This is a genomic window from Isoptericola sp. NPDC019482 (genome assembly GCF_040632295.1).
Classification (GTDB): domain Bacteria; phylum Actinomycetota; class Actinomycetes; order Actinomycetales; family Cellulomonadaceae; genus Isoptericola.
The window spans coordinates 1-56879 of the sequence record NZ_JBEYBQ010000001.1; the positions used below are offsets into that span (position 1 = coordinate 1).

A 56879-nucleotide genomic window follows, 5' to 3' on the forward strand; every position below is an offset into this window, starting at 1 on the left:
CAGACCCTCGGCTGGGCAACCCCCGCCGAGAAACTCGCCGAGCTACTCTCGACCACCTGACCAACCCGGTGTTGCGATGACCGGTTGAGACCGCCTACCGGTCCCGCCGAGGTAGTACAAAACCTGCCGAGGTAGTACGGACAAAACCCGCAAATCCCTCAAAACTCCAGGGCCTGGGTACTACCTCGAGGATTCTCGTACTACCTCGGCAGATCCGGTACTACCTCGCAGGGTGGCCGTCCTTCCACACCGCGTGCACGAGCGGGACGCCGGGGCGGTAGGCGAGGTGCGTACGGTTCGGCGCGTCGAGCACGACGACGTCGGCGCGAGCGCCGGTCGCGAGGTGCCCGACGTCGTCGCGACGCAGCGCGCGGGCGCCGCCCGCCGTCGCGGCCCAGACGGCCTCGGCGACAGTCATGCCCATCTCGCGCACGGCGAGCGCCACCATGAGCGGCATGGAGCTCGTGTACGACGAGCCGGGGTTGCAGTCGCTGGCCAGCGCGACGACGGCGCCCGCGTCGAGGAGGCGGCGCGCGTCGGGGTACGGCTGCCGGGTGGAGAACTCGACGCCCGGCAGCAGGGTCGCGACGGTCCCTTGCGCTTCCCCACCCCACGATGCCGCGAGCGCCCCGACGTCGTCGTCGGACAGGAAGGTGCAGTGGTCGACGGCGGCGGCGCCGAGGTCGACGGCGAGCCGCACGCCCTCCCCCGGGCCGAGCTGGTTCGCGTGCACGCGCACGCCGAGCCCGGCGGCGGCGCAGGCCTCCAGGACGCGGCGCGACTGCTCGGGCGTGAACGCACCGGTCTCGCAGAACACGTCCACCCACCGGGCGTGCGGCGCGCAGGCGGCGAGCATGTCGCCGACGACGAGGTCGACGTAGCCGTCCGGGTCGGAGGAGAACTCGGGCGGCACGACGTGCGCGCCGAGGAACGTCACCTCGTCGGTGACCTCCCGGGCGAGGCGCACGGAGCGCTCCTCGTCGGCGACGCTCAGCCCGTAGCCGCTCTTGGTCTCGAGGGTCGTGGTGCCCTGCGCGAGCGCCTGGTCGACGTGCCGACGCAGGTTCGCGCGCAGCGCGTCGTCCGACGCCGCGCGCGTCGCCGCGACGGTGGTGCGGATGCCGCCCGCGGCGTACGGGCGCCCGGCCATGCGCGCCTCGAACTCCGCCGACCGGTCGCCGGCGAACACCAGGTGGCTGTGCGAGTCCACGAAGCCGGGCACGACGGCGCGGCCCTCGACGCCGACGACGCGGTCCGGCGCGCGCCCCAGCGCCGCCTCGACGCCGTCGGCGCACGCGCGCTCCGGGCCCGCCCAGGCCACGCGCCCGCCGTCGAGCAGCAGCGCGGCGTCCCGGATCACGCCCATCGGGTCGTCGACCGGGTCGACGCCCACGGCGTCCGGGGCGTTCGTCGTGAGCTCGCCGATCCCCAGGATCAGCGTGGCCGGGTGCGAACCGCCCGGGTGCTCCACCTCGCGCATCTCACGACTCTCGCATCGGCACGCGCAGCCCGCCCCGCGACGCCGCAGCCGCGGCGTCGTCGTACCCGGCGTCGACGTGCCGCAGGACGCCGAGCCCCGGGTCGTTGGACAGCACCCGCGCGAGCTTCTGCGCCGCGAGGTCGGTGCCGTCCGCGACCGACACCTGTCCGGCATGGATGGACCGCCCCATCCCGACGCCGCCGCCGTGGTGCAGCGACACCCACGTGGCGCCGGACGACGCGGCGGTGAGCGCGTTGAGCAGCGGCCAGTCGGCGATGGCGTCCGAGCCGTCGGCCATGCCTTCCGTCTCCCGGTACGGGGAGGCGACGGACCCGGAGTCGAGGTGGTCGCGCCCGATGACGACCGGCGCGCTCACCTCCCCGGACGCGACGAGGTCGTTGAACGCCAGCCCCGCGCGGTCGCGCTCGCCGTGCCCGAGCCAGCAGATGCGGGCGGGCAGGCCCTGGAACGCGACGCGTTCCTGGGCGGCGCGGATCCAGCGGTGCAGGTGGTCGTCGTCGGGGAAGAGGTCGAGGACGGCCTTGTCGGTGGCGGCGATGTCGCGCGGGTCGCCGGACAGCGCGGCCCAGCGGAACGGCCCCTTGCCCTGCGCGAACAGGGGCCGGATGTACGCGGGCACGAAGCCGGGGAAGTCGAAGGCGCGGTCGAAGCCGCCGCGGCGCGCCTCGTCGCGGATCGAGTTGCCGTAGTCGAACACCTCGGCGCCCGCGTCGAGGAAGCCGACCATGCCCTCCACGTGCCGGGCCGTCGACTCGCGCGCCCGGTCGGTGAACTCCTCCGGCTTGGCAGCGGCGTAGTCGGCCCACTCCTCGACCTCGACGCCCAGCGGCAGGTACGACAGCGGGTCGTGGGCCGACGTCTGGTCCGTGACGACGTCCACGGCGACGCCGCGGCGCAACAGCTCCGGCACCACGTGCGCGCTGTTGCCCACCACGCCGACCGACAGCGCCCGCCGCTCGGCCCTCGCGGCCTCGACGCGGCGGACGGCGTCGTCCAGGTCGTCCGCGACCTCGTCGAGGTAGCGCTCGCGCACGCGCCGCTCCAGGCGGGACCGGTCGACGTCGACGACGAGGCACGCGCCGCCGTTGAGCGTGACGGCGAGCGGCTGCGCGCCGCCCATGCCGCCGCACCCGCCGGTGAGCGTGAGCGTCCCGGCGAGCGTGCCGCCGAACCTCTTCGCGGCCACCGCGGCGAGCGTCTCGTAGGTGCCCTGGAGGATGCCCTGCGCGCCGATGTAGATCCACGACCCGGCCGTCATCTGGCCGTACATCGTGAGGCCCTGCGCCTCGAGCCTCCGGAACTCCGGCCACGTGGCCCAGTCGCCCACGAGGTTGCTGTTGGCGATCAGCACGCGCGACGCCCACTCGTGCGTGCGCAGCACGCCCACCGGCTTGCCGGACTGCACGAGCAGCGTCTCGTCCTCGGCCAGCGTCGTGAGGGTGCGGACGATGGCGTGGTAGCTCGGCCAGTCGCGCGCCGCGCGGCCGGTGCCGCCGTAGACGACCAGGTCGTCGGGGCGCTCCGCCACCTCGGGGTCGAGGTTGTTCATCAGCATCCGCAACGGCGCCTCGGTCTGCCAGCTGCGGGCGGTGAGCGTCGTGCCGCGCGGGGCGCGGACGGGGACGGGGGTGCCGAGCTGGTGGGACATCGTCGTCTCCTTCGGGAGTGCGTTCGGAAGTGCGTTCGGGAGGGTCAGCGGAGCGGGCCGACGGCGGCGCTCGCGGCGGCGACGACCTCGCCGTCGGAGACGAGCCGCGTCGCGGCGTCGATCTCCGGGGCGAGGAACCGGTCCGGCCCGGGGCCGGGGACGGCGGTGCGCAGCAGCGCGTGGACGGCGCCGGTGCCGGCGGCGGGCGACAGGCCCGTCCCGGGGGTGCAGCGCAGGTCGAGGGCGCGGGCGGCGGTCATGAGCTCGACGGCGAGCACGCGGCCCAGGCCGTCGACGGCGCGGCGCAGCTTGCGCGCCCCGGCCCACCCCATCGACACGTGGTCCTCCTGCATCGCCGACGACGGGATGGAGTCGACGCTCGCCGGCGCGGCCAGCCGCTTGAGCTCCGAGACGATCCCGGCGGCCGTGTACTGGGCGATCATCAGGCCGGAGTCGACGCCCGGGTCGTCGGCGAGGAACGCCGGCAGGCCCTCGTTGCGCGCGACGTCGAGGAACCGGTCGGTGCGCCGCTCGCTCATGCTCGCGACGTCGGCCATGGCGATCGCGAGGAAGTCCAGCACGTACGCGACGGGCGCGCCGTGGAAGTTGCCGTTCGACTCGACCCGGCCGTCCACGGTGACGACGGGGTTGTCGATCGCCGACGCGAGCTCACGCCCCGCGACCGCCGCCGCGTGATCCACGGTGTCCCGCGCGGCGCCGTGCACCTGCGGCGCGCAGCGCAGCGAGTACGCGTCCTGCACGCGGGTGCACTCCGGGCGGCCGTCGGCGTCGAGGGTCCGGTGGCTCGCCACGACCGGCGACCCGGCGAGCAGCGCGCGCAGGTTCGCGGCCGACGCCGCCTGGCCCGGGTGCGGCCGCATGCCCACCAGGTCCTCGGCGAACGGCGCGTCCGAGCCGAGCAGCGCCTCGACGCTCGACGCCGCGGCGACGTCCGCCGTCGCGAGCAGGCGGTGCAGGTCGTCGAGCGCGAGGCAGAGCATGCCGAGCATGCCGTCCGTGCCGTTGATGAGGGCCAGGCCCTCCTTCTCGCGCAGCTCCAGCGGCGCGATGCCGGCCGCCGCGAGCGCCTCGGCGGCGTCGACGAGGTCACCCCCGGCATCGCGCACCGGGCCCTCCCCGAGCGCGGCGAGCGCCACGTGCGCCAGCGGCGCGAGGTCGCCCGAGCAGCCGAGCGACCCGTACTCGTGCACGACCGGCGTGATGCCGGCGTCGAGCATCGCCGCGTACGTCTCGGCGACCACGGGCCGCGCGCCCGTGCGTCCGGTGGCGAGCGTCGCGAGCCGCAGCAGCTGCAGCGCGCGCACGACCTCCCGCTCCACCTCGGGGCCGCTGCCCGCGGCGTGCGAGCGCACCAGCCCGAGCTGCAGCTGCGCCCGCTTGTCGGTGGGGATGTGGCGGCGGGCCAGGGCGCCGAAGCCGGTGGAGACGCCGTAGTGCGGGCGGGCGTCGTCGGCGAGGTCCTCGACGACGGCGCGGCTCGCGGCCATCCCCGCCAGCGCGGCGTCGGTGAGGCGCACCTGCGCGCCGTGGCGGGCGACCGCGACGACGTCGTCGACGGTCAGCGGGCCCGCGTCGATCTCGACGACGGCCCGGGACGTGGAGGTGGTGGCGGTCATGCCGCCAGCACACACCGTCCGGCCCGCGCTCGACACGGCCTCCGGCGAGGTTCAGTCTGGGATCCCAGACACGGGGGCCACCGAGACAGTCCGAGCCGTGCCGAGGTAGTTCGAGGAGGGCGCACGATGGCGGACGTGCCCGCGGCGCGCAGCACGCTCCGGGTGCTGACGTACCTCGCCGCGCAGGCCGGTCCGGTGCCGGCGGCGGCGGTCGCGCAGCACCTGGGCCTCCCGCGGTCGACCGTCTACCACCTGCTGTCCGTGCTGGTGGACGAGGGGTTCGTGACGCACCTGCCGGAGGAGCACCGCTACGGGCTGGGGACGGCGTCGCTGTCCCTCGGCTCGGCGTACGCGCGGCAGGCGCCGCTCGCCCGGCTGGCGCGCCCCGTCGTCGCGCGGCTGGTCGAGACGACGGGCGAGAGCGCGCACCTCGCCGTCCTGCACGGCCGCGAGGTGCTGTACCTCGTGGAGCAGCGCGCGCCGCACCGGCCCAGCCTCGTCACCGACGTCGACGTGCGCCTGCCCAGCCACCTCACCGCCAGCGGCCGCGCGGTGCTGGCGCTGCTGCCCGCCCCGCAGGTGCGGGCGCTGTTCCCGTCGGCGGCGGCGCTCGCCGACCGCACCGGCGTCGGCCCGCGCACGCTGCGCGACCTGCGCGAGGTGCTGCGCGACACCCGCCGCCGCGGCCACGCCACCGAGGACGGCGAGGTCACCACCGGCCTCGCGTCCGTCGCGCACGCCGCCCTCGACCACACCGGCCGCCCGGTGGCGGGCGTGGCGCTGACGTTCTGGTCGGACGACGTCGACGCCGCGCGCCGCGACGCGCTCGCCGCGGCAGCCGGTCGTGCCGCCGCCGAGATCAGCCGGCGTCTGGGCGCCCGCTGACTCGCCTCGATTCCAGACCCGCTCAGTCGAGCCACTCCCGCGCTGCGGCGACGAGCGTCGCGACACCGAGGTCCAGCGTCGGCTCGGGCACGGGTGCGAAGAACGGCGAGTGGTTGGGCGCGACGCCGTCCGGCAGGCCGCCCATCCCCGTCGCGGCTGCGGGGTCGAACCCCGCGAACAGCGCGGCGTCGAAGCCGCCGAGGAACCAGTAGACGAGCGGTGCGCCCGCGGCCGTCGCGAGGTCGCCGACGTCCTCGGAACCGGGCATCGGCGGCAGGCTCACGACCTGCGGACGCCCGCCGGCCGCCTCCACGCGGGGACGCTCGACCTCCAGCGTCCGCTCGAGGACGGCCCGGGTGCGGGCGCTCGCGTCCGGGTCGTTGGTGGTGAGGTTGAACGTGGCGACGGACGTGTACTCGGGCGGCTGCGGCGCGCCGGACGCCGCGGCCTCGGCGTCGACGATGCGGTGGATGGCCGCGAGGACCCGCTCGCGGACGCCGGCGTCGAAGGTGCGGACGTTGACCAGCAGCTCGGCGCGGTCCGGGATGACGTTCGCCTGCGTCCCCGCCTGGACGGAGCCCACGGTGACGACGGCCGACTCGGTCGCGCCGACCTCACGCGACACGATGCCCTGCAGCCGCAGCACGGTGGCCGCGGCCATGACCACCGGGTCGACGGTCGCCTCCGGGCTCGACCCGTGCCCGCCCGACCCGTGCAGCGTGATCCGCAACGAGTCCGCCGCGGCCATCGCGGTGCCGGACGTCAGGCTGACCACGCCCACCGGCAGCGGCATCACGTGCTGGCCCAGCACGACGTCGGGCACGACGCCGATCCGGTCGTAGAGGGCGTCGGCGACCATCCGGCGTGCGCCCTCGCCGAGCTCCTCGGCGGGCTGGAAGAGGACGACGAGCGTCCCCGACCAGTCGTCCCGACGCTGCGCGAGCTCGGCGGCCGCCCCGAGCAGGCAGGTCGTGTGCACGTCGTGCCCGCAGGCGTGCATGGTGCCGGACGTGCGGCCCTCCGGGGTGGTCGCGGTGTCGGTCGACGCGTACGGCAGGCCAGTCCGCTCGGTGACCGGCAGCCCGTCCATGTCCGCGCGCAGCAGCACGCGCGGCCCCGTGCCGTGCGCCAGCACCCCCACGACGCCGGTGCCGCCGATGCCCTCGTGCACGTCGTAGCCCCAGCCCCGCAGCCGCTCCGCCACGATCCCGGCCGTGCGGTGCTCGGCGAACCCGAGCTCCGGGTGGGCGTGCAGGTCGGTGTAGATCTCCGTCAGCTCGGACGTCGTCAGCGCGCTCATGGCGTCATCCTGCCGCCGCGCGGCGGAGCCGTCCTGGGCAGCCGGGACGGTCCCTGTGTGCAAGATCTCCACGACGCCATAAGGGAATGTTCAGTTTGGCAGGGCACAATCGTGGGCATGACGTCAGCGACGACGAGCACCACGAAGGGCAAGACGACGACCCGTCTCGCCGCAGCGAGCCTCCTCGCCCTCGCGATGATGCTCGGTGCGTGTTCCGCCCCCGCCGAGGTCGAACAGTTCATCGCCGACGCGCAGAGCCAGGCCGAGGCCATCGACTCCGACCTGCAGCGCATCGAGGAGCAGGTCACCGGCATCCCCGACGGGCTCCGCACCGACGTCACGAACGCCATGGCCTCCGCCCAGGCCGCGACCGACGAGGCACGCGACGCGCTCGCGCGGGCCGAGAAGTCCCAGGACGGCGCGGTCGTCGCCCTCGAGGACGCGCAGGTCGCGCTCGAGGCGGCGTCCGCCGAGGTCAAGCACGTGACCGACGAGGCGCGACAGAACGGCGCCACGCAGGTCGCCGACCTGCTGTCCACGCTCCAGGAGCAGATCGACGCCCTCCGCGGCGAGACGGAGAGCGCCGCCGCCTGACAGCACCCGCTCCCGGTCTGCGCGTCAGTCCGGGTCGCTCGGGTCGATCGGCAGGTGGTGGTCGAGGTTGACCGTGCCGCGCCGCCAGTACCCGGAGACCTGCACCTGCTCGGCGGGAAGCCCCAGCTCGCGCCGGAGGTAGCGGCGCACGGGCACGAGGTCGTCGGCCTCCCCGAGCCCGACGAACAGCTCGTCGGGCTCCAGACCGCCGAGCGAGCGCACGGCCTCCGCGAGCTGCCCCGGCCCGTCGGTGCGGTAGAGGATCTCGACGGTCGCGCCGTCCAGCTCGTCCTCGACGTGCGCCTCGTCGACGTCGTCGCCGATCTCGACGATCGCGGTGACCGGCACGTCCGCCCCGACGGCGGCCACCCAGCGGGCGAGGGCGGGCAGGCCCGTCTCGTCGCCGGCGAGGGTCAGCCGGCCGATCCCGTCCGGCACCCCGACGCTGCCGCGCGGCCCGGCGAGCACGACCTCGTCGCCCGCCGACGCCCGCGACGCCCACGCGGACCCCGGGCCCTCGTCGCCGTGCAGCACCCAGTCGACGTCGACCTCGGCCACCCCGTCGACCGTCCGCGTGGCCCGCACGGTGAGGTCGCGGGAGATGGAGACGACGCCGGTCGGGCGCTGCAGCCCGCCGTCCGCGGCCAGGGTGGGGGCGTGCAGCTCGCCGGTGGCCGGGTCGGGCAGGAAGACCTTGACGTGGTCCTCCGGGCCGGGCGCCCGCAGCGCCGCGAGCGACGTCGGGGCGTCCGGGTCCGCGCCGTCGACGTCGACGTCGCGGAACGTGGTGCGGCGCAGCGTGCCGGTCAGCTCGGTGACGGCGTGCACGCGCACGCGACGGGGGACCAGGTCGAGGCGGGTGCGGGGTCGCGAGAACACGCCTCGATTCCACCATGACGATCAGTTCGGCACGGAGCAGATCTGTTCGGCAACGTCCCCTGCCGAACAGATCCACTCCCTGCCGAACTGACGGACCGGACTGCTCAGCCGAAGAAGACCCGCAGGTCGGCGACGACGTCGTCCGGCACCTCCAGCGCGGCGTAGTGGCCGCCGCGCGGGAACTCCGACCAGTGCTCGATGCGCGCGTTGTCCCGCTCCGCGAGGCTGCGGATCGTCTGGAAGTCGTCCTTGAAGACGGCGACGCCGATGCGCCCGGTGCTCACGACCGGCTCGGCGCCGGAGCGCTGCTCCGCGTAGTGGTACCGCGCGGCCGTGGCGTAGGTGTTGGTCAGCCAGTAGAGGGTGGCCTGCGCCAACACCTGCTCCGGCGACACCAGCGACGTGCCGTTGCCGAAGTTCTCGAACAGCTCGGAGTAGGCCAGCGTGGCGACGGGCGAGTCCGCCAGGCCGGCGCCGACGGTCTGGGGCCGCGACGCGTTCATCGCGTTGTACCCGCCCACCGACTGGAACCACTGCGCGTGGCCCAGCGCTGCGTACTCCTTCGGCCCGAAGTCGTCCATCTCCCCCGGCGCGCCGGAGGGGAAGGAGAACAGGTGGAGCACGTGCGCCCCGCGGAAGCCCTCGGGGTCGAGGACGGCGAGCTCGCGCGAGACCATCGCGCCGCCGTCGCTGCCGTGGATGCCGTAGGACTCGTAGCCGAGCCCGCGCATCAGGGCGTCGTAGGCGCGCGCGACCCGCGCCATGGTCCAGTCCCCGCCCACCAGCGGCGTGGAGAACCCGAAGCCCGGCATCGAGGGCACGACGACGTCGAACGCGTCCTCGGCGCGCCCGCCGTGGGCGACGGGGTCGACGAGCGGGTCGATCATGTCGAGGAAGTCGAGCACCGAACCGGGGTAGGTGTGGGCGAGCAGCAGCGGCGTCGCGTCCGGGTGCGGCGAGCGCACGTGCAGGAAGTGGATCGTCTGCCCGTCGATCGCGGTGGTGAACTGCGGGTACGCGTTGAGGCGGGCCTCCACCGCACGCCAGTCGAAGGCCTTCCAGCGCTCGACCATGTCGCGCAGGTACGACTCGGGGGTGCCGTACTCCCACGAGTCGCCGGGAGCGGCCGGCGCGAACCGGGTGCGCTCGAGGCGCTGCTGCAGGTCGTCCAGGTCGGCCTGCGGGGCGGCGGCGGTGAAGGGGCGGAGCTCGAGGCGGGTCGTGGCGTTCATGGCGGTCTCCCGAGGTCGTGAGCCAGGTCGTGAACCAGGTCGTGAGCCGGGTCCGTGCCCCAGCTCTTGAACCCCACGATAGGAACGGTTCAGGAACGGTTCTTTCCGTTATTCTGGACGAGTTCCGACGAGTTCTCGGCACGTCCCCGGCGATCCCCCGGAGGTCTCGATGGGCTCCACCTCCGCGCGGCTGCTGGCCCTGCTCGGGCTGCTCCAGTCCCGCCCCGACTGGTCCGGCGCCGAGCTCGCCGACCGCCTCGACGTCACCGACCGCACGGTGCGCAACGACGTCGCCCGGCTGCGTGAGCTGGGCTACCCCGTCCACGCCGTGCGCGGCCCGGGCGGGCGGTACCGGCTGGGCGCGGGCGCGCGGCTCCCCCCGCTGCTGCTCGACGACGGCGAGGCGGTCGCGGTGGCGGTCGCCCTGCGCGCCGCCACGGCGACGGCGGGCTTCGAGGAGTCCGGGCAGTCCGCGCTCACCAAGCTCGAACAGGTGCTGCCCGACCGCCTGCGGCGCCGCCTGGCCGCGATCCGCGACGCGAGCACCACGGGCCCCGAGAACACGGGCTCCAACGTCGAGGACCCGGGGATCGACTCGGGCACGTTGGCCGCCGTCGCCGACGCGATCCGCGACCACCAGGGCCTGCGCGCGCACTACCGCGACGAGCCGGTGGAGCTGGAGCCGTACCGTCTGGTCTCCTGGCAGCGCCGATGGTTCCTCGTCGCGCGGAGGACCGGCCCCGCGGCGGGCCCGGGCGCCGGCACCTGGGAATCCTTCCGCGTCGACTGGCTCCGGCTGCGCACGCCGGGTGGGCGACGGTTCCGGCCCGAGCCGTTCCCCGGCGACTTCTCGGAGTTCGTGGTGCGCGAGGTCGCGCGCACGGGCTGGGCGGTGCACGCCCGCATCACCGTGGACGCCCCCGCCGAGGAGGTGCTGGCCCGCATCAACCCCGCCGTCGGCACCGTCGAGCCGCGGCCGGACGGGCGGTCCGTGCTCGTCACTGGCGGCGACAGCGTCGAGGTGGTCGCCGTGTGGATCGGCATGCTCGGCCTCGACTTCCACGTCACCGAACCACCTGAGCTGGTGGAGCACCTCCGCGTGCTGGCCGCGCGCTACGCCCGCGCCGTCCCGGGCTGACGACGTGCTCGACCTGCACCCCGGGGTGCGTCACACTGTGCCGGTGAGCGATCCGTACCAGCCCGGTCAGCCGTACCAGGAGCCGAGCCCGCAGCAGCCCCAGCCCGGCTACGCCGAGCAGCCCTCCCCGCAGCAGGGATACCCGGCCGCGCAGGGCCCGTACCCGGGTCAGTACCCCCAGGGCCAGTACCCCCAGGCGCCGTACCCGGCGTACCCCGCCTACGCGCCGGAGCCGCCCGGCAAGACGATGGGCATCGTCGGCTTCGTGCTGGCGTTCGTCATCGCGCCCGCCGGCATCGTGGTGTCCGCGATGGCGCTGTCGGAGTCGAAGAAGGTGGGCTACCCGAACGTCCTCGGCAAGTGGGGGCTGTGGTTGTCCATCGCGTTCACCGCGCTCTGGGTGCTGTACGTGCTGTTCATCGTGCTCGCGGTGTTCGGCGGCCTGTTCGCGTCGTTCGCGACGACCTCGACGATCGACGGGTACGGGATGTCGGTCTGACCTGTCCGGTCACGTCAGCACGCGCACCGGCTCCCCCGCCGCCCAGGCGGCGACGTCCTCGACGGCCTGGCCGTAGAACGTCCGGTACGTCGCCTCGGTGACGTACCCGACGTGCGGCGTGAGGACGGTGCGCGGCGCGGAGCGCAGCGGGTGGTCGGCGGGCAGCGGCTCGACGTCGAACACGTCGAGGCCGGCCCCGCCGATCCGCCCCTCGTGCAGGGCCGCGAGCAGGGCGTCGGTGTCCACGAGCGGGCCGCGCGAGGTGTTGACCAGCACGGCGGTGGGCTTCATGCGCGCCAGGTCGTCGGCGCCCACGATGCCGCGGCTGCGGTCGCTCAGCTTGTAGTGCACGGTGACGACGTCGGACGTCGCGAACAGCTCGTCCTTCGCGACCGCGCGGACCCCCGCCCGCTCGGCAGCCGCCGGGTCGAGCCGCTGGCTCCAGGCGACGACGTCCATCCCGAACGCCTGCCCGACGCGCGCCACCCGCGTGCCGAGGCGCCCGAGCCCGACGATTCCCAGCCGGCGGCCCTCCAGGTCCCCGCCGACGGTGTGCTGCCACCCGCCGTCGCGCATCGCCCGGTCCTCCGCCGGCACGTGCCGCAGGACGGCGAGGATCAGCGCCCACGTGAGCTCGGGCGTCGCGTTCGCGGGCGACTCCGTGCCGCACACGACGACGCCGCGCTCGCGCGCCGCGTCGAGGTCGATGGCCGCGTTCTGCCGCCCGGTCGTCACCAGCAGCCGCAGGTCGGGCAGCCGCGCCAGCCGCGCCGCGGTGAACGGCGTCCGCTCCCGCATCGCGACGACGACGTCGTAGCCCGCGAGCGCCGCGGCCACCGCGTCGTCGTCGGGCAGGGGCCGGTCGAGGAAGTCGACGACCTCCGCGCCCAGCCCCGCCCAGTCGGCGAAGCGGTGGGCGACCTGCTGGTAGTCGTCCAGGACGGCGACGCGCACGATGACCTCCTCGAGTCCGGTGCGCGTGACCCTACCCGCGCGCTGGGGCGGGCTGCCCGGACAGCTCCGCGGACCGCACCACGCGACGCGAGTTCGCCCAGGCCACGTAGAGCAGGGGTGCGGCCAGGACGCCGACCGCTAGCGCGGGCCGCAGGGCGAACGCCCCCGCGAGGGTCGCGAGGCTCGCCGCGCTGAGCGCGCCGAGGTACCAGCGGCGGACGCCGAGGTAGAACGCCGTCCGCAGGACGGCGGGCCACCGGAGACCCGGCCGGTCCACCACGAGGACCAGGGCCACGGGCGTGCAGACGAGGGTGAGGGCGACGAGCATCACCAGCACGGGGATCACGACCGCCCCCAGCCGCTCGCCCCAGAGGCCCACGGCGTCGACGACCACCACCACGCCGACGGCGGCCACCGCCGCCCCGACGGCCGCCGCACGGGCGCCGGAGTCCCGCAGCGCGCGCAGGTACGTCCGCACGACGCCGATCCGGCCCTGCGCGGAGAACTCGCGGAAGACGGTCATCGCGGCCGCGACGCCGGGGAAGGCGAGCACGAGCGCGACGGCCAGCGCCGGCCACGACGCCAGCGGGTCGGTCGTCACGAGGAGCACGAGCAGCGGGAGCGACGACACCGCGAGGAGCGCGTTCGTCGCCAGGACGACGTAGGCGAACTCGAACACGGTCGTCAGGGTCGCGTGCGAGAGGAGCGAGCGGGCGCGCACCACAGTCACCCCTTCAGGCCGCTGGTCGCGATGCCCTCGATGAAGTACCGCTGCCCCAGCAGGAAGACGACCGCGATCGGCAGCACCGAGATCACCGAGCCGGCCATGATCAGCGCGTAGTCCGCGTTGTACTGGCCGATGAACGTCTTGAGGCCGATCTGCAGCGTCCACAGCTCGGGGCTGCGCAGGTAGATCAGCGGCCCGAGGTAGTCGTTCCAGGTGTTGGTGAACGTGATGAGCACGAGGCTGGCGATCGCCGGGACCGAGAGCGGCACCATGATGCGCCGCCAGATGCCGTACTCCGACAGGCCGTCGATGCGCGCGGCCTCCGACAGCTCCTCCGGCACGGTCTCGTAGAACTGCTTCATGAGGAAGACGCCGAACGCGCTGAACGTCTGCAGCGCGAGCATGGCCCACAGCGTGTTCGACAGACCCATCTTCGACAGCATGACGAACTGCGGGATCATGTACGCCTGCCAGGGCACCGCGATCGTGGCCACGTAGAGCAGGAACAGGGCGTCCCGCCCCGAGAAGCGCGTCTTGGAGAACCCGTAGGCGGCGAAGCTGCCCGTGAGCACCTGGAGGAACGTCACGCCCACCGACAGGATGAGCGTGTTCTTGATCCAGGTCGCCATGTCCGACTTCTGCCAGATCTCGACGTAGTTCTGCCAGACCACCGGGTCGGGCAGCCACTGGATCGGCACGGTGAAGACGGCGTTGTTCTCCTTCAGCGACGAGATCACCATCCACACGAACGGCAGCAGGACGGCCGCGGCGGCGACCGCGAGCGCCACGTGCGCCAGCACGCGGCCGGCGCCAGGGCGCGTGCGGGACGGGGTGACGGGGACGGCCGGCGGGGCGGCAGGGGTCGCGCGCCGGACCTCGGTCGTCGTCGACATCAGTCCTGCCTCCTTCGGTTGATCACGAACTGCACGGCGGTGACCGCCAGGCAGAGGAGGAACAGGGCCACCGAGACCGCCGAGGCGTACCCGAAGTCGTTCTCGACGAAGCCCTTCTTGTAGATGTACTGGGACAGCACGAGCGTGGACTGGCCCGGTCCGCCGTCGGTCATCAGCAGGATGAGGTCGAGCACCTTGAGGCTGCCGATGGTGAGCATGACGGTGACGAAGAACATGGTCGGGCGCAGGCACGGCAGCGTGATGTTCCAGAACCGCTGCCACGCGCCGGCGCCGTCCATGCGGCCGGCCTCGTACAGCTCCCGCGGGATCGTCTGCAGCCCGGCGAGGAAGAGCACCATGAAGTAGCCCATCTCGCGCCAGACGCCGACGATCACGACGGCGGGCATCGCCCAGGTGGCCGACGTCGTCCAGCCGGGACCCTCGATCCCGAACAGCCCGAGGAACTGGTTGATCGGGCCGGACTCGGGGCTGAACAGCATGTTCCACACGACGGCGATGGCCACCATCGACGTGATGTACGGGAAGAACGCGGCGGTGCGGAAGAACGCCACGCCGCGCAGCTTCTGGTTGAGCAGCAGCGCCAGCCCGAGCGACGCCACGAGGGTCAGCGGGATGTGCAGCCCGGAGTAGTAGAGCGTGTTGAGCAGGGCGCGGTGGAAGCTCGCGTCGCCCAGCATCCGGGTGTAGTTCTCGAGCCCGACCCAGGGCGCCTTCCCGAAGACGTTCCACCCCGTGAGGGACAGGTAGAACACCGCGATGACGGGGATCAGGGTGAGGATCGCGAACCCGAGGAAGTTCGGCAGGACGAACGTCCAGCCGATGAGCGCGTTGCGTCGCTTGAGCCGGGCGCCGGGGCGCCGGGCGCCGCGGACCGGCGTCGGCGCCGGGGCGGCGGGGGTGGTCGTGGTCGCCATGGGAAGCTCCTTCGAGAGCGCGTGGGGCCGGCGGGCCGGCCCCACGCTGCGTCCGGTCAGCCGGTGATGCCGGCCTCGTTCGCGGCCCGCTGCTCGGCCTCGGCGATGGCGTCGTCGACGGACGTGCTCCCGGACATCACGGCCGAGTGGAGGTCGCCGAGGATGGTCTGCACCGCCGCGATCTTCGGGTCCACGGGGTTCTCCGGGCGGGTGTCATGCACCTGGAAGGTCTGGCGCGAGAGGTCGTCCTCGGGCGCGCCCTTCGCGCTGAAGTACGACTCGGTGACGGCGTCCGACTGGTAGGCCGGCGTGATCCCCGTCGCGGCGAGCGCGACGGCGGCGTCCTCGCCGGCGATGAACGTGAGGAACTCCTTGGCCGCGTCGAGCTTGCCGTCGTCGATGGCGGCGTTGATCCCCACGGAGGTGGGGTCGCCGAACGTCACCGGCTCGTCGACGGTGCTCGTGTCGTACTGCGGCACGGGGGCGATCCCCCACGTGAAGTTGTCGGCCTCGCCGTCGGCCTGCTGCGCGAGCAGCATCGCGACGTACCAGCTGCCCATCGGCATCATGGCCGCCTTCTGCTTCCCGAACTGGGACTGGTAGGTGAGGCTGTTGGTGGTCGCGGTGCCGTAGTCGACCTGGGCGCCTGCGTCCTGCATCTCCAGGGCGCGCTCGTAGTACGGCTTGAGGTAGCCGTAATCGCCCGAGAGCAGGTCGGCGCCAGGCGTCTGGTTGTTGGCGAAGCCCTGGACAGCGGCCTGCCACACGTGCTGGTAGGTCCCGTCGGCGTCGCCCGCGTCGCTCAGCTCCTGGGCGGCCGCGGCGTAGTCGTCCCAGGTCCAGGTGCCGTCGGGGGCGTCGACCCCCGCCTTCTCGAACAGGTCCTTGTTGTAGAAGAGGAACCACGAGTCCTGCCGGAACGGGACGGCCCACGTGCTCCCGTCGACCTGCCACGAGCCGAGGCCGGTGACGTTCTCGTCGAGGCCGTCGGCCACGTCGGAGACGTCCACGAGCTGGCCGCCCGCCTGGTACGTGACGAACGCGGACACGGTCTTCTGGGCGTAGAGGTCCGGCGCCGCGCCGGCCGCCAGGTCGGCCGTCATCTGTGTCTCGTAGTTGTCGGTGTCGTACTCCCGGATCGAGACCTCGACGTCGTCGTGCGACGCGTTGAACTCGTCGACGAGCAGCTGGAACTCGGGCGCGTTGCTGAGGGCCCAGGTGCCGAGGGTCAGGTCGACGACGCCGTCCGCGTCGGCGGCGGAGTCGGACCCGCCGCACGCGGTGAGGGTCAGGGCGACCGCGAGGATCCCTGCGGACGCGGTGAGGGGACGCTTCATGTCGATTCTCCTTCGAATGCGATCGGTGGTACGGCGGTGGTACGGGTCACGGGCGACGGCGCCGGTCGCCGTCCGTCGCCGTCTCGGACGCCAGGTCGTGGCGGGTGGTCAGCCCGTCGGGCCAGGTGACGCTGATGCGGGTGCCGTCGAGGTCCGCCCGCGCCGGTCCTTCGGCGACGGGCGCCGCGGACAGCCCGAGCAGCACCGCGGCCCAGACCCCGGTCTCGGCGGGCCGCGACGCCCAGGGCACGGCGGCGGGGCCCAGCGGGGAGGCGTCCGGCCGGGTGTCGACGCCGCACTCCCAGTCCCCGAGGAGGGGCGCCAGCACGGACGTCACCTCGCCGGCGCTCGCGGCGACCGCGCCGGGCGCACCGGCCTCCGCCGGTCCGGCGTCGTCCCCGGACACCGGCCACCCGCCGACCCGCAGCGCCGGGACGCCGGGGGCCGGCGCGAGGTGCTCGACCCGGACGAGCCGGACCTCCCACGGCCCGCGGACCAGGGAGACCACGCGCACGTGGCCCGCGGGCCGCGGCGTGCCCGGCACCCCGAGGGCGTGGCCCATGCCGAGGCCGAGGCTCTCGTCCTCGTCGACCCAGTGCACGGGCCCGTGGGAGGCGGCCACACCGACCGCCCTCTCGCCCGACCCGTCGACCCGGGGCGCGGTGGAGCGCATCCCCGTCCGGTGCGTCGGCCGCCCGTCGTCGTCGAGCAGGACGACGGCCTGGTCCAGCGGGGCGGACCATGACTCACGGTCGAGCAGCGGGAACGTCGCGGTCGAGTAGCCGAACCGGGCGTACAGCGGGGAGTCGGACCCCGCCTCCCCCTCGACGCCGTGGTCGGTGCCGTGGTTCACCACACGCACGAGGCCGTCGGCGGCCGTGCCGGAGGCGATCCAGCCGGCGGGCTCGACCACCGTGAGCGTGTCGGCCTCCTCGACGGGCAGTGGCTCCGCGGGGGCCGTCCAGACCGGGTCGTCCTCGTCCAGCGCCAGCCCGAGCAGCCCCTTGGCCGCCCAGTACGGCGACCCGGTGCCCGAGTAGGACTGCGCCAGCGGCCGCCACGGTCCGTACCAGCCGATCGACAGCAGGCCGTCGGCGTCCGGCGCGCCTCGTGACACGAAGTGGTCGACCGTGCGCAGCGCCGCGTGCCGCAGCAGGCCGGGCGGCGTCGACGGGACGCGCGCGATCGCGCCGGCCCAGAGCGGGGCCGCGGACGCGAACCGGTAGATGAGGCTGCGGCCCTGGACCAGCGGCGAGCCGTCGGCGCCCACGAGCCGCACGGCGTCCTGGACGTAGCGGTCCAGGCGCTCGACGTCGGTCTCGCGCCGCGGCGCCGCGAGGTCCTCCGCGCCGCGCATCCGCGCCCACAGCACGGGGTACAGCTGCATGGCCCAGCCGGAGTAGTGGTCGAAGGCGCGGCTCGCGCCGTCGGCGTACCAGCCGTCGCCGCGGTAGTAGGAGTCGTGCCGGGCCAGGTCCTCCTCGACGTCCTCGCGCGACCAGGGCCCGCCGACCGAGCGCAGGAACGTCTCGACGGTGATGCGGAACCAGAGCCAGTTGTTCGCCGGGTAGGTCCGGTCCCCGACGACCTCGGACAGGTAGTCGACGACGCGCTGCTGCACGGTGGGGCTCAGGCGGTCCCAGAGCTGCTCGCGCGTCAGGTCCAGCACGAGCGCCAGGGACGCGGCCTCGACCTTCGCCTGGCCGTGCTCCGAGGGGCGCACCCAGCGCTCGGGCGACGCCGGGTCGGTGCCGGCGTCGAAGCCCGCCGCGTACCACTCGGCCAGGCCGTCGGGGTCCTCGCCGCGGGAGCCGGCCAGCCGGAAGCCCGCCACCAGGAGCGTGCGCGCGAAGCCCTCGAGCCCGTCGACGTCGGTGCCGTACCCGCCGGGGGCGCCCGGGAGGGTGATCCGGGCGTGCCCGGGCGACCCGTGGGCGCGGGCCGCCCGCAGCATCCCGTCCGCGAGTGCCGCGAGGTCGGCCCGGGTCTCGACCCGCGTCGTCGGCAGGGTGCTCATGCGCTGACCTCCAGGTGCTCACGGTGGATCGGGGAGAGCGGGGGCTCGTCCCGCACGAGGCGTTCGAGCTCGACGAGGGCCGCGTCGCTCATGCGCCGCACCTCCGAGCCGAGCGAGCCCGCCACGTGCGGGGTGATCAGGACGTTCGGCAGCGACATGAGCGGCGAGCCGGCGGGCAGCGGCTCCGGGTCCGTGACGTCGAGCAGCGCCTGCAGGCGCCCCGTGACGCACTCGCGCTCCAGCGCCGCCGTGTCGACGAGCGACCCGCGGGCGGTGTTGACCAGGGTGGCGCCGTCCCGCATGAGGGCCAGCTCCGCGGCCCCGATGAGGTGGTGGGTCGACGGCAGCGCGGGGGCGTGCAGGCTGACCACGTCGGAGCTCGCCAGCAGCTCGGGCAGCTCGACCAGGCGGGCGCCGGCGGCCGCGACGTCCTCGGCGGCGACCGTCGGGTCGCTGACGAGCACGGCGCCGGGCTCGAGGACCTCCTGGACGAGGCGGGTCACGCGCCGGCCGATACGGGAGAACCCGACGACGCCGATCGTCCGGCCACGGTTGGACAGGTCGTCGTGCAGCCGCCACCCGCGCGGGGTGGCGCCGGCGCGGGCCGCGACCGCGGGCACGCCCTTGCCCGCCATGATGATGGCCGCGAGCGCGAACTCGGCGACGGGCCGGGCGTTCTCCTCGGCCGCCGTCGTCACCCGGATCCCGCGGTCCCACGCCTCCGGCGGGAGGAGGTACCGCACGCTGCCCGCGGCGTGGAGCACGGCGCGCAGCCGGGGCGCGGCGTCCAGGTGCTCGACGGTGAGCGCGGGAGCGCCCCACGAGGTGAGCAGGACGTCAGCGGTCGCCAGGCGCCGCCGGGCCTCCTCACCGTCGAGGTCCTCGAGCAGGATCGGGTCGCCGACGCGGGCGAGGGAGCGGAGGCGCTCCAGCTGGGGCGCGTGGAACTGGAGCCCGAAGGTGTGCCGGCTCATCAGGACCACGACCTCGTGCTCGCGTGGGACCACGCCTACCTCCTCGTCCGCGACGACCCCGTCCCGGCATGTCTGGTTGCGATCGACTACGATCGAACGATGGTGCCGGATCGCTCATGCGATCACGATCGACGAGTGAACCGGAGCGTTTCGCTCCTGTCAAGGGCAGGACTCGCTCCTGTACGATCAGAATCGATCAAGCGTTGGCCGCGGCCGACGACGCCGACCCGGAGGACCCGACGTGACCGCACCCGCCCTCGCCAGCGAGCGCCGCGAGCAGATCCTCGGGATCCTCGGCCGGGAGGGCTCCGCCCGGCTCAGCGCCCTCGCCCACCGGCTCGGGGTCACGCCCGTGACCGTCCGCCGCGACGTCGCCCAGCTCGCCGAGCAGGGCCTGGTGCAGCGGGTGCACGGCGGCGTGTCGCTCACCTCCCCCGCGCGCCCGGGGCCGGCGGCGGCGTCCGGGGAGCACGAGTCGCAGGGTCGGCGCGGGCAGGAGGTCACGACGATCGGCATCGTCGTGCCGTCGATGGACTACTACTACCCCGGGGTCCTCAGCGGCGCGCGGGCCGCTGCCGAGGAGCACGGCATCCGCCTCGTGCTCGGCGTCTCCAGCTACCGGATCGACGAGGACCGCCGCCAGCTCCAGCGCCTCGTGGAGGACATCGGGGTGGACGCGGTGCTCACGGCCCCCGCGATCGACCAGCCGGACGGCGGCGAGCTCGCCACCTGGCTGACGGGGCTGCGCACGCCGGTCGTGCTGCTCGAGCGGACCCCGCGGCGGCCGACGCACCACGCCCTGCTGGAGTCGGTGGTGACGGACCATGCGCTCGGCGCCGGCCTGGCCGTGGAGCACCTCGCGGGCCTCGGCCACCGGCGCATCGCCCTCGCGTCGCGCACCAGCCCGACGACGGCCGCCCTGCGGGAGGGCTGGGAGGCGGGCGTGCGCGACCTGGGGCTGCCCGAAGGGCCGGAGGTCGACCTCGTCACGTACAACGAACCGGGCAGCCGCGAGTCGATCGACCGCGCGCTCGACGCCCTCCTCGACGCCCGGTCCACCGCCGTTCTCGTGCACGCCGACCCCGAGTCGATCGCCCTGCTGGAGCGCTGCGACGAGCGCGGGATCTCCGTCCCCGACGACCTGTCGGTGATCGCCTACGACGACGAGGTCGCGGCGATCGCCCCGCAGCCCATCACGGCCGTCCGCCCGCCGCGCCGCACCGTCGGGAGCACCGCCCTCCGCGTCGCCGCCGAACGCCTCGCCGACCCCGACCGACCCGCCCAGCGGGTCGTCCTCAGCCCGCAGCTGCACGCGCGAGCCACGACGGCCCCGCCGCGGCGGTGACGCCGTCGCGTCATGCGCGGCCCGCGGCAGCCCCCGGCTCGGGCCGGTGCACGCCGCGAGGCCGGTAGCCGAGCTCGTCGGACAGGCCCGCGAGGTCGGCCAGCAGCCACACGATCGCGAGCCACATCTCCGTGCCCTGCAGGCCCGGCGTCGTCGCGGCAGCTCCGGCGGTGGACGGGTGCGCGGCCTGGAAGCCGAAGCCCTCGCCCGCCGACCAGCGGCGCAGCGCCTGCCCGAGGAGCCCGCGGGCCAGCTCGACGACCTCGTCCCCGCGGTGGCCGGCGCCACGGGTGAGCCACAGCGGGTGGGCGACGTCGAGCACGTTGCACGCGTTCTGCCGCTCCGGTCGGAAGAACCGCGGGTCGCGGGCGTGCTCCAGCACCGTGTCGACCACCCGCTCGGCGTAGGGCACCGGCAGCCCGAGCTGCGCGAACGTGCCCCGCGACGCCCGGTAGTAGCCGTTGACGACCTGCAGCAGCCCGTCAGGCCCGCTCGGCGCGCCCCACATCCCCGTGCGCGGGTCCGCCCGGCTGAGCAGCCACCCGAGCAGGGCCTCCTGCGCCCCCGGCGACCCGGCCACGCCGGCCCGGGCGTTCCAGTGCATCGCCGTGCCGAGGATGTCGACCCAGTGGCCGGCCGACCAGGCCCCGGCCTGCCAGTCCTGCCGCTCCAGGCCGTCGATCACGTCGGCCGGTGTCGCGTCCGCCACGACGGCGATCGGGTGCGCGAACGCGCTGCCCAGCAGGTCGAGCGCGTACCCGACGGACAGGACGTGGTAGCCGGCGGGCGGGTCGAACAGCCCCGGCCGCGGGGGCACCGGCTCCAGGTCGGCGCCGAGCTCCCCCACCATCCCCGTGGCCGGGTCCTGCCACGACCTCAGCCGGGCGACCTGCTCGTCGGCGGGCAGCTGCAGCGGGGGCCCGCCGAGCAGCAGGTCGGCGATCTCGACGGCGTCGCACTGCGCCCGGACCGTGGGCGTCTTGCCGGGCGCGTCGACGAACAGCCCGGACGCCGGGTCCCAGCACCGGTCGAGCAGCGACCGAGCCTGGTCGCGGGCCGTGGCGGCGAAGTCGCGCACCTGCTGCCCGAGGGCGGTGCCGGCGGGGACGCCGCCGGTCGGCGGCACCCGCCAGCGGATCAGCCGCGCCGGGTTGCCGCCCACGACGGCCCCGGCGGGCACGTCCTTGGTGACGACCGCGCCCGCCGCCAGCACCGCCTTGTCCCCCACCGTGACGCCGTCGAGCACGACGACGTGGGAGCCGATCCACACGTCGTCGCCGACGGTGATGCCCGCGGAGGTCAGCGGCTGGCGGTGCACCTCCGTCTCCGGGTCCATCGAGTGGTTGAAGCCGAGCACGGACGTGTGCGAGCCGATGCGGACGGCGTCGCCGAGCCGCACGTCGCCGCGCACCACGGTGTACGGGTTGAGGCTGCAGTCGCGGCCCGCCCGCAGGATGCCGCTGACGTAGGCGCCGGCGGCGACGTAGGTGCGGTCGCCCAGCTCGAGGACCTCGTTCGTCACGGACGCCTGCTCCGACACGAAGCACCGCTCGCCGAAGACGTACCCCCGCTCGCGGCCCAGCTCCCCCTGCACGGCGAGCTGGCGGTCGCGCTGCGCGTCGTCGGCGTCGGCCCAGAAGCGCCAGGGCGTGAAGTCGAGCGCGTCCCGGTCGAGCTCGGCCGTGACGGACTCCTGCGTGTGCGTTCGCACGGGCATCTCGACCCCTTCGTTCGTCGGTGGACGTGCACGAGTGTCGGACAGCGGCGATCGGTCGACGGCGTCATCGGCTAGAAATGAACAGACTCGAACAGGCAGTTCCCGGCTCGTGAGGAGGCGGCGGTGGCACCCACGCCCGGCCCGGCGTCCGGCCCGCAGCTCAGCACCGTGCGGCGCGAGCACATCCTGCGCGAGCTGCGCACGCACGGGACGGTCGCGGTGGGCGCGCTCGCCGCCCAGCTCGGCGTGTCGCCGATGACGGTGCGCCGCGACGTGAACGCGCTGGCCGCGAAAGGGCTGCTCGTCCGCGTGCACGGCGGCGCCGCTCTGCCGGAGCCGTCCGCGGGCGTCGCCCCGCCGCTCGCCCCCGAGCCCGCCGCCCGGGGCTCCCGGCTCACGATCGGCCTCGTCGTCCCACAGCTCGACTACTACTTCCCGCGCGTGGTGGCCGGGGCGCGGGCGGCCGCCGCGCGGGCCGGCGTACGGCTCGTCATCCGCACCACGGCCTACGACCCCGACGAGGACCGGCAGCAGTGCCGGCGGCTCGCGGAGGCGGGGGTGGACGGGCTCGTCGTGACCCCCATGCTGGACGGGCCCCACGTCGGCGAGCTCCTGGGCTGGCTCGACCGGCTGCGCACGCCGGTGCTGCTCGCCGACCGACGCCCGCCGGAGATCAGCCCGTTCCGGCACCTCGAGTGGGTGGTGTCCGACCACGCGTCCGGCGCCGCGACCGCGGTGTGGCACCTGCACGCCCAGGGCCACCGCCGCATCGGGCTCCTGACGATCGCGGGCACGACGACGTCCCGCGCCCTCGGTCACGGGTGGCGCGATGCCCTGCGCGCGCTGGGGATCGACCCCGACGAACAGGTCGTGGGGGACAGCGACGGCTTCGACCGGCCCGGCCGGGCGGAGCTGCTGGAAGCGACGCTGGACGAGATCCGCCGCACGGGCACCACCGCCCTGGTGCTGCACTCCGACCCGTTCGCGCTGACCTTCGCGCAGCACTGCCAGGACCAGGGCGTCCGGATCCCCGACGACCTCGCGATCGTCGCGTACGACGACGAGGTCGCCGAGCTGGGCGACCCGCCGCTCACCGCCGTCCGGCCCCCCACGTACGACGTGGGCCGGCTCGCCGTCGAGACCATGGTCGCCCGGCTCACGGAGGGCGACCGCCGCCCGACGCACCGCCTGCTGCTCGACCCGACGCTCACCGTCCGCAGCTCGAGCGTCCGCGGCCCTCGTGCCTCGCACCCCCGGCCCCCTGGGGGCAGGCCGTCGTGAGCACCTCGACGGCGACGTCCGTCAGGGAGCGTCGGAGTGCGGCCCGCAGCTCCCACGCAGCACCACCGTCACGGGGAGGCTGGTGACCGTGGTGCGCCGGCTCGGCGCAGCGATGCGGGCCGTGAGGGCCGCCACCGCCGCCCGGCCGAGCTCCGCCATCGGCTGCTCGACGGTGGTGAGCGGCGGATCGGACGTCCGGGTGGCCTCGACGCCGTCGAACCCCGTGAGCACGACGTCCTCCGGCACCCGGACGCCGTGGGCCGAGAACACGTCGAGCAACCCGAGCGCCGTGTCGTCGTTGCAGCAGACCACCGCACCCGGCAGCACCTCTCCGCGCGCGACGCCGGCGACGAGCTCCTCCCCGATCTCCCGCCCACGCCGACGTCCGAGGTCGCCACGCCACCGCGGTGACTCCGGCGCCGCGATGCCCGCCCGCAGCAGTGCACGGCGGAAGCCCCGGAAGCGCTCCTCGTCGTCCGGGGTCCCCGCCCACGCGCCCACGTACTCGAGGGACGTGATCCCGTGGTCCGCCACGAGATGCTCGACCAGACGCTCGACGCCCTCGGCGTTGCTCACAGTCACGCGGTCGTGGGCGCTCGCGGACCCCAGCCCGGTGAGCACGACGACCGGAACACGCCTCGAGACGTGCTCGAGCAGGTCGTCCGGCAGCGTGCCGCTGACGACGACCATGCCGTCGACCCGGCCGGCCATGGTGAGGACCCTCGCCTCGAGGTCCGGCGACCTGGACATCGCGACGGTGATCGCGAGACCCGCCTCCCACGCCGCGAACTCGGCGCCGCGCACCACCTCGCCGAAGTACATTCCGCCCCAGGGGAGGATCGCGTCCGGAGTCGGGTCGACCACCACGGAGACCGCCTCGGCGCCGGGCTGGGCCGGCGCTCCCGCAAGCCGCGCACCGGGCCGGTGCAGCAGATCGGCGGCGACCACGGGCAGGCACAGCCCGACCATCGCCGTGCGGCGCGACGCGAGCCCGCGAGCGGACGCCGACGGCACGTAGCCGAGCTCGTCGATGGCGTTCCGGATCGCTGCCCGGGCATCCTGGCTGACGAAGCCGTGGTCGTTGATGGCTCGCGACACGGTCGTCGACGAGACTCCCGCCCGGTCGGCGACATCCCGCAGCGTGGGGGCACGTCCCCTCATCGGCCTTCCCTTCCGGCCGGTCCTGGCCTCGACTGCGACCCCATCATGGAACCGCTCCCAGGGCCAGGCCTCGGGCGACAGGCATTCCGCATACGCTCCCGCAACATGACGACGTGTGGGCTGGAGCGATGACCGTCCCCGCCGCCCGCCCGCGGCTCCTGCCCCTGCTGTTCACGGTGTACCTCGCCCTCCTCGCCTGGACCGTGCTGTGGAAGCTCGACGTCCCGCGGGTCGGCGAGGCGGGCGAGCGCGTCGTCAAGCTCGTGCCCTTCGTGGCCAGCGCCCACGCGGGCGCCAGCGAGCCTGTCGAGCTCGTGCTGAACCTCGTGCTCTTCCTGCCCTTCGGCGTCTACCTCGGGCTCCTCGTGCCGTCGTGGCCGTGGTGGCGGGCGGCGGGAACGCTCGCGGGCGCCAGCGCGCTGCTGGAGGTCGCGCAGTACGTGCTGGCCGTCGGGAGCTCGGACGTCACCGACGTCGTCGTGAACACCGCGGGCGGCCTCGCCGGGCTGGGCGTCGTCGTCCTCGCGCGCCGGTCGCTCCGGGCCTGGACGGCCGCGGTCGTGACGCGGTGGTGCGCCGCCGGGACGGCGCTCGCCCTGCTCGCGGCGGGGCTGTTCGTCGCCTCGCCCGTGCGCCTCACCGGGCCGCCTCCGGGCGACGTCGTGGTCGGGTGTGAGGACGGGGCGACGGCCGGGCACGAATCACCTTGCCGAGGTTGAGAGAATGGGACGTCGTGAGCACCGAGCCCAGCCCCGCACCGCAGTCGTCGTCGGACGACGGCGGTGCGCGTCGTCCCCAGGAGCGGGGGCAGGGTAGGGGCCGAGGGCGGGGACGAGGGCGCGGTCGCGGACAGGGCCGCGGCCCCCGGCAGGCGGGCCCGCGCCGCGTCAGCCGCGAGCAGCTCGAGAAGGCCGCCGCGCTGCGCGCCGCCGTCGAGGTGCCGCCGATCGTCTACCCCGAGCAGCTGCCGGTCTCGGCGCGCCGGGAGGACATCGCCGCCGCGATCCGTGACCACCAGGTCGTCGTCGTCGCGGGCGAGACGGGCTCGGGCAAGACGACGCAGCTCCCGAAGATCCTGCTGGAGCTCGGGCGCGGCCGGAAGGGCCAGATCGGGCACACCCAGCCGCGGCGGATCGCGGCGCGCAGCGTCGCCGAGCGCGTCGCGGAGGAGCTGGGCACCGAGCTGGGCGGCGTCGTCGGCTATCAGGTGCGGTTCACCGACACCTCGAGCGAGGAGACCCTCGTCAAGGTGATGACGGACGGCATCCTGCTGGCCCAGATCCAGCGGGACCCGGACCTGCTCGCCTACGACACGATCGTCATCGACGAGGCGCACGAGCGGTCGCTCAACATCGACTTCCTGCTCGGCTACCTGTCCCGGCTGCTGCCGCGCCGCCCGGACCTCAAGCTTGTCATCACCTCGGCGACCATCGACTCCGAGCGGTTCGCGGCGCACTTCTCCCCGTCGCACCTCGCCGATATCGGGGGCGCGCCCGAGGCGGTCGTCGACGTCCTGCCGGACCACGCGCCCGTCGTCGAGGTCACCGGCCGCACCTACCCCGTCGAGATCCGCTGGCGCCCGCTCTCGCCCGACAGCGATCCGGACCAGCCCAAGAAGGCCAAGGGCGAGGAGAAGGACCTGGTCACGGGCATCGTCGAGGCCTGCGACGAGCTGATGCGCGAGGGCCCGGGCGACATCCTCGTGTTCCTGTCGGGCGAGCGGGAGATCCACGACGCCGCGGACGCGCTGGAGGGCCACCTCAAGGACCGCGTGCGGGACGCCAAGCGCCCCGACCACGTCGAGATCCTGCCGCTGTACTCGCGGCTGTCCGCGGCCGAGCAGCACCGCGTCTTCCAGTCGCACCCGGGCCGTCGGATCGTGCTGTCGACGAACGTCGCGGAGACGTCGCTGACGGTGCCGGGCATCCACTACGTCGTCGACCCGGGCACGGCGCGCATCTCGCGCTACTCGAAGGCGACCAAGGTGCAGCGGCTGCCGATCGAGCCGATCAGCCAGGCGTCGGCCAACCAGCGCTCCGGGCGCTCGGGCCGCGTGGCCGACGGCGTCGCGATCCGGCTCTACTCGCAGGACGACTTCGAGGGCCGGCCCGAGTTCACCGAGCCGGAGATCCTGCGCACGTCGCTCGCGTCCGTGCTGCTGCAGATGATCAGCGTCGGCGTCGTGACGACGCCCGACGACGTCGCGCGGTTCCCGTTCGTCGAGCCCCCGGACACGCGGGCGGTGCGCGACGGCGTGCAGCTGCTGACCGAGCTCGGCGCGCTGGAGACGAAGGACGGCGCGACGCGCCTCACCGACGTCGGCCGCACGCTCGCGCAGCTCCCGATGGACCCGCGCCTGGCGCGCATGATCATCGAGGGCTCGAAGCGCGGCGTCGCGCGCGAGGTCGCGATCGTCGCGGCCCTGCTGTCCATCCAGGACCCGCGCGAGCGCCCGTCGGAGTCCCGCGCGCAGGCCGACCAGCTGCACGCCCGGTTCACCGACCAGTCGTCCGACTTCCTCACCACGCTGAACCTGTGGGAGTACGTGCGCGGCCAGCAGCACGAGATGGGCTCGTCCGCGTTCCGCCGGATGTGCAAGGCCGAGTACCTCAACTTCCTGCGCATCCGCGAGTGGCAGGACGTCGTCGCCCAGCTGCGGGAGATGGCCAAGCCGCTCGGCATCGACATGTCGTTCAAGCCCCGGACATCGTCGTCGGTCGAGCCGGTCGAGGCCGAGCCCGACTACCGCCTCACCTGGGACGACGACACCATCCACCGGTCGCTGCTGGCGGGGCTGCTCAGCCAGATCGGCATGCAGGACACCGGCGAGATCAAGGCCTCGTCGGTGGCGCACCTGCGCGGCGAGGCCCGCGCCCGCGCGCTGCGGCAGGCCGCGAAGCGCGCCCGCAACGAGTACGTCGGCGCGCGCGGCGCCCGGTTCGCGATCTTCCCCGGCTCGCCGCTGAGCAAGAAGCCGCCGGAGTGGATCATGGCCGGCGAGCTCGTCGAGACGTCCCGCCTGTGGGCGCGCGACGTCGCCCGCATCAAGCCCGAGTGGGCCGAGGAGCTGGCCGGCTCCCTCGCCAAGCACACCTACTCCGACCCGCACTGGTCCACCAAGCAGGGCGCGGCCATGGCCACGGAGAAGGTGCTGCTGTACGGCGTGCCGATCGTCGCCGACCGCCCCGTGCTCTACGCCAAGGTGGACCCCGAGGCCGCACGCGAGATGTTCGTGCGGCACGCCCTCGTCGAGGGGCAGTGGACCACGCACCACAAGTTCTTCGCCGAGAACCGGCGCCTGCTCGCCGAGGCGGAGGAGCTCGAGGCGCGCTCGCGGCAGCGCGGGCTCGTCGCCTCCGAGGACGACCTCTTCGCCTTCTACGACGAGCGCGTGCCCGACGACGTCGTCAGCGCCGCCCACTTCGACCGGTGGTGGCGCACGGCGCAGCGCGAGACGCCGGACCTGCTGACGTTTACGCTCGACCAGCTGGTCGACGCCGACGCCGTGGACACGTCCGAGTTCCCGGAGACCTGGACGCAGGGCGAGGTCACGCTGCCGCTGACGTACCAGTTCCAGCCCGGCACGGCCGCCGACGGCGTCACCGTGCACGTGCCGCTGTCGATCCTCAACCGGGTCGCCCCCGAGGGCTTCGACTGGATGGTGCCCGGCCTGCTCGACGAGCTGTGCGTCGCCACCATCAAGTCGCTGCCGAAGGCCGTGCGCGTGCAGCTCGTGCCCGCGCCCGACGTCGGGCGCGCCGTCGCCGGCTGGCTGCGCGCGAACACGCCGTCGTGGGAGGACATGACCCGCGCCGGCGACATGGCCGAGCCGTTCCACGTCGCGTTCGCGCGCGCCGTCCGCGCCCTGCGCGACGTCGTCATCCCCGACGACGTGTGGGACGCCGAGCGCGTCGAGCGGCTGCCCGCCCACCTGCGCATGACGTTCCGGGTCGAGGACGCCGCTCCCGCGGGCTCGAAGGACACGGCGAAGGGCGCGGCGAAGGGCAAGGGCCGCGGCAGGGGAAAGGCCCGCCGACCCGCCGCCGCGCCGCTCGACGAGTCCAAGGACCTGCTGTCGCTCCAGAGGCGGCTCGCCGCGCAGGCCGAGGCCGCCGTCCGCGCGGCCGTGAAGGGCGCCGTCGGCCTGGCGCTGGAGGAGGCGCGACGGAACGCCGGCGCGCCGGCTCCGGTCGCGACACTGACCCCCGGCCGTCCCGCGCGCACCGCGCCAGCGCCGTCCGCGACCGGCGGCACGAGCGCCGTCGTCCCCGAGCGGACGGCCCTCACGACGTGGCCCGACGGCCTGCCGGACGGCGCGCTCCCCGAGAGCGTGTCGACCGACCTCGGCGGCGGGGTGGTGGTGCGCGGGTACCCCGCGCTCGTCGAGGAGGAGGACGCGAAGCGCGCGCCGGCGGTGGCGCTGCGCGTGCTCGCCGACGCGTCCGGTCGCGACGCCGCGCACGCGCGCGGGGTGCGCCGCCTGCTGCTCGCGGAGACGGCGCTGCAGACGGGCCGCATCACGTCCCGGTGGACGTCGAAGCAGTCGCTGACGCTCGCGGCGGCGCCGTACCGGAACACCGAGGCGCTGGTCGCCGACCTGCAGCTCGCCGCCGTCACCGCCCTGACCAGCCCCGACGCCGCGAAGGCGCCCGGCACCCCGACGGGCGGCCCGGTCGCTGTACAGATCCGCGACGCCGAGTCGTACACGGCGGCCCGCGAGTTCGTCCGCCGCCACCTGGAGGACGAGGTGCACCGGATCGTCGGGCACGTCGTCGCCGCGCTGGCCGCCTGGCGCACGGTCGAGGGCGAGGTGCGCGCGTCGTCGTCCCTCGCGCTGCTCAACACGGTGCAGGACATCCGCGACCATGTCGCGGGCCTCGTCCACGACGGCTTCGTGTCCGCGACGCCACCGAGGCGCGTGCCGCACCTGGTCCGCTACCTGCGCGCGGCGTCGTACCGGCTGGAGAAGGCGCAGACCAACCCGGCGCGCGACGCCGAGCTCGCCTGGCGCGTGCACGACGTCACCGAGGCGTACGACAAGGCCCGCGCCGCATACGCCGCCGGCCCCGCCGACCCGGCCCGGGCGGCGGAGCTGGCCGACGTGCGCTGGCTGATCGAGGAGCTGCGCGTCTCGCTGTTCGCGCAGCAGCTCGGCACGGACGGCGCGGTCAGCGAGAAGCGCATCCGCAAGGTGCTCAGCCCCGGCGGCTGGTGACCAGCGGCCGGTCGTCGGACCGGCCCGCGGCATGCACCGGCTTCTCGGTCAGCAGCAGGACGCCGGTGACCACCAGCGCGAGCGCGGTCAGCCCGTGCACGGCGAGGGCGGTGACGACCGACCCGCCGGTCGAGAGGATCAGCGCGGCGTCCGTGAGCGGGACGACCGCCCAGAGGGTCAGCACCCACCCGAGCGCCCGGCGCTGCCCCGTGAGCAGGAGCGCGAGCGGGACCAGCCCGGACGCGAGGTCGCGGGCGCCCTTGGTGGCGAGGAACGTCGCGGCGTCGCCCTCGGGCCAGACGGCCATGCCGAACTGCGGCGCCGTGGCCGCCGGGAAGAGCAGGTAGCTGATCCCGACGTAGCCGATGCCGACGGCGAGCAGCACGGTGAGCGTGGTGGCGAGGTGCTTGCGGAACATGGCGGTCTCCAGGTCGGTGCGGGTGGGGTGCGGCGGGGTCGGGTGGAGCGGGTCAGCGGCGAGCGAGCGGCCCGAGGACTCGGACGGCGGCGCGGGTGATCGGCGACGTGGGCCGCATGACGTCGCGGTAGGCGTGCAGCACGCCGGCGAGCGGGACCAGCCCGGCCCGGCCCTCGCGCTGCAGCCGGTCCATCGCGGTGAAGAGCTCCTCGACGCGACCGGCGGGGGTGCTGAGCCAGCGCAGCACGGCCGGCTCCGCGCCCGGGTTCCACATGTGGTGCGCGGTGCCGCGCGGGACGACGAACGACTCGCCCGCGGCGTAGTCGCGCTCGTGGTCGGCGAACCCGACCCGGATGCCGCCGGAGAGCACCGTGAACTCCTCGTCGTGGTGCGGGTGCACGTGCTTCGGGGGCCGCTCGCCGCGCGGCTGGTACGTCGCCTCGACCTCGAAGCGGTCGGCCGTGCTCTCGAGCACCTGCAGCGACTCGGACCCGTTGAGCGTCAGCGTGGTCATTACTCCTCCTCAAGTTACTTGTGTACGAGTGACTTGAGTTGAAGGTAGACCGCAAGTAACTCGCGCGCAAGCTAAAGTGGCGGGGTGGACGACAACGACCGCATCGACGCCCTGGTCCAGCAGTGGGCCGACCAGCGACCCGACATCGACCGCGACACGATGGCGCTCCTCGCCCGACTGACCCGCGCGGCCGCGCTCGTGGACGCCCGGACCGAAGGAGTCGCGGCGGGCTACGGCGTGAACCGCGGCGACGGCGACGTGATGTTCGCGCTACGCCGCGCGGGCGAGCCGTACCGACTCTCCCCCACCGCCCTCGCCCGGGCGCTCCTCATGACCACGGGCACGATGACCGGTCGCCTCGACCGGCTGGAGAAGCGCGGCTGGATCGTCCGCGTGCCGAGCGCCCACGACCGGCGCAGCCTCGACGTCGAGCTCACCCCCGAGGGCAGGCGCCTGGTGGACGAGGCCGTCACGAAGCACGTCGCCGAGCAGACCGACGCCGTCGCCCCGCTCACCAGCCGTGACCGCGCCGACCTCGACCGCGTCACCCGCAAGCTCGTCACGCACCTCGGCGACAGCTGATGCCGCACGCACCGCTCCACGAGCTGCTCTGGCTCACCCCGACCGAGGCGCTCGCCGTCGTCATCGGCACCGCGGGCATGTACGGCGCGATGGTGCTGCTGGTGCGCGTGCTCGGCCCGCGGATGCTGTCCGCCATGTCCAGCTACGACCTCGCCGCGGTCATCGCCTTCGGCGCCATCCTCGGCCGGGCGTCGCTCGGCGAGGTCCCCGTGCTCGGGGGCGGCCTGGTCGCGCTCGCGACCCTCGTGGTGCTGCAGGCCGCCACGGGCGCGGTCCGTGTGCGCCGGGCCGGAGCCCGAGCCGTGGCCACCCCGCCGGTCCTCCTCATGGCCGACGGCGAGATCCTCCCCCGGCAGCTCCGCCGCGCCCATCTCACGGCCGACGAGCTGCGCTCCCGGCTGCGGCTCGCCGGCGTCCGCGCGTACGGCGAGGTCGCGGTCGCGCTGCTCGAGCCGACGGGAGCGATCAGCGTGCTGCGGTCCGGCGTGCCGATCGACCCCCTGCTGCTGAGCGGGGTGGTGGGCGCCCATCACGTGCCGGAGCGCCTGCTGGCGTCGATCAGCGACACCTCCGGTCAGCAGGCGTCGTAGACGTGTCCGTCCTCGCCGACGGCGACGAGGTCCCGGTCGCGCAGGATCGTGAGCGGGGCGCGGTCGTCGCGCGCGCAGACGTCGTCGAAGGTCAGGCCCGCGTCGTCGAGGGCGTCGGGGTACTCGACCTGTAGCACGCGGCCGCCGTAGACGTCGGTGTACGCGGCGCACTCGTCCCACGCTGCGCACTCCTCGGTGACGGCGAGGTCGAAGCCGAGCTCGTCGTGCGCGACCCGCGTGATCTCGGCGGCGTTCTTCTGCGCGACGGCGAGCCCCGCGCCGTGCGCCAGGTCGACGTACTCGCGGGCCAGCGCGTACGCGCCCGCCTCGTCGATCTGGTCGAACCGCGTCCACGTGTCGAGGTTGTCGAGCTCGACGGCGTCGAACCCGTCCGCCGCGCACCCCGTCACCACCGGCCCGAGCACCTCGAGGATCCCCGCGCGCTGGTCGGCGGTGGACGGGTCCAGCACGTGCTCGTCCGGCCAGTCCGGGTCGACGACGAGGTCGCCGTCCGCGTCGTGCAGCAGCAGCTCCTCGCGGTCCGCCCACAGGTCCGCCTGGTCGGGCTGGGTCTGGAAGCCGTTGACGTAGCAGATGCTGTACGCGTCGGGCAGCGGGTCGGCCGTCGCGTCGCGAACGACGACGTCGATCGCCGTCGGGCCGTCCCCGCCGTCCACCTCGTCGTACGCGCCGCCGAGCTGATAGTCGAAGGTGCCGCTCGTGGGCGGCAGCGAGACCTCCGACGGCGTCCCGGGCGGCGCGGCCGAGGACGCCGACGACGACGCCGGCCCCGGGGCGCACGCCCCTGCCGTCACGAGCACGAGCACGCAGACCGGCGTGAGCACCGCCGTCGTCCGCCGATCCGTTCCGAGCGCCACCGCCCGAGTATCACCTGGCCGCCGCGACCCGGGCGCGCCTACGGTCGGCCCATGCCGCTGCACGACGACGAGGTCCAGGTCACCGCCGACGACGTCCGCCGCCTGGTCGCGGCGCAGCACCCGCGGTGGGGGTCGCTGCCAGTGACGCCGGTGCGGGAGTCGGGCACCGACCACCTGCTGTTCCGGCTGGGCGACGAGCTCGTGGCCCGGATGCCGAAGGTCGCGTGGGCGACCGAGCAGGCGTCGTCCGACGCACGATGGCTGCCCCGGCTGGCCCCGCACCTGCCGCTGACGGTGCCAGCGCCCGTCGCCGTCGGCGAGGCCGACGACCGCTACCCGTTCCCCTGGTCGGTCGTGCCGTGGCTGCCCGGCGCGGCGACGACGGACCCGCTCGACCCTGCCGCCGCCCCGAACCTGGACCCCGGCGCCGCGGCCGCCGACCTCGGCGCGTTCGTCGCCGCGCTGCGCGCCGTCGACCCGACGGACGGCCCGGTCAAGGACGGCACCGGTCGCGGCGTCCCGCTCGCCCGCCTGGACGACGACGTCCGCCGCGCCACCGCCGAGTCCGGCGACCGCGTCGACGGCCCCGCCGTCCTCAAGGCGTGGGACCGCGCCCTGGAGGCGGCGACCGATCCCGTGCCCGGCACCTGGCTGCACGGCGACCTCATGCCGGGCAACCTGCTCGCCGACGGCGGGCGGCTCACCGCCGTCATCGACTGGGGCGCGCTCGGCGTGGGCGACCCGGCGGCCGACCTCCCGCCCGCGTGGTGGCTCTTCTCCGGCCGCGACCGCGACGCGTTCCGCGAGGCGGCCGGCGCGGGCGCGGGCGGAGACCTCGACGCCGGCGCCTGGGAGCGCGGGCGCGGGTGGGTGCTGGTGCAGGGGATCATGGCGCTGCCGTACTACTGGGACCGCTGGCCCGCGTTCGCCCGGGCGTCGCAGCGGCGCGTGGCGGCCGCCGTCGCCAGGTGAACGCGAGCCCGAGCCGGTCAGGGTTCCTCAGGATCGAGGTACTCAGGGTCGAACGGGGGGACCACCCGATACCGAACGCGTGGCGCCGCTCGTACCGTCGAAGCATGACCACACCGACCTCGACCCCCTACGTCCAGCCCGCCCCCACCCCGAAGCGCAAGCTGTTCCGCCCCAAGCACGGCCGCGTGCTCGGCGGTGTCTGCGCCGGTCTCGCCGACTACCTCGGCTGGAGCCGCGGCCTGGTCCGCGTGCTCTCCGTCGCGTCGATCCTCATCCCCGGCCCGCAGGTGCTCGCCTACATCGTGCTGTGGATCCTCATGCCCGACGAGGACAAGGCCCTGCGCACGGCCTGACCTCGCGCCCGCGACCCCACGAGGAGGAACCGTGGAGCTCACCCTCGAACGCGGCGACCTGACCACCGCCGCCACGGACGCCATCGTCAACGCCGCGAACTCGTCGCTGCTGGGCGGCGGCGGGGTCGACGGCGCCATCCATGCCGCCGCGGGCCCGCGTCTGCTGGAGGCGTGCCGCGAGCTGCGCCGCAGCCCCCTGCCCGACGGCCTCCCGGTGGGCGACGCCGTCGCGACGCCCGGCTTCGACCTGCCCGCCGCGTGGGTGATCCACACGGTCGGCCCGAACCGGCACGCCGGCCAGACCGACCCCGCGCTGCTCGCCTCCTGCTTCACCCGGTCGTTGGACGTCGCGGCCGACCTCCGCGCCCGCACCGTCGCGTTCCCCGCTGTGAGCGCGGGCGTGTACGGCTGGGCGCCCGACGACGTCGCGCGGATCGCCCTGGAGGCCGTGCGGTCGTGGGACGACGCCAACCCGTCCGCCATCGACGAGGTCCGCTTCGTGCTCTTCAACGGCCCGGTCCTCGCGGCGTTCGAGGCGGCGCTCGTCACGTCCTGACCTGCACGGACGGTTGTCCACAGGCGGCCGTCCACACCCTTGTCGCGACGGTTCGACCTCGCTAGGGTCGAACACATGTTCGACTCGACGATGCTCGCGCACGACCCCGCTCCGGCCGGGCCGCCGCTCGCGCACGTGTCGGCGGCGATCGGCGACGTCGTGGAGCTCCAGCAGCAGATCGACGCGCTCGAGGCGCGCAGGCTCGTCGCCACCGAGCGTGCCCGGGTCACCGCCCTGCGCGCGGAGTCGGCGCTGCTGGCGCACGACGACGTCGCGCTGAGCCGCGCGGACACGGAACGCCGCCGCGAGCTCGCCCGCCGCGCCTTCGCCGCCGACCTCGCGACCGCGCTGCACCTCACCGAGCAGGCGGCCGCCCACCTGCTCGACACCGCGCGCACCCTGGTGGTGGAGCCCGGGGCGCCCGGGCACGCGACCCTCGACGCCCTGCGCCGCGGGCGCCTCACGCTGGCGCACGCCACCGCCGTCGCAGACACCCTGGCCGACCTCCCGGACCCCGGCGCGCGTGCGCTGGTCGAGGCCGCCGTGCTGGCCCGCGCCACCACCTGCACCGTGCCCCAGCTGCGCCGACACCTGCGGCGCGCCCGGGACGTCGCCCACCCGGAGCCGTTCGTCGAGCGGCATCGCCGCGCGACGGAGTCGCGGGCCGTCTACGTCGACCCCGGCGCCGACGGCATGGCCTGGCTCACCGCGCACCTGCCCGCGCACGTCGCCCACGCCGCCTTCGACCGGCTCACCAGGGGCGGCAGGCGCGCACAGGAGGCCGCAGACGGCCGCACCCTGGCACAGCTGCGCGCCGACGCGCTCGGCGGCCTGCTCCTCGCCGGCGCGGACACCCCCACCGACACCCACGGCACCAGCACCGGCGCGCGGAACACCGACACCACGGTTGGCGCGCGGAACACCGCCACCACGACCGGCCCGCAGGTCACCGATCTCCCGACCGGCGACCGGAACTCCGTGCCCGACCCGGCCTGGATCACGCGCCGCATCGTCCCGACCGTGCGGGTCACGGTGCCGGTGCTGTCGCTGCTGGGCGACTCCGACGCGGCGGCCGACCTCGACGGGCACGGGCCGGTGGACGCGGTGACGGCGTCCACGCTCACAGCCGCTGCCCCGTCGCTGCGGCGGTTGCTCGTCGACCCGGTCGACGGCCGTGTGCTCACCACCGACCCCGGCACGTACACCGTCCCCGCGGCGCTGCGCGACTTCCTCCGCGCGCGCGACGGCGTCTGCCGCTTCCCGGGCTGCACGCGCACGGCGGCGCGCGCTGCGACGTCGACCACGTGGTCGCCTGGTCCGACGGCGGGCGCACCGTCGCGGACAACCTGACCCACCTCTGCCGCCACCATCACGTGGTCAAGCACCAGTCGGTCTGGCGGAGCACGCTCGGTCCGGACGGCGTGGTCACCTGGACCTCCCCGACCGGGCGGACGCACCACGACCCACCAGCAGATCCCGCCGGCCCCGGAATGCTCGATCGTCTCGAGCCCGACCATCCGTCCTCCGAAAGCCCCGAGACCGCACCATCTGACGGTGGCGTACCGGAACCCTGACGGCGCGCCGGCGGACGAGAGGCGGTGCACGCGGACGGCTCCGGGGAGGGCGCTGCAGTCGCCGCGACGCGCGCGCCGAGGCCGCGTCAGCGCTTCGGGTAGCCCGCCTGCGGCTTGTCGGCGTCGAGATCCTCGACGTCCTCGAAGTGGGTCTGCTCGTGCTTCACGGTGCGGTTGTACAGCCAGGTGATGAACGACAGCACGACGCCGACGGCGATGAGCCCGCCGGCGATGACGTACTGCTCCTGCTGCGCCTCGCTGCGCGCCCACGGGCCGGCGAGGAAGGCGCACGTGACGGCGCCGAGCACGGCGATCCACGTCTTGGTGCGGAAGTGCTCGTGCTGCACGGGCTTGCGGCGCAGCACCAGCAGCGCCACGTTCACCACCGCGAACACGGTGAGCAGCAGCAGGGACGTCGTCCCGCCCAGCAGGCTGATCGCGTCCGACCCGGCCTCGGTCGCGCTGGCGCGGACCACGTAGATGATGAGCCCGAACGAGATGAGCGTGGTGACGATGATCGACACCCACGGCGTCTTGCGGGTGCGGTGCACCCTGCCGAAGCTGCGCGGCAGCACGCCCTGGTGCGCCAGCCCGTACAGCAGCCGCGACGCCATGAGCATGTTGATGAGCGCGGAGTTCGCGACGGCGAACATCCCGATGAACGGGAAGATCGTGTCGAACGGCAGTCCCGGCGCGCCGGCCGCCACGACCTGGGTGAGGGCGGACCCCTTCGCGTCGTCGGCCAGGTCGCCCACCGGCACCAGCGCCACGGCCGTGATGGCGACCAGCACGTAGATGAGCCCGGTGATGGACAGGCCCGTGAGCATGGTGCGCGGGAAGTCCTTCACGGGGTCGCGACACTCCTCGGCCATGTTCACGGAGTCCTCGAAGCCCACCATCGCGAAGAAGGCGAGCGTGGTCGCCGCCGTCACCGCGAGGAACACGCTCTTGTCGTCGGCGCTCTCGAAGACGACCACGCGGGAGAAGTCGGCCCGCCCCTGAGTCATGCCCCACAGGCCCACGAAGATCACCATGAGCAGGCCGGACAGCTCGACGAGCGTGAGCACCACGTTCGCCTTGACGCTCTCGCCGACGCCGCGGAAGTTCACCAGCGCCACCAGCGTCATGAACCCGAGCGCGATCAGCAGCAGGCCCGCGCCGCCGGTCTCCAGCCCCAGGCCGAAGCCGTCGTTGAGGAAGCCGGCGAACGCGTTCGACGCCGTCGACGCCGAGGTGATGCCGGAGCACATCACCATGAACGCGATGATGAACGTGACGAAGTGGATGCCGAACGCCTTGTGCGTGTACAGCGCGGCTCCGGCGGCCTGGGGGTACTTGGTCACCAGCTCCAGGTAGGAGAAGGCGGTGAGCGTCGCCACCAGGAACGCGATGAGGAACGGGGCCCAGGCGGCCCCGCCCACCTCGCCGGCCACCTGCCCCGTCAGGGCGTAGACGCCGGTGCCGAGGATGTCGCCGACGATGAAGAGCAGCAGCAGCTTGCGGCCCATCACCCGCTTGAGGCCCGGTTCGGGGGCGGTGCCGCCCGCACCGCCGTCGGCCTGGTCGATCGTCTGGCTCATCGCGACCTCCTGGATCCTGGGTGGACCGTCGTTGGCACCACCTCATGGAACCGCGCCGAGACGTGACCTGCATGGGCGGCGCGCGGGCGGGCAGGGCAGAGTGGGCCCGCAACGAGGTCTCGCACGGTGCGGGTGCAGGGGGCAACCGGACTGACGAGGAGCATGCGGGTGCGACGAACGGTGGTCACGGGTGCGGGAGCGGTCACTCCTGTCGGCGGCACGGTCGACGAGACGTGGTCGGCCCTCCAGGCGGGTGTGAGCGGGGCCGGCGCGATCACGGAGGAGTGGGCCGGCACGCTGCCGGTGCGCATCGCCGCGCGGGCGGACGACGCCTTCGCCGAACGGTTGAGCGTGCCCGAGCGGCGTGCCCGTGACCGGGTGGAGCAGCTGACGCTGGTCGCGGGGCGCGAGGCCTGGGCGTCGGCGGGTCTGGGAGTTGTGGACCCCACCCGGCTCGGCGTGTCCGTGGGCACGGCGCACGGCGGCATCGCCACGACCGTCGCCATGCAGGACACGCTGGGGGCGGCCGGTTACCGCCGCGTGTCGCCGTACACGATCACCATGGCGATGGCGAACGGGCCTGCCGCGTACCTGTCCCTCGACCTGGGAGCCAAGGCCGGGGCCCGCGCGCCGGTGAGCGCGTGCGCCGCGGGGGTCGAGGCGATCGGGCAGGGCCGCGACCTGATCCGCTCCGGGGCGGCCGACGTCGTCGTCTGCGGCGGGGCAGAGGCCAGCATCGTGCCCCTGTCCCTCACCGGGTTCGGCCGCGTCCGCGCCCTGTCGACCCGCAACGACGAGCCCCTGCGCGCCTCGCGCCCCTTCGACGCCGGACGCGACGGCTTCGTCATGGGCGAGGGCGCCGTGCTCCTCGTGCTCGAGTCCGAGGAGCACGCCCGCGCCCGGGGCGCGACCGTCATGGGCTCCGTCGACGGCGTGTCCCTCACCTCCGACGCGTACGACATCGTCGGCGGCGACCCGGACAACCAGGCCCGGACCATCACGCTCGCGCTGCACGACGCCGGTCTCGAGCCCGGCGACATCGGGCTGGTGCACGCCCACGCGACGTCCACCCCGGCGGGCGACGTGACCGAGGCCCGCGCGCTGCGCGCCGCCCTCGACAGCCCGCCTCCCGTGACCGCCACGAAGGCGTCGACCGGCCACCTGCTCGGTGCGTCCGGGGCCCTCGGCGCGCTGGTGGCGCTGCTGGCGCTGCGCGACGGCGTCGTGCCGCCCACCCTCAACCTCGACTCGCTCGACCCGGAGGTCGACCTCGACGTCGTCACCGCGCCTCGTCCGACGACGGCGCGCCACGCGCTCGTCGACGCGTTCGGCTTCGGTGGGCACAGCTCCGCGCTGGTGCTGTCCCGGGAATGAGGCCGACGTAGCGATGCCTCCCCGTCCTGCGGCAGGACGGGGAGGGATCGCTACGTCACCGGAGCCGGACGGTCAGCGGCAGGACTCCGCGTCGTAGGCGTGCGTCGTCGAGACGCCGCCGGCGGTCACGGTCACCTCCCCCGCGTCGAGGGCCCGGCCGCTCGCGGGGAACGGCTGCGTCCAGGACTTCCCCGGCCGCAGGCCGTCCCGCGTCCGCTCCGTGCCCAGCGCGGCGACGGTCACGCCGGTCCGCTCGTCGGACACGTTGGTCACCGTGACCTCGACGAACGGCTTGGCGCCGCGGCACCGTGCCGCGACCTCGACGGAGACCGGGCTCGTCGCCGACGAGAGCGCGGCGCTGAGCGGCGAGACGGTGATCCGGTCGACGATCGGCGCCTCGTCGGCCTCCAGGTTGTAGTCCGCCGGCCACGTCTCGGACGCGTACGACTCCCCGTCCCAGTTGGTCGCCTCCTCGGAGCGCCACGTCACCGTGTTCTCGCCCTCCGCCAGCTCGAGGACGACGGTGCGCTCCCAGAAGTTGTTCGCGTGGAACGTCGGCACGAACATCTCGCGCTGCGGCTCGCCGCCGTTGACGATCAGGTCGGCGTGCCGGGCCACCGGGTTCGGGTTGTAGTGCGTCCCGTCCACCTGCTCCGGGTTGGAGAACCGCACGACGACGGCGTGCGGCCCCGCCTGGTCGGCCGTGACCCGGAACGTCAGCGTGTTGCCGTTGCCCGGCTCCCCGCCGATCCCGGAGACGGCCTTCCCGCCCTCGGCCAGCGGCAGGTCGACGACGGCGGCGTCGCCCGCGAGCTCGGCGTCCTCCGCCTGGTAGGCGGTGGCCGCGAGCGCCCCGGTCCCCGCCGCGACGGTCAGCCGGTCGAGGACCAGCCCGCCGGCGCCGCCGGTGACGACCACCTTGTTGACCCCGCCGCGCAGGTGCGCGGCCGCCTGGCCTGCCCCGTCGAGGTCGAGCACGTCGTGGCCGTTGACTGCCAGCGTGCCCGCGCCCGCGCCGAGCAGGTCCGCGCCGAGGGTCGCCTCGGCGTCGGCCGGCCCGTAGACCCAGAACGTCGCGCTCTCGCCCTCGGCGAGCGCCACCGCACCGGCCCCGGAGACGTCGCCTGGTGCGACGCCGTCGGGCAGGTCGCTCGCGGCGAACACGGTGCGGCCGCCGTCGAGCGTCGCGAGCTCCGCCTCGTAGACGGAGGTCGCGGCGTCGGGGTTCGGCAGTGCCAGGGTGATGCGGTCGACGATGGCGTCGCCCTGCGTCGCGCCGCCGTCCAGCCCCTGCGCGGCGAGGGAGATCGTGTGCGTGCCGGCGGTGAGCTCGACGGTCGTGTCGGCGTGGTCCCAGACCACCCACTTGTAGCCGAGCGGCAGGAACAGCTCCTGCTCGGCCGCGCCGTCGACCCGCACGAACACGTTGGTCGGCCCCTGCTCGGCCACCCTGTCGAACGTGTTGAGGCTGTTGGCGAAGACGGAGAGGTCGTAGGTGCCGTCCTGCGGCACGGTCACCTCGAAGTCGAGCACGCCGTCGGAGCCGGTGCGCAGGCCGCCGACGTCGTACCCGCCGGACGTGTAGAACTTGCCGACGTCCGCGGGCGACCCTTCGGGCCCGTTCTTCGAGTAGCCGGACCCGGTGTAGGTGGCGTCCTCGGCCTCGTAGCTGCCGTCCCACAGCGTGGGGGCGGCGCTCGTCGACCCGCCGACGCCGGCGGGCGTCACGACGATCTCGTACGCGGACGCCTCCCGCAGCAGCGGCAGCCCCTCGCCGTCGAAGGCCACGGAGACCTTCCCGTCGACGACCTCCGCGGTGGTCTCCGCGAGGTGGCGCGGCTGCGTCGAGTCGCCGAGCTGGCCGGTCCACGGGATCTCGCGGACGGTCACGCGGACCTCGTCGCCGAACACGTCCGTCGGCACGTTCACCAGGTCGACCGGCGCGGCGCCGTCGGCCCCGCCCACGATGGTGCGCGAGACGCGGCGCTCCTCGTCGAGGCTCGACACGCCCTGCAGCGTGTAGTTCTCGCCGGGGAACGGCGGGGTGACCTCCACGGTGTGCCCGCTCATCTGCGAGTAGGCGTTGTACAGCCACCACTGGCCGTTGCCGCGGTTCGACTGCACGGCGGAGTCCGACAGGTTCCCGTTGATGTTCCAGAAGGCGATCATCGCGTCGACCTTCGAGTCCTCGATGGCGGACATCCACTGGATCATCTGGCCGGGAACGGACGTGTGGTAGTTGAAGGCGTACTCGTTGACGTTGATCGGCAGCTCGGTGCCCTCGTGCCCGGTGCCGGCGAACGCCTCGGCCTCCCACCCCCGATAGGTCGCGACCGACGTGCGGATCTTCTCCGGGTGCGACAGCTCGTGCCAGGTGATGATGTCGGGCACGGTGCCCGCCTCGACGGTGTGCGCGAGGAAGCCCTGCATCTGGTCGAACAGCACGCTGGTGCCCGGCCCGGCGACCCGCATGTCGGGGTAGCGCTCCTTGATGGTGCGGTACGTGGTGTCCCAGGCGGCGAAGTACGCGGTCGGGTCGTCGAGCCAGGAGGTGCCGTCGAGGCTCCACTCGCCGGTGCCGAACATGTTGCCCTCGGGCTCGTTGAACGGCTCGATGACCAGGTTGTCGCGGACGTCCGGCTCGAGGTCGGCGATCATGTCGAGCTGCCCGTCGAGCACGCGGGCGTAGTCGGCCAGCTTCTCGTCCGGGGTGTCACCCGGCCACTGGTACGGGAACCCGCGGTAGTAGTCCGTCACCCGCAGGTAGACGTCGCCGTCGGTCGTCTCGGCGAGCTGCCGGGTGACCTCCAGCGCGTCGGACCCGGGGTGCTGGGCCCCGTCCTGCGCCTTGGTCGCCACCGAGCGCACGCCCATGCCCTCGACGAGGTTGTCCGTGGGCATCCCGTCCGCGTACAGCCCGTACAGCAGGCCGGACGCGCCGCCCTTGAACGCGCCGGTGTCCGAGCCCAGGTCGACGGTCAGCTCGCCGCGGTGCACCGTCACGGTCGCGGTCACGGGGATGCCCGCCGCGTCGCCGGACACCGCTTCACCCGACACCGTGAACTCGCCGGGCTGGGCGTACTGCTGCGGGTCGACGTCCTCCCAGACGATCGGCACGTCGCGGTCGTAGCCGTCGGAGAAGGTCGCGCGGACGGCGGAAGGCAGGTCGGGCGCGGCCTGCACCATGGTGCGGACCTCGAACGTGTCGGTGGACAGGGCGGTCATGGTCGGGGACTCTCCCACGAGCTCGGCCACCTGGTCGGGCGCGAGCGCGCTGCGGTAGATGCGGAAGTCGTCGATCGCGCCGTCGAACAGGGGGTCCGGGTAGAAGGACTTCCCGAGGAACCCGGCGGACGTCGCGCCGTCGGCCAGGAGCTGGCCGGCGCTGATCGAGGTGGGCGACGACGCGACGGCGACGCCGTCCAGGTACGTCGTCACCCGCCCCGCCGACGTGTCGAGCGTGGTGGTGAGGGTGACCCAGTCCCCGGCCTGGAGCGGACCGTGGCCCGTCACGGTCGCCTCCCCGCCCCCGCCGTTCGTCGTGACGGCGGTGCGCAGGTTCCCGTCGCCGTTCGACGGCGTGGTGAACAGGTAGCGGGTGGTGTCGCTGCCGAGGTCGTAGACCCGCTGCCACGCCCCGCCCTCGCCGTCCCAGCGCACGCGGGCGGACACCGTGAGGTCGGTGGCGCCCTCCAGAGCGCCGCGCGGGATGGTCACGTAGCCGCCGCCCGACCCGCCGGGCAGCTCCAGCGCCTGCGTGCCGCCCTCGGCGTCGACCACGCTCGTGGTCCCGCTGATCGTGCCGTCCAGCCCGTTCCCCGAGGAGTCGGGCACGGTGGCACCGTCGACGTCGTCCATCGTCCAGTGCAGGTCGGGGGCGGGCGGCTCCGCGGCCGACGCCGGGACGCCCACTGCCAGCGAGGTGCCGGCGAGGGCGAGGGCCGTCGAGAGGGCGGCGGCCGTGCGCCGCCGGGCCTTCCTCGGGGTGCGTCGTGAAGGTGTCGTGCTCATCGTCGAGTGCCTTCCTTCTGGGGTTGGTGTTGCTCGGCGGTGGGTCGGGTCAGACGGTGGGTCGGGTCAGACGGTCGGGACGAAGACGCGCATGGTGGACGGGCCGCGCTCCGCCCAGCGGTGGTACGGGATCAGCGGGAGGTCGACGGCGTCGGACGACGCCGCGGGCCCGGGCGGGCCCGCCACGTACGGCGGGGTGCCGCCGGCGGGCTCGGGCAGGGCCACGACGCGCGCCCGCGCGAGGGCGCCGTCGCCGTGCACGCGGGGGGCGACGTCCGGGTCGAGGCGCACCTGCTCCAGCGCGACGCCGTCGGGCAGGTCGACGGACTCCAGCGCCAGGACGAGGGGGCCGCGCTCGACGGCGACGGTGCCGCGGGCCGCGTCGACACGCGCGTCCGGCCAGGTCAGCCGGGGGGCGACGCGCAGGTCCAGCGTGACGGCGTCGCCCGCGCGGAGCGTGCCGGGCACGTCCGCCCAGCCCGGCGCGACCGGCTCCGGCGTGCCGCCGCGCGGGCACACGAGAGTGGCGTCCGCCGCCCAGCGCGGCACGCGCAGGCGCAGGCGGACGGGACCGGCCGGCGCCTCCACGACGGTGACGCGCACGACGCCGTCGGCCGGGTACGCCGTGTCGACACGCAGCGTCAGGGCACCGCCCGCGACGTCGACGCGCACCTCGCCCGCCGCGTACTGGGCGAGGGTGACGGTCGCGCCGCCCGCGTCCTCCTCCACCGTCGCCGCGTACGCCTGCCACGAGGCGAGGGTGCGCGCCACGTTGGTGGGGCAGCAGGAGACGTCGAACCACGGCGCCCGCACGCCGCCCTCGGCGCGCGGGTTGACCTCGTCGGGCCGCACGTCGGCGCCCGGCTCGCGCTGCTGCAGCGGGTTGGCGTAGAAGAACGCCCGCCCGTCCGCGGCCGGGGACGTCGCGACGACGTTGAACAGGGTGCGCTCGATCAGGTCGGCGTAGCGCACGTCGCCGCTGGCGAGCAGCAGGCGCCACGACACCATCACGGACGCCACGCCCGCGCAGGTCTCGCAGTAGGCACGGTCGGGCGGCAGCTCCCAGTCGTCGCCGAACCCCTCGTCCTGGTGGCGCGAGCCCATGCCTCCCGACAGGTAGGTGCGACGCTCCACCGAACGCGTCCACTGGTGCTCGACCGCGGCGAGCAGCTCGTCGTCGCGGGTGTCGACCGCGACGTCCACCGCCCCGGCGGCGAGGTACAGCGCCCGCACCGCGTGCCCGCGCCAGACGTCGGCCTCCCGCACCGGCACGTCGTCCTGGAAGTACGCCGGGCTCAGCAGCGCGACGGGCGCGAGGGTGCCGTGCCCGCGGCGCTCCACGAAGAGCCTGGCCTGCTCGGTGTACCGCGGCTCGTCCAGCGCCCGCCCGAGCTCCGCGAGGCCGACCTCGATCCCGGGGTGTCCGCAGATCCCCGCGCGCCCGCGGGTCCCGTCGCGGCCGCCGTCGCGGAACTCGCGGCAGACGTGGTCGGCGGCGCGTCGCGCGACCTCGACCAGGCGGTCGTCGGGCCCCACGGCGCGGACCCGCGCGACGGCCGCCTGGAGCAGGTGGCCCGTGCAGTAGAGCTCGTGCCCGGACGACAGGTCGGTGTACCGGCCCGGCCGCCCGGGGTGCCCGAAGCAGGTGTTGAGGTAGCCGTCGTCGTCCTGCGCGGCCGCGACCCGGTCGACGAGCTTGCGGAACGTCGCGTCCACGGTCGGGTCGCCCGTGCGGCCGTGCTCCCAGGCCAGGGCCTCGAGCAGCTTGTAGACCTCCGAGTCGGAGAACTGCCAGCCGGGCCGGTCGGGACCGGTGGTGCCGGCGGCGACCCGGTCGAAGTTGGCGACCCAGCCCAGCCGCTCCATCCAGTCCAGGCAGTGCTGGAAGGTGGCGCGCGCGTTGGTCTCCTGGAGGCGGCCCCAGAAGCCGCCGTCGAGCATGAGCTCTCCGACGCCGAGGCCGCGGCGCGGTCCGGGCGCGTCGACCGGGCGGGCGGGGGAAGGGGTGGCGGTCATCTGGCTTCTCTCGTCAGTCCTTGACGGCGCCCGCGGTGACGCCCGCGGCCACGTAGCGCTGCGCGACGACGAGGAGGATCGCCGCGGGCACGGAGGCGACGACGGCGGTGGCCATGATCGCGTTCCACTGCGTGGTGTTGTTGCCGATGTAGTGGTAGATCCCGAGCGTGATCGGGATGAGGTCGCCGTTGCGGTTGAGCGTCGAGGCGAAGATGAAGTCCGACCACGCCCACAGGAACGCGAACAGCGACACGGTGATCGTCGAGTTGCGGCTCAGCGGCACGACGACGGACCAGAACGTGCGCCAGGCGCCCGCGCCGTCCACCCGCGCCGCCTGCAGCAGCTCGCGCGGGATGCCCGACATGAACGCGGTGAACAGCAGCACGCCGAAGGGCACGGCGATCGTGGAGTCGGCGACGATCAGCCCGCCGACCGTGTTGAGCAGGCCGAGCCTGTTGTAGATCGCGTAGAAGCCCATCGCCATGACGACGGCGGGGATCATCTGCGCCACCAGCAGCAGGAAGTTGAGCGTGCGGCCGCCGCGCAGGTGCAGCAGCCCCAGCGCGTACCCGGCCGGCGCGGCGATGACGACCGTGAGCACCACGCACCCGAGGCCCACGAGCAGGCTCGTGCCCAGCGCGGGGAGCTGCTGGTCGAGGACGGCCGTGTAGCCCTCGAACGTCGGCTCCCAGGGGAACCAGTGCGGCGGGTCGGAGCGCAGGTCGCCGGTCCGCGTGAGGGAGACGTTCACCATCCAGTAGACGGGGAACAGCATGATCGCGGTGAAGAGGAGGCCGAGCGCCGTCTTCCACCAGGCTCTGTGAGTCGTCATGAGTCCTCCTGTCGACGCTGGAGCTGCAGGTGCAGGAACCCGAAGACGAGCGCGACGAGGATGAGCACGTTGCCCACCGCCGCGGCCGGGGAGAAGTCGGGCTGGCCGGTGCCGAACGCCTCGCGGTACGACCAGACGGCGAACGTCGTGGACGCGTCGCCCGGCCCGCCCGTCGTCATGATCCAGATGACGTCGACGACCTTGAGCGTGTAGATGAGGCCCAGCAGGATCGTGATGAGGGAGACGGGGCGCAGCAGCGGGAACGTGATGCTCCAGAACTGCCGCCACGCGCCGGCGCCGTCGAGCGACGCGGCCTCGTAGACGTCGCCGGGGATGTTCTGCAGGCCCGAGTAGAGGATGACGAGGTTGAACGGGATGCCGAGCCAGATGTTCGCGATCGTCACCGACAGCAGCGCCGTGTCGGGCGACGTGAGCCAGTTGATCTGCTCCGCGCCGAAGGCGCCGAGCACCGAGTTCACGATGCCGTTGTCGCTGTTGAGCATCCACGCCCACGTCGAGGCGGAGACGATGAGCGGCAGCAGCCACGGCACGAGGAACATCGCCCGCAGCGCGCCCGAGAGCCGGAAGCTCGACCGGAAGAAGACCGCGAGGGCCAGGCCGATCGCGAACTGGAACACGATCGAGCCCACCGTGAACAGGACCGTGTTCGTCAGCGCGGTCGGGAACGTCGACGAGGCGAACACCTCGGCGTAGTTCTCGAACCCGACGAACTCGGCGTTGCCCTGCACGAACGCGCGGATCGTGTAGTCGTGCAGGGACAGGTCGACGTTGCGCCACAGCGGGTAGGCGTAGAAGAGCACGAGGTAGACCAGGAGCGGTGCGGCGAAGCCGACGGCCGCCCACTGGCTCGCGCTCGGGCCGCGTCGTCGCCGCCCGGTGGGCGCGGCGGGCCGGATGCCCGCCGCGCCACGCGGCGCTCCGTGCGTCCCGACCGCGGTCGGGGTGGTGGTCATGGTGCGTCCTTCGTCCGTGTGCGCGCTCACATGGCGCGAGCGCGTCGGGCGGTTGCGGTCAGTTCGTGCCCGACTCGGCGTCGGCCTGGGCGGCCTTCAGCGCGTCGGCCGGGGTGGCCGACCCGGACAGCGCGTTCTGCACCGCCGTCCACAGGGCCTCGGAGATGATCGGGTAGTCCGTGCCGAGGCCGTCGCTGGTGCGGCCCTTGGCGTTCTGCACCGCCTCGACCCACGGCTCGAGCTCCGGCTTCTCGTCGAGCAGCGCCTGCTGCCCGTCCGCCGTCGGCGGGATGTAGTAGGCGAACGTGTTCGCCGTCTCGACGAAGCCCTCGGGCGTCGTCATGCACTCGACGATCTGGCGCGTCGTCTCGTAGCGCTCCGTGTCCTGCTGCACCGGGGCCACGATGAACTCGCCGCCCGTCGGCGCCGGGGCGACGCCGCCGTCCTTGGCCGGCAGCTGCACGATGCCCGTCTCGAAGTCGGCCTCGGCGGCGCTGTTGACCTGCCAGGTGCCGTTCTCGACGAAGCCGAAGTCGCCCGTGAGGAACTCCTCCCAGGTGGTGTTCTGCGAGTTCTGGATGACGGAGTTCGGCGCGTAGCCCTCGTCGAGCCAGCCCTTCCACAGCTCCAGCGCCTCGACCGCCTCGGGCGAGTCGAGGTCCGTCAGGTCGGCGCCCGAGCCCCAGAACCACGGCAGGAACTGGAACGAGCCCTCCTCCGTGCCGATGCCCGCGAACGTGATGCCCTTGTGGCCGGCGTCGGTGACCTTCTTCAGCGCCGCGGTCAGCGAGTCCCAGTCGGTGACCGACGCCGGGTCCACGCCGGCGTCCTTGAGCACGTCGGCGTTGTAGTAGAGCGACAGCGTGTTGGCGCCGATCGGGATGCCGTACGCCGCGCCGTCGACGACGCCCGCGTCGAGCAGGTTCTGGTCGATCGCGGAGGTGTCCAGGCCGAACTCGTCGACCGTGGTGAGCATGCCCGTGTCCGCGAGGGTCGAGACGGCCGGGTTGTCGAGCAGGATGACGTCCGGCGACGTGCCCTCCTGCGCCGACAGGAGCGCCTGGTTGGTCAGTGCGGTGGTGTCGTAGGCGGTGCGCTCGATGGTGACGCCCGCCTCCTCACCGCACGCCTGCACGCGCTTGGTCCAGTCCGAGCTCTCGTCGTGCTGGGGGTACGGGTCCCACCAGGTGTAGGTGTCGTCGCTCCCGCCCGACGCCCCGGTGCCGGGCGAGTCGGACGACGAGCAGGCGGCGAGCGATCCTGCGGCCGCGAGGGTGGTGAGCGCCGCCAGGGCGATGGTCCTGCGCGGGGCGGAGCGGGTGAGGTGGTGCATGGCGGTTCCTCCTTGAACGGTGCCTCGGTTCGACGGGTTCAGCCCGTCGAACCGGTTCGACGACGAACGTTGGCGATAGGTGACGTCCTGATCGGTGGTCAGTTCTGGCGGGGGGCGTCCGTGCTGCCCCGGTCGACGAGCTCGGGCGAGACGAACCGCACGACGTGCGGCTCGGCGGGCCCCGCCTGACCCTCGATCCGGCGCACCAGCTCGCGCACGGCCATGCGGCCGAGGCGGTCGGGCGCGCTCTCGATCGACGAGTACGGCAGGGAGAACGTGCGGGCGAACTCGTCCGAGTAGCGCCCGACGACGGACAGGTCGGCCGGCGCGGCGAGGCCGCGCTCGTGCAGCACCGTGGGGAGCGCGGCGGCCGCCGCCTCGTTGTTGATGAGCAGGCCGGTGGCGCCCGGGTGCGCGTCGAGCAGCGCGTGCAGCTCGCGGCCGACGTCGGGCTGGCTCGACGGCGCGAAGACGGCGTGCAGCGTGATCCCGCGCGCCCGCGCCGCCTCGAGGGCCGCGTTCTGCAGGCGCCACACGTAGGCGCCGCCCCGCTCGACGACGTGCTCCGGCTGGGAGACGAGCGCCAGCTCGCGGTGCCCCAGGCGGTGCAGGTGGTCGACCATGAGGCGGCCGGCCTCCTCGAAGTCGAGGTCGAAGACGTCGACGCCCGTGCAGTCGGCGGGGAGGCCGACCAGCGCGCCGGGCTGCGGCGCGTCGCGCAGGATCGGCAGCCGGTCGTCGTGCTCGGCGACGTTGAGCAGCACGATCCCGTCGACCATGCGCGAGTCGGTCATGCGCCGCAGCGCGTTGCGCCCGTCCGACTCGGTGGCCAGCAGGATGTCATAGCCGAGCTCGCGGGCCGTGTTGGAGACGCCGAGCATGTACTGCAGCATCGCGGGCGCGAACTCGTCCTCGAGGAACTGCGCGAGCAGCCCGATCACCCGGGTCTGCGAGGTGGCCAGCGCCCGGGCCCCCGCGTTCGGGGTGTAGCCCAGCTCGCGGACGGCGTCCTCGACACGGCGGCGCACGTCGACCGAGATCGCACGCTTGCCGGACAGCGCGTACGACGCCGTGCTGCGCGAGACTCCCGCGACCCGCGCGACGTCCCCGATGGTGGCCACCGTGCCTCCTGATCGTCCTCGTACCGTCCACATCCTTGCGAACCGGTTCGACAGTAGCGTGCGCGACGACAGAGGCACAAGGGGGAGCGAGGGACCATTTTCCGCCACCTCGCGACGGCGGCGCTGGCGGATCGTCGAACCGATTCGCTCCTGATCGGCGCGGCGCCCGGCCGACGTAGCGATCCGTCCTCGTCCGGCGCCACGACGGCGACCAAGGGCTACGTCACCGGCACGGGAGGCCAAGTTCACCCGACCGTGACGTGCCGGGTCGACCCCCCGCCACCTCTCTCCTGGCACGTCGACGACGAGGTCGACGCCACCGCCCGCACCACCGGACGGCGCCCACGTTGCAGACAGGCGGAGGGTGACATGCACGCACCACCGATCGAGGCGCCCGCGCCGACGGCCAGGAAGCCCCGCAGAACCAGCTGGACGGTGGTGGTGCTCGTCGCCCTGCTGTCCTTCATCGCCCTCGTCCAGGGAGTGATGCTCTCCGAGCAGGGCGCACGGATCACCGCGCTCGAGAACTCCGGGACCCAGCAGGGCCCGGCAGGGCCGCAGGGACCGCCGGGTCCTGCCGGAGCACGGGGCGAGCCCGGCCCGCAGGGACCGGCCGGGCAGGACGGCAAGACCGGCCCGCGCGGCAAGGCTGGGCCTGCGGGAGAACCGGGCGAGCCGGCGCCGGGCGCGGGGACGGACACGCCGGCAGACCCCTCCGAGCCCGAGCCCGAGCCGGAGGCCCAGGACGAGACTGCTTCCACCTTCTACGAGAACTGCGACGCCGCACGTGACGCCGGCGCCGCACCGGTCCACGTCGGCGACCCCGGGTACGGCAGTCACCTGGACCGGGACGGCGACGGGACCGGGTGCGAATGACAGACCGCGCACCGGGCCGGGTCAGCGCAGGCCGAACGCCTCGGCAGCTCCTTCTGCTCGCCGGCCAGACCGACGAGGCGGGCGTACGCACGCGGGTGACATCCGGTCACGATTCGGGCGAAGGTTCCCCGGGCGCCTTGACACCGTGACCGCGCCGGTCGTGCGATGAGAGCGAAACCGGGGCGCAAGGACGCGCCAGGCCGGTGACGCGCCCTGCGCGCACCGACCCCCCACCGGCCCGAGGGCGTAGGGGTGAGGCAGATGCGAGGAGCTCGCAGGACGTCGACGATCGCCGCGGTCGCGGCCGTGGCGGCGTTGGCGTTGGCCGCGTGCGGCGGCGACGGCGGGGAACCGGAGAGCAGCGGCAGCGGCGGCGCGGACGAGGTGGAGGTCTTCACCTGGTGGGCCGCCGGGTCGGAGAAGGCCGGCCTGGACGCGCTGGTCAAGGTGTTCGACGAGCAGCACCCGGACGTCACGTTCGTCAACGGGGCCGTGGCCGGTGGGGCGGGGTCGCAGGCGAAGGACCTGCTGCAGACCCGCCTCCAGGCGCAGGACCCGCCGGACACGTTCCAGGCCCACGCGGGCGCGGAGCTGCAGGACTACATCGACGCCGCGCAGATCGAGCCCGTCACCGACCTCTACGACGAGTTCGGCCTGACCGACGCCTTCCCGCCCGACCTCATGGACCGGCTCACCGCCGACGACGGCGAGATCTACTCCATCCCGTCGAACATCCACCGCGCCAACGTGGTGTGGAGCAACCGGCAGGTGCTCACCGACGCCGGCATCGACCCCGACGCCACGTACGCCGACCTGTCCGCCTGGATGGACGACCTGGAGAAGCTCAAGGCTGCCGGGGTCACACCGCTCGCCGTCGCGCAGGCGTGGACGCAGGTGCAGCTGCTCGAGACCGTGCTGCTCGCGGACCTCGGTGCCGACGGCTACTCCGGCCTGTGGGACGGCTCGACCGACTGGGCGGGCCCCGAGGTCAAGGCGGCGCTCGAGGACTTCCAGACGCTCATGGGCTACACCAACACCGACCGCGACGGCCTGGACTGGCCGGAGTCGCAGCAGCTCGTCATCGACGGCAAGGCCGCGTTCACCGTGATGGGCGACTGGGCCGAGGCGTCGTACGAGGAGCAGGAGCAGGAGCTCGGCACCGACTACTCGGCGTTCCCCGTGCCGGGCACGGACGGCGTCTTCGACTTCCTCGCCGACTCGTTCACGCTGCCCGTGGGGGCGCCGCACCCCGACGGCGCGAAGGCGTGGTTGGAGACGGTCGGGTCGGCCGAGGGGCAGGAGGCGTTCAACAAGGCCAAGGGCTCGATCCCCGCGCGCACCGACGTCGACATGTCGACCTTCGGCGAGTACCAGCAGTCCGCGGCGGAGTCGTTCCAGGGCGACACCATCGTGTCCTCGCTGGCGCACGGCGCGGCGGTCCCGGTGGCGACGCTCACCGCGATCACCGACGCCACGAGCAAGTTCACCTCGGGGGCGTCCGACCTGGCGGCGTTCCAGTCGGAGCTGGCCGCCGCGAACGCCGGCTGAGGCGCCGATGGCCACCGCCACGCGCAGGCGGGCGGGGGTGCGCCGGGCGGTCCGCCGCGCCGGTGCACCCCTGCTCCTGCTGCTGCCCTCGCTGATCCTGGTCGGGGTGTTCGTCTACGGCCTCATCGTGGCGAACGCCCGGCAGTCCGCCACGGACAACCACACGGCCGCCCAGGCGACGGGTCAGGCGCCGACGACCGGCGTCGGGCTGCGCAACTACCTCGACCTGCTGGGCAGCGAGGAGTTCCAGCACTCGCTGACCAACCTCGTGCTGTACACCGTGGTGTTCCTCGTGGGCACGATGGTCGTCGGCTTCCTGTGGGCCTGGCTGCTCGACAAGCCGCTGCGTGGCGAGGGGTTCTTCCGGTCGATCTACCTGTTCCCGATGGCGGTCTCGTTCATCGCGTCGGGCGTGGTGTGGCGGTGGCTGCTCAACTCCAACCAGGGCGAGCAGGCGTCGGGCCTCAACCGGCTGTTCCAGATGATCGGGCTGGACGCGCTGCAGAACAACTGGTGGAACAACGTGTCGGTGGGCATCGTCGCCATCGCGATCCCCGCGATCTGGCAGCTCTCCGGCTACGTGATGGCGCTGTTCCTCGCCGGCTTCCGCGGCATCCCCGTCGAGCTGCGCGAGGCCGCGCGGGTGGACGGCGCGAGCGAGTGGAAGCTGTACCGGCACGTGCTGTTCCCGCAGCTGTCGCCGATCGCGCTGTCCGCGCTCATCATCATCGGCCACATGTCGCTCAAGGCGTTCGACCTCATCATGTCGATCTCCAAGCCGGCGAACTACCAGACCAAGGTGCCCGCTGTGGACATGTACGTGTTCAAGTCGGCCTTCGACTACGCGAACGCGGCCGCCGTCGGCACGATCCTGCTCGTCATCGTGGCGATCGTCATCGTGCCGTACCTGGTCCACACGCATCGGCAGGACAAGCGATGACCGCCGTCGTCGAGGAGGCCGGGCGCCCCATCGACCTCGGCCGCCGCGCCGCGCCGCGCGGCCGGTTCACCGTGGGCCGCACGCTGCGCTACCTGGTGCTGCTGCTCTTCGTGCTCGTGGTGCTGGTGCCGGTGTACGTGCTGCTCGTGACCAGCTTCAAGGGCCCGGGCGACGCCGCCCCGACGCGCGCGTGGAACCTGCCGCAGGTGTGGACCACCGCCAACTGGGAGACGGCGTGGAGCACGCTCTCCCCCGCCATCGCGCGCACCGTGCAGATGGTGGTGCCGGCCGCCCTGATCTCGGCGTTCCTCGGGTCGCTCAACGGGTTCGTGCTGTCGCGGTGGCGGTTCCCCGGCGCCGACCTGGTGTTCACGCTGATCCTGTTCGGCATGTTCATCCCGTACCAGGCGGTGATGATCCCGCTGAACCAACTGGTGCTGGGGCTGGGCGTGCCGAGCGGCGTCCCCTCGCTGATCCTGCTGCACGTCGTCTACGGCATCCCCATCACGACGCTGATCTTCCGCAACTACTACATGACCGTGCCGCAGGAGCTCATCGAGGCGGCGCGCGTCGACGGCGCGGGGATGCTGCGCACGTACGCCTGGATCGTGCTGCCGATCTCCGTGCCGAGCTTCGTCGTCGTGCTCATCTGGCAGTTCACCTCGGCGTGGAACGACTTCCTCTTCGCCGTGTTCTTCTCCTCCAGCCAGAACGGCCCCGTCACCCTCGCGCTGAACAACCTGGCCAACGGCGCGCTGCTGCAGGACTACGGCGTCTCCATGGCCGGCGCCCTGTTCGCGTCGCTGCCCACGCTGCTCGTGTACGTGCTGCTGGGGCGGTACTTCATGGGTGGCCTGATGTCCGGCTCGGTCAAGGGCTGAGCGGGACCGCGCGGGCCTGTGGACAACCGGGGTCGGGTGTCGGGAGCAGCGGGCAGGCTGGGGGCATGACGACGACCACCGGCCAGGAGCCCGCAGCCCCGCCCGTCGCCGCCCGCTGCTTCGGCGACGGCGACCCCCTGTACGAGGCGTACCACGACACCGAGTGGGGCGTGCCCGTGCACGGCGAGGCCGCCCTGCTGGAGCGCATCGCGCTGGAGGGGTTCCAGTCCGGCCTGTCGTGGATCACCGTGCTGCGCAAGCGCCCGGCGTTCCGGGAGGTGTTCGCCGGGTTCGAGCCGGAGAAGGTCGCCGCCCTCACGCCCGACGACGTCGAGCGGCTGCTCGGCGACGCCCGGATCATCCGCAACCGGCAGAAGATCGAGGCCACGATCGGCAACGCGCGCGCCGTGCTCGCCCTGCACGACGACGGACGCACGCTCGACGAGCTGTTCTGGTCGTTCGCTCCCCCGCCCCGCGAGCGCCGGCTGGGCGCCTGGGACACCGTGCCGGCCAGCACCCCCGAGTCGGTGGCCCTGGCCAAGGCGCTCAAGAAGGACGGCTTCCGCTTCTTCGGCCCGACGACGGCGTACGCGGCCATGCAGGCCTGCGGGCTCGTGGACGACCACCTCGCCACGTGCCCGGTGGTCACGGGCCGCCGGTCAGCGGCGGGCGGCGCGGCGTAGGGCGCCGAACGCGCCCGTCGACCACAGCGCGAGCGCGACGAGAGCCGGCTGGAAGAACAGCCGGACGAACCGCTTGGCGTCGGTGTCGAGGCCGAACCCGTCCTTGCGTTCGAGCCACTGGCCGACGTTCCCCGGGAAGATCACGACGAAGAAGGCCGCGACGGCCAGCCCCACCGCGACCTTCCACCGGGACAGCACGACCAACGAGCCGCCCAGCACGATCTCCACGACCCCGGACGCGAGGACGGTGACGTCCTCGTCGACCGGGAACCAGGCGGGGACCTGGGCGCGGAACTCCTCGCGGGCGACCGTGAGGTGGGTGATCCCGGCCCCGGCGAGCGCCACGCCGAGCGCGACCCTCCCGATCCGCCGAGGCGTCGACGTGGGCTCCGGTCGCACGAGCTCCTGCAGGTCCATCCGGCGATGGTCGCAGCGCTGCGCGGGCGTCGCACCTGAGAGCCAGGCCGGGCGACGCCGCCATCCCGACCAGGGTCGAGCCCAGCACCGCGGACGGACCCGTCACCCGGCTCGCTCGCCACGGTGCTCGGCTCCGCCACCGCCTTCGGGCTGTCGGCTCTGGACTAGCCGTTTACCGGCGCCGAGAAGATGAGCCGGACCTCGGTGTTCCGGTAGCCGGTCCGCGTGAACGCCGCCGCCATCGGCCGGTTGCCGAGGTCGGTCGTGGCGGTCACGCGCTCGGCGCCGTCGGCGGCGTGGAAGCGGGTGATGTCGGCGAGGATCTCCGACACGTAGCCGCGGCCGCGCGCCTCCGGGACCACGCCGAGGTAGCCGACGTTGCGCGCGTAGGGCGTGGCCGACGGGATGGCGAGGCCGGCGAGGGCGCCGTCCGAGGTGCGCGCGAGGCGCCACCACTCCCGCTTGCCGGGCCGGTCGAGGTAGAACTCCAGGCTCTCGCGGGCGGTGGCCTCGGCCCCGTGCGCCGCCTCGCCCTCGATCGTGTGCGCGTCGAGGGACCCCACGGCCACCCGCCGCATCGCGTCGAGGAAGACCTCGTCGTCGGGCTCGGGCGTGAGCACCAGCCGCTCGGGGGCCGCGGGCAGCGGCGCCTCGGGCGTCCACTCGAACTGCAGGCGCTCGACCTCGACGCTCAGCCCCGCACGGCGCGCGGCGTCCTGCCGCCAGCCGACGGCGGCGACGTGCGCCGGGTCGTCCCGCCACCCGCCGGGCAGCTTCATGAGGTTGTACAGCGGCGGCGCGGCGGCGCCGGCACCGCGGAAGGCCTGGGCCCCCGCGCAGAGGAGCGCGGCCGCGAGACGCGCGCGGTCGTCGACGGGGACCTCGTCCGCGACTGCGAGGCAGTCGAGGGCGAGCGGGTGCGCGCTGTCGCCCTGCCCCCACCAGAGGGCGCGGGCCAGGACCTGTCCGTCCGAGCCCCAGGCAGCCCACGTCCACTCCGGGCGGTACTGCCGCTGGGCGGCCTCCGCGCGGTAGGCGTCGGCGGACAGCCGCCACACCGGCTCGGAGGAGGTCAGGGCGAGGACCCGGTCGAGCTCGCCCCCTGGACCGGGGACGGCCGACAGGCGAGGGACGGCACTGCTCGGGATCATCGAGACACCTTTCGGGCGTGGGGCCCTGGTCGCCAGCACCCTGGCGGCACGACCGGAGATCACGGCGGCGTCCGGCACGCGACGCCGGAAGCTCTACCAGGGTCGGACGCGATCGCACCGGCCAGCGGTGATCCTGCCAGGCCTGGGCGGGGGGCGACGACGTGTCTCGACCGAGACCTGGTCCGGATGGGCTCTAGGGTCGGCATCGTGATCACCCTGACCGCCCACCGCCCGGAGTTCGCCGCCGAGTTCCGCGCCGAGGCCGCGCGGCTCCGGACCGCCCTGGGCGACCGCGTGACGGCGGTCGAGCACATCGGCAGCACCGCGGTGCCGGGCCTCGTGGCCAAGCCGATCCTCGACCTGGCCGCCCGCGCGGCGCCCGGCGTCGACGTCTTCGGTCTTGGCGACGACGTCGCGCCGCTGGCCTACTGGCGGATCGCGCACGGGCCGAAGAACCACGGCGTGTACGTGCGGGAACGGGACGGCGCGCGCACGCACATCCTGCACGTCTTCGCGGACGACGTCTGGGAGACCTGCCCCCAACGGCTGTTCCGCGACAAGCTGCTCCACGACGCGACGGCGCGGCGCCGGTACGGCGAGCTCAAGACCCGCCTCGCGGCCGAGCTCACCGACGGCCGGGAGTACACCGCCGGCAAGCGCGCGCTCGTCGAGGAGCTGCTCAACGAGGAGCGCGCGGCGCGTGGCCTGCCGCCGACGACGGCCTGGGACAAGTAAGCCCGGCCGCCGCCGGGCGACGACGGCGTCAGACCGTCGAGCGGTCGGCTTCCTCGACGGCGGCGACCTGCTGCTGCACCTCGCGGACACGGGCGACGTCG

50 protein-coding genes (1 of these 50 running past the window's edge) are annotated in these 56879 nt (G+C 73.9%); 22 read left to right on the forward strand and 28 right to left on the reverse strand.

All coding sequences use genetic code 11. The annotated features are described in order from the left end of the window. Window positions 1-220 precede the first annotated feature (220 nt). The 3 genes from hutI to hutH are packed head-to-tail and all read right to left on the reverse strand — an operon-like array spanning window position 221 to window position 4786. Window positions 221-1480 (reverse strand): imidazolonepropionase, encoded by a 1260-nt coding sequence (gene hutI, locus ABZ493_RS00005; RefSeq protein ID WP_430580128.1) that lies wholly within the window; start codon window positions 1478-1480, stop codon window positions 221-223. 1 nt (window position 1481) lies between these two features. Then, entirely contained in the window at window positions 1482-3149 is a 1668-nt protein-coding gene (gene hutU, locus ABZ493_RS00010) for a urocanate hydratase (protein ID WP_430580129.1), read from the reverse strand. A gap of 44 nt (window positions 3150-3193) precedes the next feature. Next, complete coding sequence (hutH, locus tag ABZ493_RS00015) at window positions 3194-4786, reverse strand: histidine ammonia-lyase (RefSeq protein WP_430580130.1); 1593 nt, start codon at window positions 4784-4786, stop codon at window positions 3194-3196. A 126-nt stretch (window positions 4787-4912) separates the two neighbouring features. On the opposite strand from hutH, the gene ABZ493_RS00020 reads away from it, so the two are divergent. Beyond that, a complete protein-coding gene (locus ABZ493_RS00020; protein ID WP_430580131.1) occupies window positions 4913-5671 on the forward strand; it encodes an IclR family transcriptional regulator in 759 nt (252 codons plus the stop codon). A gap of 22 nt (window positions 5672-5693) precedes the next feature. On the opposite strand, the gene ABZ493_RS00025 is transcribed toward ABZ493_RS00020, so the two are convergent. Further along, a complete protein-coding gene (locus tag ABZ493_RS00025) occupies window positions 5694-6971 on the reverse strand; it encodes an amidohydrolase (RefSeq protein ID WP_430580132.1) in 1278 nt (425 codons plus the stop codon). Window positions 6972-7088: 117 nt separating this feature from the next. Between ABZ493_RS00025 and ABZ493_RS00030 the strand changes: the two genes are divergently transcribed. Then, window positions 7089-7565: a hypothetical protein gene (locus ABZ493_RS00030; protein ID WP_430580133.1), complete on the forward strand. Its 477-nt coding sequence runs from the start codon at window positions 7089-7091 to the stop codon at window positions 7563-7565. A 24-nt stretch (window positions 7566-7589) separates the two neighbouring features. Here the strand turns inward: ABZ493_RS00030 and ABZ493_RS00035 are convergent, their stop codons facing one another. Together ABZ493_RS00035 and ABZ493_RS00040 are read right to left on the reverse strand one after the other, a co-directional pair. Beyond that, complete coding sequence (locus ABZ493_RS00035) at window positions 7590-8444, reverse strand: siderophore-interacting protein (RefSeq protein WP_430580134.1); 855 nt, start codon at window positions 8442-8444, stop codon at window positions 7590-7592. A 104-nt stretch (window positions 8445-8548) separates the two neighbouring features. Beyond that, a complete protein-coding gene (locus tag ABZ493_RS00040; RefSeq protein ID WP_430580135.1) occupies window positions 8549-9676 on the reverse strand; it encodes an epoxide hydrolase in 1128 nt (375 codons plus the stop codon). Window positions 9677-9845: 169 nt separating this feature from the next. On the opposite strand from ABZ493_RS00040, the gene ABZ493_RS00045 reads away from it, so the two are divergent. Then, entirely contained in the window at window positions 9846-10814 is a 969-nt protein-coding gene (locus tag ABZ493_RS00045; protein ID WP_430580136.1) for a transcriptional regulator, read from the forward strand. A 43-nt stretch (window positions 10815-10857) separates the two neighbouring features. Further along, window positions 10858-11313 carry a hypothetical protein gene (locus ABZ493_RS00050; RefSeq protein ID WP_430580137.1) on the forward strand — a complete coding sequence of 152 codons (456 nt, stop codon included), beginning with the start codon at window positions 10858-10860 and terminating at the stop codon, window positions 11311-11313. Window positions 11314-11322: 9 nt separating this feature from the next. Here ABZ493_RS00050 and ABZ493_RS00055 read toward each other — a convergent pair whose 3' ends face one another. Genes ABZ493_RS00055 through ABZ493_RS00085 form a run of 7 tightly spaced genes read right to left on the reverse strand, consistent with a single transcriptional unit; the run spans window position 11323 to window position 19183 of the window. Further along, window positions 11323-12267, reverse strand: a complete 945-nt coding sequence (locus ABZ493_RS00055; RefSeq protein WP_430580138.1) for a D-2-hydroxyacid dehydrogenase family protein — start codon at window positions 12265-12267, stop codon at window positions 11323-11325. A gap of 31 nt (window positions 12268-12298) precedes the next feature. Further along, complete coding sequence (locus ABZ493_RS00060) at window positions 12299-12988, reverse strand: ferredoxin-NADPH reductase (RefSeq protein WP_430580139.1); 690 nt, start codon at window positions 12986-12988, stop codon at window positions 12299-12301. A 5-nt stretch (window positions 12989-12993) separates the two neighbouring features. Beyond that, on the reverse strand, window positions 12994-13887 hold the full coding sequence (locus ABZ493_RS00065; protein ID WP_430580140.1) for a carbohydrate ABC transporter permease: 894 nt from the start codon (window positions 13885-13887) through the stop codon (window positions 12994-12996). Then, window positions 13887-14822: a sugar ABC transporter permease gene (locus ABZ493_RS00070; protein ID WP_430580141.1), complete on the reverse strand. Its 936-nt coding sequence runs from the start codon at window positions 14820-14822 to the stop codon at window positions 13887-13889. Before ABZ493_RS00070 ends, ABZ493_RS00065 begins: the two co-directional genes overlap by 1 nt. Before the next feature lie 56 nt (window positions 14823-14878). Further along, entirely contained in the window at window positions 14879-16159 is a 1281-nt protein-coding gene (locus ABZ493_RS00075; protein WP_430580142.1) for an extracellular solute-binding protein, read from the reverse strand. Window positions 16160-16205: 46 nt separating this feature from the next. Next, window positions 16206-18176: a DUF2264 domain-containing protein gene (locus ABZ493_RS00080; RefSeq protein ID WP_430580143.1), complete on the reverse strand. Its 1971-nt coding sequence runs from the start codon at window positions 18174-18176 to the stop codon at window positions 16206-16208. Beyond that, complete coding sequence (locus ABZ493_RS00085; RefSeq protein ID WP_430580144.1) at window positions 18173-19183, reverse strand: hydroxyacid dehydrogenase; 1011 nt, start codon at window positions 19181-19183, stop codon at window positions 18173-18175. The genes ABZ493_RS00080 and ABZ493_RS00085 overlap by 4 nt, the downstream gene beginning before the upstream one ends. Window positions 19184-19391: 208 nt before the next feature. Between ABZ493_RS00085 and ABZ493_RS00090 the strand changes: the two genes are divergently transcribed. Continuing rightward, entirely contained in the window at window positions 19392-20495 is a 1104-nt protein-coding gene (locus tag ABZ493_RS00090) for a substrate-binding domain-containing protein (protein ID WP_430580145.1), read from the forward strand. Window positions 20496-20505: 10 nt separating this feature from the next. Here the strand turns inward: ABZ493_RS00090 and ABZ493_RS00095 are convergent, their stop codons facing one another. After that, a complete protein-coding gene (locus ABZ493_RS00095) occupies window positions 20506-22212 on the reverse strand; it encodes an acyltransferase (protein ID WP_430580146.1) in 1707 nt (568 codons plus the stop codon). A gap of 123 nt (window positions 22213-22335) precedes the next feature. Here ABZ493_RS00095 and ABZ493_RS00100 point away from each other — a divergent pair, with 123 nt between their 5' ends. Next, entirely contained in the window at window positions 22336-23493 is a 1158-nt protein-coding gene (locus ABZ493_RS00100; RefSeq protein ID WP_430580147.1) for a substrate-binding domain-containing protein, read from the forward strand. Between the two features lie 21 nt (window positions 23494-23514). On the opposite strand, the gene ABZ493_RS00105 is transcribed toward ABZ493_RS00100, so the two are convergent. Continuing rightward, on the reverse strand, window positions 23515-24654 hold the full coding sequence (locus ABZ493_RS00105; RefSeq protein ID WP_430580148.1) for a LacI family DNA-binding transcriptional regulator: 1140 nt from the start codon (window positions 24652-24654) through the stop codon (window positions 23515-23517). A 128-nt stretch (window positions 24655-24782) separates the two neighbouring features. On the opposite strand from ABZ493_RS00105, the gene ABZ493_RS00110 reads away from it, so the two are divergent. After that, window positions 24783-25373 (forward strand): VanZ family protein, encoded by a 591-nt coding sequence (locus ABZ493_RS00110; RefSeq protein WP_430580149.1) that lies wholly within the window; start codon window positions 24783-24785, stop codon window positions 25371-25373. Between the two features lie 14 nt (window positions 25374-25387). After that, window positions 25388-29869 carry an ATP-dependent RNA helicase HrpA gene (gene hrpA, locus ABZ493_RS00115; protein ID WP_430580150.1) on the forward strand — a complete coding sequence of 1494 codons (4482 nt, stop codon included), beginning with the start codon at window positions 25388-25390 and terminating at the stop codon, window positions 29867-29869. On the opposite strand, the gene ABZ493_RS00120 is transcribed toward hrpA, so the two are convergent. Together ABZ493_RS00120 and ABZ493_RS00125 are read right to left on the reverse strand one after the other, a co-directional pair. Further along, a complete protein-coding gene (locus ABZ493_RS00120) occupies window positions 29850-30287 on the reverse strand; it encodes a DUF4267 domain-containing protein (protein ID WP_430580151.1) in 438 nt (145 codons plus the stop codon). The genes hrpA and ABZ493_RS00120 overlap by 20 nt on opposite strands. Window positions 30288-30339: 52 nt before the next feature. Continuing rightward, entirely contained in the window at window positions 30340-30801 is a 462-nt protein-coding gene (locus ABZ493_RS00125) for a cupin domain-containing protein (RefSeq protein WP_430580152.1), read from the reverse strand. Between the two features lie 84 nt (window positions 30802-30885). Between ABZ493_RS00125 and ABZ493_RS00130 the strand changes: the two genes are divergently transcribed. Beyond that, window positions 30886-31383 (forward strand): MarR family transcriptional regulator, encoded by a 498-nt coding sequence (locus tag ABZ493_RS00130; protein WP_430580153.1) that lies wholly within the window; start codon window positions 30886-30888, stop codon window positions 31381-31383. After that, window positions 31383-31973: a YetF domain-containing protein gene (locus ABZ493_RS00135; protein ID WP_430580154.1), complete on the forward strand. Its 591-nt coding sequence runs from the start codon at window positions 31383-31385 to the stop codon at window positions 31971-31973. The genes ABZ493_RS00130 and ABZ493_RS00135 overlap by 1 nt, the downstream gene beginning before the upstream one ends. Here the strand turns inward: ABZ493_RS00135 and ABZ493_RS00140 are convergent. Next, the gene (locus ABZ493_RS00140; RefSeq protein ID WP_430580155.1) at window positions 31958-32851 is read right to left on the reverse strand and encodes an endo alpha-1,4 polygalactosaminidase; all 894 of its coding nucleotides are present in this window, start codon (window positions 32849-32851) and stop codon (window positions 31958-31960) included. The two genes, ABZ493_RS00135 and ABZ493_RS00140, sit on opposite strands and share 16 nt — an antisense overlap. A 51-nt stretch (window positions 32852-32902) precedes the next feature. Here ABZ493_RS00140 and ABZ493_RS00145 point away from each other — a divergent pair, with 51 nt between their 5' ends. The 5 genes from ABZ493_RS00145 (at window position 32903) to ABZ493_RS00165 (ending at window position 36306) form a co-directional block, all read left to right on the forward strand. Next, window positions 32903-33823, forward strand: coding sequence for an aminoglycoside phosphotransferase family protein (locus ABZ493_RS00145; RefSeq protein ID WP_430580156.1), 921 nt, complete (start codon window positions 32903-32905; stop codon window positions 33821-33823). 104 nt (window positions 33824-33927) lie between these two features. Next, entirely contained in the window at window positions 33928-34176 is a 249-nt protein-coding gene (locus tag ABZ493_RS00150) for a PspC domain-containing protein (RefSeq protein ID WP_430580157.1), read from the forward strand. 31 nt (window positions 34177-34207) lie between these two features. Further along, window positions 34208-34732 carry an O-acetyl-ADP-ribose deacetylase gene (locus ABZ493_RS00155; protein WP_430580158.1) on the forward strand — a complete coding sequence of 175 codons (525 nt, stop codon included), beginning with the start codon at window positions 34208-34210 and terminating at the stop codon, window positions 34730-34732. Window positions 34733-34807: 75 nt separating this feature from the next. Next, window positions 34808-36082 carry a DUF222 domain-containing protein gene (locus ABZ493_RS00160; protein ID WP_430580159.1) on the forward strand — a complete coding sequence of 425 codons (1275 nt, stop codon included), beginning with the start codon at window positions 34808-34810 and terminating at the stop codon, window positions 36080-36082. After that, on the forward strand, window positions 36037-36306 hold the full coding sequence (locus tag ABZ493_RS00165; protein WP_430580160.1) for an HNH endonuclease signature motif containing protein: 270 nt from the start codon (window positions 36037-36039) through the stop codon (window positions 36304-36306). The genes ABZ493_RS00160 and ABZ493_RS00165 overlap by 46 nt, the downstream gene beginning before the upstream one ends. 86 nt (window positions 36307-36392) lie before the next feature. On the opposite strand, the gene ABZ493_RS00170 is transcribed toward ABZ493_RS00165, so the two are convergent. Next, a complete protein-coding gene (locus tag ABZ493_RS00170) occupies window positions 36393-37886 on the reverse strand; it encodes an APC family permease (RefSeq protein WP_430580161.1) in 1494 nt (497 codons plus the stop codon). Between the two features lie 162 nt (window positions 37887-38048). Here ABZ493_RS00170 and ABZ493_RS00175 point away from each other — a divergent pair, with 162 nt between their 5' ends. Then, window positions 38049-39260, forward strand: a complete 1212-nt coding sequence (locus tag ABZ493_RS00175) for a beta-ketoacyl-[acyl-carrier-protein] synthase family protein (protein WP_430580162.1) — start codon at window positions 38049-38051, stop codon at window positions 39258-39260. Window positions 39261-39332: 72 nt separating this feature from the next. Here the strand turns inward: ABZ493_RS00175 and ABZ493_RS00180 are convergent, their stop codons facing one another. From ABZ493_RS00180 to ABZ493_RS00205, 6 genes are all read right to left on the reverse strand, one after another. Then, a complete protein-coding gene (locus ABZ493_RS00180) occupies window positions 39333-43271 on the reverse strand; it encodes a LamG-like jellyroll fold domain-containing protein (protein ID WP_430580163.1) in 3939 nt (1312 codons plus the stop codon). Between the two features lie 66 nt (window positions 43272-43337). Further along, window positions 43338-45287, reverse strand: a complete 1950-nt coding sequence (locus ABZ493_RS00185) for a beta-L-arabinofuranosidase domain-containing protein (protein ID WP_430580164.1) — start codon at window positions 45285-45287, stop codon at window positions 43338-43340. A gap of 13 nt (window positions 45288-45300) precedes the next feature. Further along, window positions 45301-46119, reverse strand: coding sequence for a carbohydrate ABC transporter permease (locus ABZ493_RS00190; RefSeq protein ID WP_430580165.1), 819 nt, complete (start codon window positions 46117-46119; stop codon window positions 45301-45303). Beyond that, window positions 46116-47093, reverse strand: a complete 978-nt coding sequence (locus ABZ493_RS00195; RefSeq protein WP_430580166.1) for a sugar ABC transporter permease — start codon at window positions 47091-47093, stop codon at window positions 46116-46118. Before ABZ493_RS00195 ends, ABZ493_RS00190 begins: the two co-directional genes overlap by 4 nt. Window positions 47094-47151: 58 nt before the next feature. Further along, window positions 47152-48426 carry an extracellular solute-binding protein gene (locus tag ABZ493_RS00200; protein ID WP_430580167.1) on the reverse strand — a complete coding sequence of 425 codons (1275 nt, stop codon included), beginning with the start codon at window positions 48424-48426 and terminating at the stop codon, window positions 47152-47154. A gap of 98 nt (window positions 48427-48524) precedes the next feature. After that, window positions 48525-49547 carry a LacI family DNA-binding transcriptional regulator gene (locus ABZ493_RS00205; RefSeq protein ID WP_430580168.1) on the reverse strand — a complete coding sequence of 341 codons (1023 nt, stop codon included), beginning with the start codon at window positions 49545-49547 and terminating at the stop codon, window positions 48525-48527. Between the two features lie 369 nt (window positions 49548-49916). Here ABZ493_RS00205 and ABZ493_RS00210 point away from each other — a divergent pair, with 369 nt between their 5' ends. The 5 genes from ABZ493_RS00210 to ABZ493_RS00230 all read left to right on the forward strand — a co-directional run bounded on the left by ABZ493_RS00210 (window position 49917) and on the right by ABZ493_RS00230 (window position 54475). Then, window positions 49917-50423 carry an excalibur calcium-binding domain-containing protein gene (locus tag ABZ493_RS00210; RefSeq protein ID WP_430580169.1) on the forward strand — a complete coding sequence of 169 codons (507 nt, stop codon included), beginning with the start codon at window positions 49917-49919 and terminating at the stop codon, window positions 50421-50423. A gap of 261 nt (window positions 50424-50684) precedes the next feature. After that, window positions 50685-51971 (forward strand): ABC transporter substrate-binding protein, encoded by a 1287-nt coding sequence (locus tag ABZ493_RS00215; protein WP_430580170.1) that lies wholly within the window; start codon window positions 50685-50687, stop codon window positions 51969-51971. A gap of 7 nt (window positions 51972-51978) precedes the next feature. Continuing rightward, window positions 51979-52911, forward strand: a complete 933-nt coding sequence (locus ABZ493_RS00220) for a sugar ABC transporter permease (protein ID WP_430580171.1) — start codon at window positions 51979-51981, stop codon at window positions 52909-52911. Continuing rightward, window positions 52908-53792 carry a carbohydrate ABC transporter permease gene (locus ABZ493_RS00225; protein ID WP_429734924.1) on the forward strand — a complete coding sequence of 295 codons (885 nt, stop codon included), beginning with the start codon at window positions 52908-52910 and terminating at the stop codon, window positions 53790-53792. The genes ABZ493_RS00220 and ABZ493_RS00225 overlap by 4 nt, the downstream gene beginning before the upstream one ends. A 65-nt stretch (window positions 53793-53857) precedes the next feature. Continuing rightward, complete coding sequence (locus ABZ493_RS00230; RefSeq protein WP_430580172.1) at window positions 53858-54475, forward strand: DNA-3-methyladenine glycosylase I; 618 nt, start codon at window positions 53858-53860, stop codon at window positions 54473-54475. Here the strand turns inward: ABZ493_RS00230 and ABZ493_RS00235 are convergent. Together ABZ493_RS00235 and ABZ493_RS00240 are read right to left on the reverse strand one after the other, a co-directional pair. Then, entirely contained in the window at window positions 54452-54892 is a 441-nt protein-coding gene (locus tag ABZ493_RS00235) for a hypothetical protein (RefSeq protein WP_430580173.1), read from the reverse strand. The genes ABZ493_RS00230 and ABZ493_RS00235 overlap by 24 nt on opposite strands. A gap of 164 nt (window positions 54893-55056) precedes the next feature. Continuing rightward, window positions 55057-56043 carry a GNAT family N-acetyltransferase gene (locus ABZ493_RS00240; protein WP_430580174.1) on the reverse strand — a complete coding sequence of 329 codons (987 nt, stop codon included), beginning with the start codon at window positions 56041-56043 and terminating at the stop codon, window positions 55057-55059. A 207-nt stretch (window positions 56044-56250) separates the two neighbouring features. Between ABZ493_RS00240 and ABZ493_RS00245 the strand changes: the two genes are divergently transcribed. Next, complete coding sequence (locus ABZ493_RS00245) at window positions 56251-56778, forward strand: GrpB family protein (RefSeq protein WP_430580175.1); 528 nt, start codon at window positions 56251-56253, stop codon at window positions 56776-56778. A gap of 28 nt (window positions 56779-56806) precedes the next feature. On the opposite strand, the gene ABZ493_RS00250 is transcribed toward ABZ493_RS00245, so the two are convergent. Next, window positions 56807-56879, reverse strand: partial view of a sugar-binding domain-containing protein gene (locus ABZ493_RS00250; RefSeq protein ID WP_430580176.1) — the 3' end only. Its footprint extends 1808 nt past the window's final position; 73 of the gene's 1881 nt are visible here — the last part of the coding sequence; its start codon lies off the right edge, out of view; the stop codon is at window positions 56807-56809.

Coding starts and splice junctions, on each gene's coding strand:
- hutI (WP_430580128.1), bottom strand. CDS start 1,480: ATGCGCGAGGTGGAGCACCCGGGCGGTTCGCACCCGGCCACGCTGATC.
- hutU (WP_430580129.1), bottom strand. CDS start 3,149: ATGTCCCACCAGCTCGGCACCCCCGTCCCCGTCCGCGCCCCGCGCGGC.
- hutH (WP_430580130.1), bottom strand. CDS start 4,786: ATGACCGCCACCACCTCCACGTCCCGGGCCGTCGTCGAGATCGACGCG.
- ABZ493_RS00020 (WP_430580131.1), top strand. CDS start 4,913: ATGGCGGACGTGCCCGCGGCGCGCAGCACGCTCCGGGTGCTGACGTAC.
- ABZ493_RS00025 (WP_430580132.1), bottom strand. CDS start 6,971: ATGAGCGCGCTGACGACGTCCGAGCTGACGGAGATCTACACCGACCTG.
- ABZ493_RS00030 (WP_430580133.1), top strand. CDS start 7,089: ATGACGTCAGCGACGACGAGCACCACGAAGGGCAAGACGACGACCCGT.
- ABZ493_RS00040 (WP_430580135.1), bottom strand. CDS start 9,676: ATGAACGCCACGACCCGCCTCGAGCTCCGCCCCTTCACCGCCGCCGCC.
- ABZ493_RS00045 (WP_430580136.1), top strand. CDS start 9,846: ATGGGCTCCACCTCCGCGCGGCTGCTGGCCCTGCTCGGGCTGCTCCAG.
- ABZ493_RS00065 (WP_430580140.1), bottom strand. CDS start 13,887: ATGTCGACGACGACCGAGGTCCGGCGCGCGACCCCTGCCGCCCCGCCG.
- ABZ493_RS00070 (WP_430580141.1), bottom strand. CDS start 14,822: ATGGCGACCACGACCACCCCCGCCGCCCCGGCGCCGACGCCGGTCCGC.
- ABZ493_RS00075 (WP_430580142.1), bottom strand. CDS start 16,159: ATGAAGCGTCCCCTCACCGCGTCCGCAGGGATCCTCGCGGTCGCCCTG.
- ABZ493_RS00080 (WP_430580143.1), bottom strand. CDS start 18,176: ATGAGCACCCTGCCGACGACGCGGGTCGAGACCCGGGCCGACCTCGCG.
- ABZ493_RS00095 (WP_430580146.1), bottom strand. CDS start 22,212: ATGCCCGTGCGAACGCACACGCAGGAGTCCGTCACGGCCGAGCTCGAC.
- ABZ493_RS00105 (WP_430580148.1), bottom strand. CDS start 24,654: ATGAGGGGACGTGCCCCCACGCTGCGGGATGTCGCCGACCGGGCGGGA.
- ABZ493_RS00110 (WP_430580149.1), top strand. CDS start 24,783: ATGACCGTCCCCGCCGCCCGCCCGCGGCTCCTGCCCCTGCTGTTCACG.
- ABZ493_RS00120 (WP_430580151.1), bottom strand. CDS start 30,287: ATGTTCCGCAAGCACCTCGCCACCACGCTCACCGTGCTGCTCGCCGTC.
- ABZ493_RS00125 (WP_430580152.1), bottom strand. CDS start 30,801: ATGACCACGCTGACGCTCAACGGGTCCGAGTCGCTGCAGGTGCTCGAG.
- ABZ493_RS00135 (WP_430580154.1), top strand. CDS start 31,383: ATGCCGCACGCACCGCTCCACGAGCTGCTCTGGCTCACCCCGACCGAG.
- ABZ493_RS00145 (WP_430580156.1), top strand. CDS start 32,903: ATGCCGCTGCACGACGACGAGGTCCAGGTCACCGCCGACGACGTCCGC.
- ABZ493_RS00150 (WP_430580157.1), top strand. CDS start 33,928: ATGACCACACCGACCTCGACCCCCTACGTCCAGCCCGCCCCCACCCCG.
- ABZ493_RS00160 (WP_430580159.1), top strand. CDS start 34,808: ATGTTCGACTCGACGATGCTCGCGCACGACCCCGCTCCGGCCGGGCCG.
- ABZ493_RS00170 (WP_430580161.1), bottom strand. CDS start 37,886: ATGAGCCAGACGATCGACCAGGCCGACGGCGGTGCGGGCGGCACCGCC.
- ABZ493_RS00175 (WP_430580162.1), top strand. CDS start 38,049: ATGCGGGTGCGACGAACGGTGGTCACGGGTGCGGGAGCGGTCACTCCT.
- ABZ493_RS00180 (WP_430580163.1), bottom strand. CDS start 43,271: ATGAGCACGACACCTTCACGACGCACCCCGAGGAAGGCCCGGCGGCGC.
- ABZ493_RS00185 (WP_430580164.1), bottom strand. CDS start 45,287: ATGACCGCCACCCCTTCCCCCGCCCGCCCGGTCGACGCGCCCGGACCG.
- ABZ493_RS00190 (WP_430580165.1), bottom strand. CDS start 46,119: ATGACGACTCACAGAGCCTGGTGGAAGACGGCGCTCGGCCTCCTCTTC.
- ABZ493_RS00195 (WP_430580166.1), bottom strand. CDS start 47,093: ATGACCACCACCCCGACCGCGGTCGGGACGCACGGAGCGCCGCGTGGC.
- ABZ493_RS00200 (WP_430580167.1), bottom strand. CDS start 48,426: ATGCACCACCTCACCCGCTCCGCCCCGCGCAGGACCATCGCCCTGGCG.
- ABZ493_RS00210 (WP_430580169.1), top strand. CDS start 49,917: ATGCACGCACCACCGATCGAGGCGCCCGCGCCGACGGCCAGGAAGCCC.
- ABZ493_RS00215 (WP_430580170.1), top strand. CDS start 50,685: ATGCGAGGAGCTCGCAGGACGTCGACGATCGCCGCGGTCGCGGCCGTG.
- ABZ493_RS00220 (WP_430580171.1), top strand. CDS start 51,979: ATGGCCACCGCCACGCGCAGGCGGGCGGGGGTGCGCCGGGCGGTCCGC.
- ABZ493_RS00225 (WP_429734924.1), top strand. CDS start 52,908: ATGACCGCCGTCGTCGAGGAGGCCGGGCGCCCCATCGACCTCGGCCGC.
- ABZ493_RS00230 (WP_430580172.1), top strand. CDS start 53,858: ATGACGACGACCACCGGCCAGGAGCCCGCAGCCCCGCCCGTCGCCGCC.
- ABZ493_RS00235 (WP_430580173.1), bottom strand. CDS start 54,892: ATGGACCTGCAGGAGCTCGTGCGACCGGAGCCCACGTCGACGCCTCGG.
- ABZ493_RS00240 (WP_430580174.1), bottom strand. CDS start 56,043: ATGATCCCGAGCAGTGCCGTCCCTCGCCTGTCGGCCGTCCCCGGTCCA.